Origin of the sequence: Paenibacillus sp. NPDC056722 (assembly GCF_042790635.1) — a bacterium.
In the GTDB taxonomy this organism is placed as follows: Bacteria; Bacillota; Bacilli; order Paenibacillales; family Paenibacillaceae; genus Paenibacillus_AQ; species Paenibacillus_AQ agri.
The window spans coordinates 57,672-115,342 of record NZ_JBHTYV010000016.1 but is presented as its reverse complement, the minus strand read 5'-3'; the positions used below and the strand labels follow the sequence as shown (position 1 = coordinate 115,342).

General features: G+C 47.2%; 53 protein-coding genes (2 of these 53 cut by a window edge). 46 read left to right on the top strand and 7 right to left on the bottom strand.

Annotated features, from left to right (window positions below):
- From ACFRAM_RS26005 to ACFRAM_RS25895, 23 genes are all read left to right on the top strand, one after another.
- On the top strand, nucleotides 1-251 hold the end of the coding sequence (locus ACFRAM_RS26005) for a DUF5696 domain-containing protein (protein WP_379469639.1). The gene continues 2,302 nt to the left of window position 1, outside the view; 251 of the gene's 2,553 nt are visible here — the last part of the coding sequence; its start codon lies off the left edge, out of view; the stop codon is at nucleotides 249-251.
- A complete protein-coding gene (locus ACFRAM_RS26000) occupies nucleotides 248-1,153 on the top strand; it encodes a carbohydrate ABC transporter permease (protein WP_175372340.1) in 906 nt (301 codons plus the stop codon). Before ACFRAM_RS26005 ends, ACFRAM_RS26000 begins: the two co-directional genes overlap by 4 nt.
- A gap of 18 nt (nucleotides 1,154-1,171) precedes the next feature.
- Entirely contained in the window at nucleotides 1,172-2,179 is a 1,008-nt protein-coding gene (locus ACFRAM_RS25995; RefSeq protein ID WP_246317157.1) for a carbohydrate ABC transporter permease, read from the top strand.
- Nucleotides 2,180-2,680: 501 nt separating this feature from the next.
- Nucleotides 2,681-5,203, top strand: coding sequence for a carbohydrate-binding protein (locus ACFRAM_RS25990; RefSeq protein ID WP_379469636.1), 2,523 nt, complete (start codon nucleotides 2,681-2,683; stop codon nucleotides 5,201-5,203).
- A gap of 430 nt (nucleotides 5,204-5,633) precedes the next feature.
- Nucleotides 5,634-6,410: an ABC transporter ATP-binding protein gene (locus ACFRAM_RS25985; RefSeq protein WP_379469634.1), complete on the top strand. Its 777-nt coding sequence runs from the start codon at nucleotides 5,634-5,636 to the stop codon at nucleotides 6,408-6,410.
- A 62-nt stretch (nucleotides 6,411-6,472) separates the two neighbouring features.
- Nucleotides 6,473-7,324: an ABC transporter permease gene (locus ACFRAM_RS25980; protein WP_379469632.1), complete on the top strand. Its 852-nt coding sequence runs from the start codon at nucleotides 6,473-6,475 to the stop codon at nucleotides 7,322-7,324.
- 55 nt (nucleotides 7,325-7,379) lie between these two features.
- Nucleotides 7,380-8,522 (top strand): ABC transporter substrate-binding protein, encoded by a 1,143-nt coding sequence (locus ACFRAM_RS25975; RefSeq protein WP_379469630.1) that lies wholly within the window; start codon nucleotides 7,380-7,382, stop codon nucleotides 8,520-8,522.
- 28 nt (nucleotides 8,523-8,550) lie between these two features.
- A complete protein-coding gene (locus ACFRAM_RS25970; protein ID WP_379469628.1) occupies nucleotides 8,551-9,627 on the top strand; it encodes an LLM class flavin-dependent oxidoreductase in 1,077 nt (358 codons plus the stop codon).
- A complete protein-coding gene (locus tag ACFRAM_RS25965; RefSeq protein WP_379469626.1) occupies nucleotides 9,624-10,232 on the top strand; it encodes a cysteine hydrolase family protein in 609 nt (202 codons plus the stop codon). Before ACFRAM_RS25970 ends, ACFRAM_RS25965 begins: the two co-directional genes overlap by 4 nt.
- A 2-nt stretch (nucleotides 10,233-10,234) precedes the next feature.
- On the top strand, nucleotides 10,235-11,572 hold the full coding sequence (locus tag ACFRAM_RS25960) for a zinc-binding metallopeptidase family protein (protein WP_379469624.1): 1,338 nt from the start codon (nucleotides 10,235-10,237) through the stop codon (nucleotides 11,570-11,572).
- A gap of 56 nt (nucleotides 11,573-11,628) precedes the next feature.
- On the top strand, nucleotides 11,629-12,117 hold the full coding sequence (locus ACFRAM_RS25955; RefSeq protein WP_379469622.1) for a flavin reductase family protein: 489 nt from the start codon (nucleotides 11,629-11,631) through the stop codon (nucleotides 12,115-12,117).
- Between the two features lie 13 nt (nucleotides 12,118-12,130).
- Complete coding sequence (locus tag ACFRAM_RS25950) at nucleotides 12,131-12,640, top strand: NADPH-dependent FMN reductase (RefSeq protein ID WP_379469620.1); 510 nt, start codon at nucleotides 12,131-12,133, stop codon at nucleotides 12,638-12,640.
- A gap of 36 nt (nucleotides 12,641-12,676) precedes the next feature.
- Nucleotides 12,677-13,762: a TetR/AcrR family transcriptional regulator gene (locus tag ACFRAM_RS25945; protein WP_379469618.1), complete on the top strand. Its 1,086-nt coding sequence runs from the start codon at nucleotides 12,677-12,679 to the stop codon at nucleotides 13,760-13,762.
- Nucleotides 13,763-13,795: 33 nt separating this feature from the next.
- On the top strand, nucleotides 13,796-15,334 hold the full coding sequence (locus ACFRAM_RS25940; protein ID WP_379469616.1) for an MFS transporter: 1,539 nt from the start codon (nucleotides 13,796-13,798) through the stop codon (nucleotides 15,332-15,334).
- A gap of 279 nt (nucleotides 15,335-15,613) precedes the next feature.
- Entirely contained in the window at nucleotides 15,614-16,282 is a 669-nt protein-coding gene (locus ACFRAM_RS25935; protein ID WP_379469551.1) for a Crp/Fnr family transcriptional regulator, read from the top strand.
- 3 nt (nucleotides 16,283-16,285) lie between these two features.
- On the top strand, nucleotides 16,286-17,011 hold the full coding sequence (locus ACFRAM_RS25930; protein WP_379469549.1) for a nucleoside phosphorylase: 726 nt from the start codon (nucleotides 16,286-16,288) through the stop codon (nucleotides 17,009-17,011).
- A 5-nt stretch (nucleotides 17,012-17,016) separates the two neighbouring features.
- Entirely contained in the window at nucleotides 17,017-17,727 is a 711-nt protein-coding gene (gene pnuC, locus ACFRAM_RS25925) for a nicotinamide riboside transporter PnuC (RefSeq protein WP_379469547.1), read from the top strand.
- Between the two features lie 230 nt (nucleotides 17,728-17,957).
- Complete coding sequence (locus ACFRAM_RS25920) at nucleotides 17,958-19,310, top strand: LLM class flavin-dependent oxidoreductase (RefSeq protein ID WP_379469666.1); 1,353 nt, start codon at nucleotides 17,958-17,960, stop codon at nucleotides 19,308-19,310.
- Nucleotides 19,311-19,376: 66 nt separating this feature from the next.
- Nucleotides 19,377-20,309 carry an ABC transporter substrate-binding protein gene (locus ACFRAM_RS25915; protein ID WP_379469545.1) on the top strand — a complete coding sequence of 311 codons (933 nt, stop codon included), beginning with the start codon at nucleotides 19,377-19,379 and terminating at the stop codon, nucleotides 20,307-20,309.
- Nucleotides 20,310-20,779: 470 nt separating this feature from the next.
- On the top strand, nucleotides 20,780-22,213 hold the full coding sequence (locus ACFRAM_RS25910; RefSeq protein WP_379469543.1) for an aldehyde dehydrogenase family protein: 1,434 nt from the start codon (nucleotides 20,780-20,782) through the stop codon (nucleotides 22,211-22,213).
- Nucleotides 22,214-22,520: 307 nt separating this feature from the next.
- On the top strand, nucleotides 22,521-23,948 hold the full coding sequence (locus ACFRAM_RS25905; protein WP_379469541.1) for an MDR family MFS transporter: 1,428 nt from the start codon (nucleotides 22,521-22,523) through the stop codon (nucleotides 23,946-23,948).
- A gap of 187 nt (nucleotides 23,949-24,135) precedes the next feature.
- Complete coding sequence (locus ACFRAM_RS25900) at nucleotides 24,136-25,317, top strand: FAD-dependent oxidoreductase (protein ID WP_379469539.1); 1,182 nt, start codon at nucleotides 24,136-24,138, stop codon at nucleotides 25,315-25,317.
- Between the two features lie 40 nt (nucleotides 25,318-25,357).
- Entirely contained in the window at nucleotides 25,358-26,038 is a 681-nt protein-coding gene (locus tag ACFRAM_RS25895; RefSeq protein WP_379469537.1) for a TetR/AcrR family transcriptional regulator, read from the top strand.
- A gap of 82 nt (nucleotides 26,039-26,120) precedes the next feature.
- On the opposite strand, the gene ACFRAM_RS25890 is transcribed toward ACFRAM_RS25895, so the two are convergent.
- A complete protein-coding gene (locus tag ACFRAM_RS25890) occupies nucleotides 26,121-27,008 on the bottom strand; it encodes a TetR/AcrR family transcriptional regulator (RefSeq protein WP_379469535.1) in 888 nt (295 codons plus the stop codon).
- Nucleotides 27,009-27,156: 148 nt separating this feature from the next.
- On the opposite strand from ACFRAM_RS25890, the gene ACFRAM_RS25885 reads away from it, so the two are divergent.
- From ACFRAM_RS25885 to ACFRAM_RS25850, 8 genes are all read left to right on the top strand, one after another.
- Nucleotides 27,157-27,885, top strand: a complete 729-nt coding sequence (locus tag ACFRAM_RS25885) for an MBL fold metallo-hydrolase (RefSeq protein ID WP_379469533.1) — start codon at nucleotides 27,157-27,159, stop codon at nucleotides 27,883-27,885.
- Complete coding sequence (locus tag ACFRAM_RS25880; RefSeq protein ID WP_379469531.1) at nucleotides 27,885-29,012, top strand: AbrB family transcriptional regulator; 1,128 nt, start codon at nucleotides 27,885-27,887, stop codon at nucleotides 29,010-29,012. The genes ACFRAM_RS25885 and ACFRAM_RS25880 overlap by 1 nt, the downstream gene beginning before the upstream one ends.
- A 1,387-nt stretch (nucleotides 29,013-30,399) precedes the next feature.
- Nucleotides 30,400-32,709, top strand: a complete 2,310-nt coding sequence (locus ACFRAM_RS25875) for a glycoside hydrolase family 95 protein (RefSeq protein ID WP_379469529.1) — start codon at nucleotides 30,400-30,402, stop codon at nucleotides 32,707-32,709.
- 214 nt (nucleotides 32,710-32,923) lie between these two features.
- Nucleotides 32,924-33,334: a MerR family transcriptional regulator gene (locus tag ACFRAM_RS25870; protein ID WP_066364721.1), complete on the top strand. Its 411-nt coding sequence runs from the start codon at nucleotides 32,924-32,926 to the stop codon at nucleotides 33,332-33,334.
- Between the two features lie 144 nt (nucleotides 33,335-33,478).
- Nucleotides 33,479-34,579, top strand: a complete 1,101-nt coding sequence (locus ACFRAM_RS25865; RefSeq protein ID WP_379469526.1) for an MBL fold metallo-hydrolase — start codon at nucleotides 33,479-33,481, stop codon at nucleotides 34,577-34,579.
- Between the two features lie 77 nt (nucleotides 34,580-34,656).
- Nucleotides 34,657-35,466 (top strand): SDR family NAD(P)-dependent oxidoreductase, encoded by an 810-nt coding sequence (locus ACFRAM_RS25860; RefSeq protein WP_175372319.1) that lies wholly within the window; start codon nucleotides 34,657-34,659, stop codon nucleotides 35,464-35,466.
- 188 nt (nucleotides 35,467-35,654) lie between these two features.
- Nucleotides 35,655-36,092: a MarR family winged helix-turn-helix transcriptional regulator gene (locus ACFRAM_RS25855; RefSeq protein WP_379469524.1), complete on the top strand. Its 438-nt coding sequence runs from the start codon at nucleotides 35,655-35,657 to the stop codon at nucleotides 36,090-36,092.
- A gap of 1 nt (nucleotide 36,093) precedes the next feature.
- Complete coding sequence (locus ACFRAM_RS25850; RefSeq protein WP_379469521.1) at nucleotides 36,094-37,152, top strand: threonine aldolase family protein; 1,059 nt, start codon at nucleotides 36,094-36,096, stop codon at nucleotides 37,150-37,152.
- A 65-nt stretch (nucleotides 37,153-37,217) separates the two neighbouring features.
- On the opposite strand, the gene ACFRAM_RS25845 is transcribed toward ACFRAM_RS25850, so the two are convergent.
- The 5 genes from ACFRAM_RS25845 to ACFRAM_RS25825 all read right to left on the bottom strand — a co-directional run bounded on the left by ACFRAM_RS25845 (nucleotide 37,218) and on the right by ACFRAM_RS25825 (nucleotide 40,831).
- Complete coding sequence (locus tag ACFRAM_RS25845; RefSeq protein WP_379469519.1) at nucleotides 37,218-37,502, bottom strand: hypothetical protein; 285 nt, start codon at nucleotides 37,500-37,502, stop codon at nucleotides 37,218-37,220.
- Nucleotides 37,480-38,415, bottom strand: coding sequence for a sensor histidine kinase (locus ACFRAM_RS25840; protein WP_379469517.1), 936 nt, complete (start codon nucleotides 38,413-38,415; stop codon nucleotides 37,480-37,482). The genes ACFRAM_RS25845 and ACFRAM_RS25840 overlap by 23 nt, the downstream gene beginning before the upstream one ends.
- 10 nt (nucleotides 38,416-38,425) lie before the next feature.
- Complete coding sequence (locus ACFRAM_RS25835; RefSeq protein WP_379469515.1) at nucleotides 38,426-39,145, bottom strand: hypothetical protein; 720 nt, start codon at nucleotides 39,143-39,145, stop codon at nucleotides 38,426-38,428.
- Nucleotides 39,138-40,058 (bottom strand): ATP-binding cassette domain-containing protein, encoded by a 921-nt coding sequence (locus ACFRAM_RS25830; protein WP_379469513.1) that lies wholly within the window; start codon nucleotides 40,056-40,058, stop codon nucleotides 39,138-39,140. The genes ACFRAM_RS25835 and ACFRAM_RS25830 overlap by 8 nt, the downstream gene beginning before the upstream one ends.
- An 80-nt stretch (nucleotides 40,059-40,138) precedes the next feature.
- Nucleotides 40,139-40,831, bottom strand: a complete 693-nt coding sequence (locus ACFRAM_RS25825) for a response regulator transcription factor (protein ID WP_379469511.1) — start codon at nucleotides 40,829-40,831, stop codon at nucleotides 40,139-40,141.
- Between the two features lie 503 nt (nucleotides 40,832-41,334).
- Here ACFRAM_RS25825 and ACFRAM_RS25820 point away from each other — a divergent pair.
- Together ACFRAM_RS25820 and ACFRAM_RS25815 are read left to right on the top strand one after the other, a co-directional pair.
- Complete coding sequence (locus tag ACFRAM_RS25820; protein WP_379469509.1) at nucleotides 41,335-41,910, top strand: TetR/AcrR family transcriptional regulator; 576 nt, start codon at nucleotides 41,335-41,337, stop codon at nucleotides 41,908-41,910.
- Nucleotides 41,911-41,924: 14 nt separating this feature from the next.
- Nucleotides 41,925-42,548: a TetR/AcrR family transcriptional regulator gene (locus ACFRAM_RS25815; protein WP_066364699.1), complete on the top strand. Its 624-nt coding sequence runs from the start codon at nucleotides 41,925-41,927 to the stop codon at nucleotides 42,546-42,548.
- A gap of 74 nt (nucleotides 42,549-42,622) precedes the next feature.
- Here ACFRAM_RS25815 and ACFRAM_RS25810 read toward each other — a convergent pair whose 3' ends face one another.
- Nucleotides 42,623-43,948 (bottom strand): LLM class flavin-dependent oxidoreductase, encoded by a 1,326-nt coding sequence (locus ACFRAM_RS25810; RefSeq protein WP_379469506.1) that lies wholly within the window; start codon nucleotides 43,946-43,948, stop codon nucleotides 42,623-42,625.
- A 268-nt stretch (nucleotides 43,949-44,216) separates the two neighbouring features.
- On the opposite strand from ACFRAM_RS25810, the gene ACFRAM_RS25805 reads away from it, so the two are divergent.
- From ACFRAM_RS25805 to ACFRAM_RS25745, 13 genes are all read left to right on the top strand, one after another.
- Nucleotides 44,217-45,881, top strand: coding sequence for an ABC transporter substrate-binding protein (locus tag ACFRAM_RS25805; RefSeq protein WP_379469504.1), 1,665 nt, complete (start codon nucleotides 44,217-44,219; stop codon nucleotides 45,879-45,881).
- A 24-nt stretch (nucleotides 45,882-45,905) separates the two neighbouring features.
- Nucleotides 45,906-46,829 carry an ABC transporter permease gene (locus ACFRAM_RS25800; protein WP_379469502.1) on the top strand — a complete coding sequence of 308 codons (924 nt, stop codon included), beginning with the start codon at nucleotides 45,906-45,908 and terminating at the stop codon, nucleotides 46,827-46,829.
- A 51-nt stretch (nucleotides 46,830-46,880) separates the two neighbouring features.
- On the top strand, nucleotides 46,881-47,705 hold the full coding sequence (locus ACFRAM_RS25795) for an ABC transporter permease (protein ID WP_379469500.1): 825 nt from the start codon (nucleotides 46,881-46,883) through the stop codon (nucleotides 47,703-47,705).
- A gap of 22 nt (nucleotides 47,706-47,727) precedes the next feature.
- Complete coding sequence (locus ACFRAM_RS25790) at nucleotides 47,728-49,791, top strand: ABC transporter ATP-binding protein (protein WP_379469497.1); 2,064 nt, start codon at nucleotides 47,728-47,730, stop codon at nucleotides 49,789-49,791.
- On the top strand, nucleotides 49,788-50,327 hold the full coding sequence (locus tag ACFRAM_RS25785) for a GNAT family N-acetyltransferase (protein ID WP_379469495.1): 540 nt from the start codon (nucleotides 49,788-49,790) through the stop codon (nucleotides 50,325-50,327). Before ACFRAM_RS25790 ends, ACFRAM_RS25785 begins: the two co-directional genes overlap by 4 nt.
- 11 nt (nucleotides 50,328-50,338) lie before the next feature.
- A complete protein-coding gene (locus ACFRAM_RS25780) occupies nucleotides 50,339-51,646 on the top strand; it encodes an LLM class flavin-dependent oxidoreductase (RefSeq protein WP_379469493.1) in 1,308 nt (435 codons plus the stop codon).
- A 404-nt stretch (nucleotides 51,647-52,050) separates the two neighbouring features.
- Nucleotides 52,051-52,779, top strand: a complete 729-nt coding sequence (locus ACFRAM_RS25775) for an SDR family oxidoreductase (protein ID WP_379469491.1) — start codon at nucleotides 52,051-52,053, stop codon at nucleotides 52,777-52,779.
- 660 nt (nucleotides 52,780-53,439) lie between these two features.
- The gene (locus ACFRAM_RS25770; RefSeq protein ID WP_175372308.1) at nucleotides 53,440-54,276 is read left to right on the top strand and encodes an SDR family NAD(P)-dependent oxidoreductase; all 837 of its coding nucleotides are present in this window, start codon (nucleotides 53,440-53,442) and stop codon (nucleotides 54,274-54,276) included.
- Between the two features lie 227 nt (nucleotides 54,277-54,503).
- Nucleotides 54,504-54,962 carry an NUDIX domain-containing protein gene (locus tag ACFRAM_RS25765; RefSeq protein WP_379469664.1) on the top strand — a complete coding sequence of 153 codons (459 nt, stop codon included), beginning with the start codon at nucleotides 54,504-54,506 and terminating at the stop codon, nucleotides 54,960-54,962.
- A gap of 37 nt (nucleotides 54,963-54,999) precedes the next feature.
- Nucleotides 55,000-55,701 carry a Crp/Fnr family transcriptional regulator gene (locus ACFRAM_RS25760; protein WP_066364668.1) on the top strand — a complete coding sequence of 234 codons (702 nt, stop codon included), beginning with the start codon at nucleotides 55,000-55,002 and terminating at the stop codon, nucleotides 55,699-55,701.
- A gap of 19 nt (nucleotides 55,702-55,720) precedes the next feature.
- Complete coding sequence (locus ACFRAM_RS25755; protein WP_066364667.1) at nucleotides 55,721-56,311, top strand: hypothetical protein; 591 nt, start codon at nucleotides 55,721-55,723, stop codon at nucleotides 56,309-56,311.
- Between the two features lie 14 nt (nucleotides 56,312-56,325).
- Nucleotides 56,326-57,105 carry an energy-coupling factor transporter transmembrane component T family protein gene (locus tag ACFRAM_RS25750; protein ID WP_379469487.1) on the top strand — a complete coding sequence of 260 codons (780 nt, stop codon included), beginning with the start codon at nucleotides 56,326-56,328 and terminating at the stop codon, nucleotides 57,103-57,105.
- Between the two features lie 18 nt (nucleotides 57,106-57,123).
- A protein-coding gene (locus ACFRAM_RS25745) for an ABC transporter ATP-binding protein (RefSeq protein WP_379469485.1) crosses the window boundary here: on the top strand, nucleotides 57,124-57,671 show its beginning. It continues 1,204 nt past the right edge of the window; 548 of the gene's 1,752 nt are visible here — the first part of the coding sequence; its start codon is at nucleotides 57,124-57,126; the stop codon falls past the right edge of the window.

Below are 57,671 nucleotides of genomic sequence, written 5' to 3'. Positions count from 1 at the left end.
ACTATCTGTATTCTGCGAGCTATCAAAATTGGATGGATGAGGCCAAGTCGACGTATGCCGAAATAAACAATGTGCTGAGTAAAGTACGGACTCAGATTATAAAGGATCATCAAATGCTAGAAAAAGGTGTCTATCAAACCACCTATGAGGATGGAACATCAATAGTAGTCAACTATAATGATTATCCGGTCAATGTAGGTGGCGCTGCTGTTGAAGCGATGGGGTACCTTATGGGAGGCGAGCGCAATTGAAGCAACCTAGAGTCGGGCTAACGCTGCACCAGCGGCAAAAGTATAAAGGAGTATGGTTTATTCTCCCCTGGTTTGCCGGATTCCTGTTATTGTTCCTTGTGCCGCTTATTAATTCGCTGCGCTATAGCTTCAGTACACTGAAGGTGAACGATAATGGATTTTCTATTCAATCTGTAGGTTGGGCTAATTTTAAGAATGCTTTGTTTCAAGATGAGCATTATGTACGAACGTTGACTGAATCTATGGCGAACATGGCCATCAATGTACCGCTAATTGTTATTTTCAGTTTGTTTGCAGCGGTGCTGTTGAATCAGAAGTTTAAAGGAAGAGGCCTCGTTCGCGCCATATTCTTCTTGCCGGTTATTCTGGCCTCTGGCGTCATCGCGGCTGTTGAAAACGGCGATTATACCCAGGGAATCATCAAAAGTGCAAGTCAGACGTCAAGTGGTGAGTTTGCGCTGTTCCGTAATCTGGAGCTCGCCAAGCTGCTATTAAACTCAGGTGTCAATTACCAAATCGTTCAATACCTGGTCGGGGCGGTCAACCGGATCTATCAGATCATTACGGCTTCTGGAGTGCAGATTCTTATTTTCGTAGCAGGCTTGCAGTCCATTTCCGGCTCGCTGTATGAAGCCTCCAAAATTGAGGGTGCAACCGGGTACGAGTCATTCTGGAAAATTACGTTTCCGATGATCAGCCCGTTGATTTTGACGAATGTGGTCTATTCTATCATTGATAACTTGCTTACAAGCCCGACGACCCAGCAAATTCGGGATACGGCCTTCAAGTCCTATCAATTTGGACTTAGTGCAGCAATGGCTTGGATCTATTTTGTCGTGATCTCGCTCTTCTTATGGCTAATTACAATGCTCATTTCCAGGAAAGTATTCTACCACGACTAAGTTAGGAGGGAGCCTGCTATGAAAGCTGAAAGTATTAGAGAAAAGGCGGCGCATGTGCTACCTTCTTCCTTGGAGCGCATGTCTCATTCAAGTTTTTGGGTTAATCATGTGAAAAATTGGCTCTGGGTTTTTGTGCGAAGCGTTCTTCTTGCTGGCATTTCCTTTATCATCTTGTATCCGATTCTGATTAAGGTCATGATTGCGATCAAAGATCCTGTTGATCTGTATGATGCCAGTGTAGTTTGGATTCCAAAGCACTTCACGTTGAGGAACTTTTTGTTAGTAAGCGAGTCGCTGAATTATCCGAAGGTTCTGCTCAACACATCGTTATTGTCTATTCTGGTCATGGTGTGCCAGACCTTGTCTTGTGTACTTGCCGGTTATGGGTTCTCAAGAATGAAATTCCGGGGTAGCGGTTTGTTGTTCGGCTGCGTGATCTTTACGATTCTAGTGCCGCCACAGACGATTATGATTCCAACCTATTTGACTTATAAAAACTTTGATATTCTAGGCATCATTACCTTCTTAACAGGTAAACCCTTGAATCTCATCGATACTTACTGGCCGTTCTTTATTTCCTCTATTCTAGGAATGGGGCTGAAGACAGGACTATTTGTTTACATTTTCCGTCAGTTCTTCAGAGGGATTCCTAAGGATTTGGAGGAAGCAGCTTGGGTGGATGGATCAGGCACCTTCGGTACCTTTATGCGGATTATTTTGCCGAATGCCATTCCGGCCCTGGTGACCGTTATGCTGTTCTCCTTCGTATGGCAATGGAACGACTCCTTCTTCACCGGGATGGTCCTGAATGAAACGGGTGTGATGTCTTCCATGGTCTCTGGTGCGTGGGGACAGATCATGTTCTATCTGAGATATACGGAAACTTCTCTCGGTATGGACCCGCTGTATGCATCCATGATTCGTAATACTGCGGTATTGATGGCGATTCTGCCGCTGATTATTATGTACTTGTTCGTACAGCGTCACTTTGTAGAAAGTATGGAACGCAGTGGATTGGTGGGTTAATCGCTAGCTAAGATGAACAGAAGAAAGTAACAAAAGCGAGAAAGAACGAAGGGGGAAGTTTGGAACTGTAGGAGCGAAGCGTTCGCCTGAAAGCTTTCCGTAGGAAAGCTAGCATCGGAAGCCTAAGCTGTCCCCAGATTTCAACCGCTAGAAGTGGTTTGAATCAAAATAAATCTGGGGACAACAGCGACCGGAAGTCCAAACATTCCACCGTAGTGACGATCGAGCTTTACGTGAAGATCTTAAGTTCGTCATATATAGGCTCAATCTGAATAGGGCGCAAGAAGGTTGATTGCTTCTTGCGCCCTTGTTCATGTTATACAAAAATAGGCGGGAGAGTGATGTAAGCTGATTAAGAACAGGAAGCTAATACTTGCCGCTCTGCTTCTTATCATTGGAGGAATTGTTGTTTTTGTATGGCTTAGCAGTCTCCGAGGGGAGGAGAAAACTATAGAGTCAGCAGCGAAAGATACGGTAGTAGAGGAGCAGCAAACTGCAGAATTGCCAGCGGCGAATGCAACCGAGCCACCAGCACCCACCTTATATGAATTCCAAGCTAATGATTCGCGGAACATTTTGAAAGGACCGCATACACAAATCGCTGATTGCGCACAGTGTTCTGATGGTAAACAGGTAGGAGGTCTTTTCGAAGGTAGTTCAATTCAGTTCAATGATGTAGAAGTCACAGAGGCTGGGAAATACATTGTAACCGCTTACTACGTATCGGGTGATCCACGCTCTTTTTATGTTAAGGTGAATGACAAGGATTCGGAGAAGATTGACTTTCCGGAAGTTGTGAAAGACGACTGGGATTCAGTAGGCAGCTTTGATTTTGAGATCGAACTGAACGGTGGCAGCAATGTCCTGCTATTCTCTGACGGTGATTGGTACTCTCCCAATTTGGATCGAATTGTGATTAAGAAGGCGCCTGATAGCGTTAATGTTGGACAGAATCCAGCGTTCCAGTGGGGCGATTCTGCGAATATTGGTGAGCTGGCGACGACTTTGAAGGTTGGAAATATTACAGTATCACAGCATAGCTCTGGATTTACAGTGGATAGTGGTACTTACCAATTGCTTTATAATACGACAACTGGATTATCGTCATACGCCTGGGATGGCAAGGTGATCGCCAAGGGGGTATACAGCAGTTTCAAGCTGAATGAGGAACTGGTCTACAGCAATGAGTATGATTCGCACACTTTGCTAACTGATCAGGTAGAACAGATTCAGGATGGACATGGCAAAGGAATCAAGCTCATTGTCCGTAATGAGAAGCAAGGGCAACCAAGTCTTGAACAAATCTATTATGTGTACGAGAAGACTAACTACTTTATCAAAGCTGAAGAAGTGACTGGCAGCAGCGAGTTAAGTACGAATGAGATGGCTCCTGTGGTGCTGGAGACTGCTGGCGGAGTCGACCTTGGACAGTATAGTGATAACCGGGTGCTCATCGTGCCGTTCGATAATGATGCTTGGGCGCGTTATGATTCCAAGTCGATGAATACCCACCTGAACACGAATAGTAATATTAGCTCTGAAGTGACGGCGATCTTTGATAATGCCAGCCGTAATGGTCTGATTATCGGATCGGTGACTCATGATACGTGGAAGACAGGCATCCACTGGAGCGGTGCAGATAATCGTCTGGATCAGCTTAAGGTATTCGGCGGGTTTACTTCCAAAAAAGTCACCTATGACAGCTTGCCGCATGGAGCGATTAAAGGGCGACTACTTAAGTCACCGCAGATTTTTGTCGGTTTCTACAGCGATTACCGTGACGGGATGGAAGCCTATGGCCGCGCGAATGCAGTAGTAGCGCCTCCGCTCTCCTTCGGCCCGAATGTTCCGCAGGGGGTTCCTGTTGGCTGGAATAGCTGGGGAGCGTATGCCGAACATCTGTCGTATGATAATCTGATGGCAGCCTCTAACTTTTTCCATGATCATCTGCAAAATAAATCCTTCAACAACGATGGTGCGGTGTACATGAACATGGATTCCTTCTGGGATAATCTGTCGGATGAGCAGCTTGAAGATGCTGTGGTGAAAATCCGCAAGAACGGGCAGATTCCTGGAACTTACCATACACCATTTGTATATTGGGGTAAGAATATGATTACTGAAGTGGAAGGAACAGAGGGGAAATACACTTATGGTGATATCATACTCAAGGATGGTGAAGGGAAGCTCGTTCCGTATGGTAATGGAATCGCCCTTGATCCTACTCACCCAGGTACGAAGATGAAGATGGATTATGATATTGCCCGTTTTAAAGCACGTGGTTATCAGTTCATTAAGCTCGACTTTCTCACCCATGCTTCGATGGAAGGCGATTTCTATGATAAAAATATCACGACAGGGATACAGGCATACAACGAGGGAATGTCCTACTTGCTGAATCAGCTTGGGGACACGATGTTCGTCAGTGCTTCTATTGCGCCGATTTTCCCGAGCCAATATGCCCACAGCCGTAGAATCTCCTGTGATATTGACGGCTCGATTTCCTCTACGGAATATCAACTGAACAGTCAGACGTATGGCTGGTGGCAGAACGGGACGATCTATCATTATACCGATCCCGACTACATGACACTGACTAAGGGTGAGACCTTCGAGGGGGCACAAACCCGGGTCAATGCGTCGGTCATTTCGGGAACGGTCTATCTGAATTCGGATGATGTGCAGAGCGCGGAAGCACAGAAGCTGATGAAGAAACTGCTGACCAATCCGCGGGTGAATGAATTGGCGATTAAAGGCAAGGCTTTCCGTAATGTGGAGGGCAATACGGGAACCGCTGCTTCAGATACGTTTGTCTTGGAAGATCAGGGTGCTTACTATTTGGCTGTGTTCAACTACAGCAAGGAATCTGCAGAGAAGATCATCGATCTTGGTCGTGCAGGGATTCCGGCGAATGCCAGCATCCTTGATCTGTGGACTAATAAGCCGGTTCAATCACAAAATGGTAAGCTTACGCTCACGCTGAGTGGAAGACAATCCGTGCTGTACAAACTGGCTTCAAATTAAAGACTGACTACAAGTATTGAGATTCAAGAGTTGATTGGACATTGTCCAGTCAGCTCTTTTTTTGTGCTCCCGGTATGAGCCGGACTAAACGTCTTCACCATTTATTATTTAATTAAAAAATCAAGCGCAGGATTTCTAATCAAATTTATTGCCTCGGGTTATTTCTTTCTCTTCTGTAGGAGTAGATGTATAAATGAAGTCGGTTCCACCATTAAGTGATATTAATGTTAGAAAAAATAACATACAAAAGAGAATTTATATATAAAATTTGTATAAAAAGACTATTGTTATATTGTAATTCGATAAAATTAAATTATAAGTGTCATGTATATTGACGCAGTTTTATGTTCGTGCTAAATTGTATTCAAAGTTAATCAACTCATCAAATAATTTAATTAAAAAATTAAAAAAAGAGTTGGGGGAGAGAAAGATGTCGGTCATATTGGTGGAGAACTTGTCCAAGAGGTTTTCGCGCAAAGGTCAGTGGACTGAAGCCTTACGTAACATCAATCTGGAGCTGGACAGCGGCACATTCGTCAGTCTGATTGGACCGAGCGGGTGCGGGAAATCAACGCTGCTGCGTATTATAGGCGGACTGGAGACTGCTGATGCTGGAAAGGTGAGCATCGGTGGAATGACCCCGCTAGAGGCACAGGCATCGAAAGTGTTCGGATTTGTCCCTCAGGCGCCCGCATTGTTTCCTTGGCGCACGATTATTGAGAATATGCAGCTGCCGCAGGAAGTGAACCGCAAAGGCGGCGCAGCCTATGAGAGCAACCGCGAAGACGAGACGGAATTGCTGCGGGCTGTTGGTCTCGGCGACTTCACCAACGCATATCCGAAGGAGCTATCGGGCGGCATGCAGCAACGTGTAGGCATTGCGAGGGCGTTCGCGAGTGGAGCGCCGATCCTACTCATGGATGAACCCTTCTCCGCACTTGATGAAATTACAAGAGAGAAGATCAGTCACCAGTTGATGAGTATTTGGGAGAAGCATCAGAAAACCGTTGTGTTTGTTACGCATAACATCCGTGAAGCTGTATTTCTATCAGATAAAGTTGTTGTCATGTCGAGCCGTCCCGGGCGAATAACTGAGATTGTCGACATTAATCTGCCGCATCCTCGAACGAAGATGGAAGAGAATGATCCGATTTTTCATGATTATGTTCATCAAATCCGTGCTTTGTTGCAGGAAAGGTGGGATTGACTATGGTGGTCGCAGGCAAGCAAAACACATCGAGACTAAACGCAAAAGGAGCAGGTGTAACGATGATGGATATTAAATTGAATGCCAATAGGGAGTCTGGAATTACGTTTGATCCGTCGTCCGTACCTTCCAAAAAGTTTTCGAAAACGCGTCGGGCCTTGTCGTCGTCGGCACCTCCGACGGTTGCCTTCATCGGCTTCTTCCTTGTCTGGGAGGCGCTGGTCCGTCTGATCGGTCTTAATGCGCTAACGCTCCCTGCACCAAGCTCGGTGCTTGCAGAACTGTTTGGACACCTCTCCTTCTACTTGCCCCACGCTTGGACAACATTGTACGAAGCGATTGGAGGATTCCTCCTCGGCTCTGTGCTGGCGCTAACGGGTGGGATTATTATGGCACACTCGCGTTTGATTGAGCGCTCGCTGCTCCCGCTAGCCGTGCTTGCCAATGTGACACCGATCTCGGCCATCGCTCCACTACTCATGATTTGGTTTGGTTTCGGGGCGTTGCCCAAGGTGCTAATCGCGGCAATCGTCACCTTTTTCCCGATGCTGGTCAACTCGATTACAGGCTTCCGCTCCGTTGATGCTAACAATTATGAATATATGAAGTCGCTTCACGCCAGCAAGATGGAGATTTTCTTGAAATTACGGCTGCCAAACAGTCTGCCCTATCTGTTCTCTGCCGCTCGCACCTGCGTTAGTTTGAGCGTGATGGGGGCGGTTGTCGGCGAATGGAGCGGATCAACGGAAGGACTGGGAAATCTGGTAATGCTGTCGAGTAATAACATGCAGATGAATCAGGTATTCGCTTCGATCCTGCTGCTCGCACTAATGGGAATTATACTGACGAATCTCGTCCGTTTGGTCGAACGCAGGGTGCTTTCATGGCATAGCTCTGAACAGTCCAAAGGGTAACCTGACGTACAGCATCACCGAGTAATCGATAACAATAGATATGGAGGTCTGGAATATGGCAAAGAATAAGGTCTTTTCAACGGTAAGTTCGGCAGGTGCACTGCTAACGTTGTTCGCGATGGTACTGGCGGGCTGCGGAGGCAATTCTGGCAATTCCAGTAGCTTCTCTTCTTCGGCAGCAGCATCGCCTACCGCAATCGCGTCGGCACCTGCTTCGGCAGAATCGGATTGGGCAGCACGTAAGGCGTCCAACGAGAAGGCAGGGAAAATCAGGTATATGACGGGATTTTACTTCGGGGCCTCGCCGCCTGACCTGGAAGTCGTTGTTGCGGATGAACTCGGATACTTTAAGGATTTGGGCATCGATGTTGAGATTCAGGGTGGCCTTGATTCCGAGGGGATGAAGTTCCTTGCTGCGGATAAGATACAGATCGCCAGTGCAGGCGCCCCTAGCCTTGTCATCCAGTCTGTTGCTAGTGGTGCTGGTATTAAAGGGATTGCTACCTTCGGTGCCAAAGGGAACAACGCGCTGATGGTTATGGCTGACTCGGGCATCACGAAACCACAGGATCTGGTAGGTAAAACGATTGGGTACCACGGAGCGTTGCCGCCAAACTATGTAGCCATGTTCAAAAATGAAGGGATTGATCCGGCCTCGGTTAAAGGCGTCTCTGTCGGTTACGATCCCAGCGTGCTGAGTTCTGGCAAGGTCGCCGCGCTCACTGTCTACAAGTCTAACGAACCCCATATTATGGAGAGCAAGGGATTCAAGGTAAGTCTGATTGATCCTGGAGACTACGGTGCTAAGACATCATTTGGCGTCATCGTAGCTAATGAGGAGTTCGCCAAGGAGCATCCGGATACAGTTACGGATTTTCTCCGTGCCGTTGCTAAAGCCCATGAATGGGCGCTTGCTAATAGTGAACAAGCACTCGACATGTTGAAGAAGCGTTCACAATCTGGGTACGATCTGGCCTCCGAGACTAATCGCTGGACAGTTGAAAGCAAAATTGTTAAGGATGCACAAGACCCGAAACACGGAGTGGGATGGCAAACGGACACACAGTGGCAGAATGAGATCGACATGCTGAAGAACGCAGGCGTGCTGACGAAGACGCTAGCTGTTACAGATGTTATGGACAACCAGTATCTCAATTCCATTTACGACGGAACTAATCTAATCTGGCCAAACAAATAATAGACACTAGCTGCAGGAGGATACGAATATGACAAAAGGTATTGATTATAACAGTGTGGACTTTGGTATTTTCTTACCTATTACTAATGGAGGGTGGATTATATCGGAATCCGAACCGCGTCCAGACGGCAGTTATTTACTCAATCGCGCAGCTGCTGTGATCGCAGAGGAGACCGGCTTTGACTTCATTATGTCGATGGCGAAGTGGAGGGGTTATGGAGGTACGACAAATCACTGGGGCACTTCACTTGAGTCGATGACGATGATGGCGGGCCTGGCTGAGGCGACCTCCCGGGTTAAGGTGTTCGCTACGGTGCATACGCTCCTCTATCATCCGGCCGTCGCTGCCAAAATGTTCGCGACACTGGATCAAATCAGCGGCGGACGGGTCGGTATGAACGTTGTATCTGGCTCGTATGCGGGAGAATTCAGACAGATGGGGACATGGCCGGAGCATCTGGATCATGATGCCCGCTATGACCTGGCCCGTGAATGGATGCAGGTCGTGAAGAAGCTGTGGACGGAGGAGCGCGTCAATCATAAGGGGGAATACTTCGAACTGATCGACTGCGAGTCTAACCCGAAGCCGTTGCAGCAGTCGCCTCGGCCACCGATCATCTGTGCAGGCCAATCAGAGAAAGGTATCGGCTTTACCATCGAGGAAGGTGATGCCTGCTTCATCGGCGGCCGTGATCTTGACGAGTTGGCGGCCTTATCGAGACGCGCCAAGGAGATGGCCGCAGAGCGGGGGAAGACAATCAAGACGTACTCGATGTTCGGAGTGCTTCCGGCAAATACGCAAGAGGAAGCAGAGGCCAAGCTGAAGCGTTTTCAAGATGGTGCTGATATTGAGGCGATAAAAGGGCTGCTGCGCAGCTACGGAATGGATCCGGATGGCCGCGAGAATGTAATGCAAGCGCGTGCCAAAAATGTATTCATGAATGAAATGCTCGTTGGTAATGCGGAGGCGCTTGCTGCGCAAGTTCGTAACATCATTGAGCATACGGGTATCGACGGCATGATGCTGACGTTCTCGGACTATACCGAAGATGTGCGCTATTTCGGGGAGCGCGTACTGCCGCTGTTGCGCAAGGGGGAACAATGAAGGCGGCTCTGCTGATTATCGATGTGCAGCGTGACTTCTGCGCACCGGACGGTGCGGTAACGGCATTTGGTGCGGACTTGTCCACAATCGATGGGACGGTGGACAGGATTGATCGTTTGATTGGTGCAGCCCGTCGCGCTGGAGTAGATGTTATCTTCGTCCGGCTTGAAACAGAGCCGGAGCTGGACTCGCCCGCAATGCTGAGATGGTACGAGCGGCAGGGCATCGATCCGTTGGTGGCGGCGGCTGTATGCCGTAAAGGGGAGCCGGGGGCGGATTATTATCGCCTCTTCCCTGAACCGGGCGATACAGTTGTCTCGAAGACGCGGTATAGCGGCTTTGTCGGGACGAATCTCGATGAAGTGCTACAGGAGAAGGAGATCGGAATTGTGTACGCGACAGGTGTAACGACCGAGTGTTGTGTAGAGTCGACCGTACGCGACGCATTCATGCGAGATTACGAGGCTTTTGTTGTCAGTGACGCGTGTACGGCTTACGAGGAAGAACTTCATCTTTATTCATTGCGTGCGATGGCATTGAACTTCGCCACGTTGATCGACACGGAAACGCTGCTGGCAGAGTGGGCAGATATCGGGGAGGTATAAGCATGTCGGAACATCGGAATTTCATGAGCAGTGAGGATGAGGCCGGCGCAGATGCAGGGCGAATCGCCGAAATTGAAGCGCTCGTCCGGCGTCATATTGATACTGAAGAGCTAACCTCACTTATCCTGGAGTTGTGTAACATCCGCAGTCTGGCTGGTTATGAGAAGGAAGCGGGTGACTATGTATTCGCCTGGATGGAGCGGGAGGGCTTCGCTCCGAGTCGTGTTGGTATGGTCGAGGATCGGTTCAGTGTCGTCGGCAGATTCGGTGGAGAAGCACCGGAGGCAGGCAGGAATTTGCTGTTTACGAGCCATCTGGATACAGAGGCACCACAGTACAATTGGCGCGATCAGTGGAAATACCGCCCGGGTGGTACAATCGATGATCCGGGTTGGACGACGGCCTCACTAGTCGAGGGGCGCTTCTCCGGACATCCGGTGGAGAATGATCGGGGGCCGATGGCGTGTTTTCTCATAGCAGCCAAAGCGTTGAAACTAGCAGGTCTACCTCTGGCGGGGCATCTGTATCTGACCGCTTGTCCGGCGGAGATCGGCCCGGAGCATGTTGAGGAGTTCAAGGGTACACAGTATCTTGGCAAGGAGATCGGTGCGCACTATATGATGACACATGGTGGTGTTGCACCGGACTACGCGATTGCGGCTGAAGGCACTGACTTCGGAATCTCTTGGGTAAGCTGCGGCCATGCGCTATTCCGCATCGATGTCTATGGCGAGGATGTGTTCACACCACTGCTTGAACATTCGAATGAATTGAAGAATCATCCGAGCGCACTTGTACGTGTTGCGCCGCTCATCGGGGACGTGCAGCTATGGGCTGCAGACTATGAAATTCGGCAAACGTACCACTCGCCGGGAGGTACGGCTGTTCCGAAGGTGCAGATCTCAGCCATTCGTGGTGGTGATCCTCACATCTTTGGCGGAGGAAGTGAAGTCTGTTCACTCTATATTGAGGTAAATCTAACTCCTGCTCAGAGCGTCGCTGATGTGCAGCGCGAACTGGAAGCATTACTGAAGCGCGGCGGTTATGACGGCGCTGTTCAGCCGATAGTCTATCGCCAAGGTTTCGAAGCAGACGCAGCGCGGATCGATCCTCTGCGCGCCGCACTGGCTGCAGCGGGCGAAGCGGGCGGACGCGGGGCGGCGCCGATCGCGCACCCGGTGTATTCCAGTATGTGGCGGGATCATAACGTGTTTAACATGTACAACATCCCGTCGGCGACTTATGGTCCGACCCGTTTCCAACCGAGTCTGCAGGATATGGTCGATGCAGCCGTCGTCTATGCTGTAACCGCCTGGCAGGTGTGCAACAGCCGAGGATAGCCGGAGTGTCAGCGATTGATTGTAATTTTGCTTCGATTCATTGGGAGGGATATGGTATGGAAGGTATTGCATGGAGGGGCATCATGGGGAAGTTCGCGACGGGAGTTACGGTGATTACAACGCTCGATGAAGCGGGACGACCGATAGGTATGACAGCCAATGCATTCACATCTCTGTCGCTGGAGCCGCCTTTGCTCCTTATCTGCTTAGATAAGGGAAGCAGTACACTCGTTAGCCTGCTTGCAGCGCGGAAGTTCGCAGTCAACTTTCTGGCCGATACGCAGGAGGAGGTATCCCGGCGCTTCGCCCGAAAGAGCGAGACTGACAAATTCGATGAGGTTGACTATCGTGAGGGTGAACTGGGGCTGCCTATACTTGGCGGCTGCCTCGCTTCAGTCGAATGCAGTCTGGCAAATACGCTGGACGGAGGCGACCATCTGATTCTGGTTGGACAGGGCGAGTACCTATACGAGCCGGAAACGCAATCAAGCCCCTTATTATTTTACCAGGGCAAGTACAGAGCGCTGCAGGCGCTGGAGATCTAAGGAGGGTTCATATATGCATATCGCGGTCATCGTTGGTAATCCGAAACCGTTTTCAAAGACCTATACAATCTCGCTCCGCCTTGCGGAAGCGATCGCCGAGTATGCCGAGGATGCATCACTTCATGTGACTTATGATGTGATCGATTTGGCGCCACATGGTGGCTCATTTCTATCATGGGGAGACCCAGCGGCGGCTGAACTGAATGAGCGTATTACCGGTGCACAAGCTGTTGTATTCGCTAGTCCTACGTATAAGGCTACCTACACAGGGCTGCTGAAGCTGTTTGCGGATCAACTGCCTCCGGATGCGTTGGCTGGTAAGTTAGCTATTCCTCTGCTCGTGGGAGCGGCTCCGCATCACAGTCTGGCTGTCGAGCTTCACCTGAGGCCGCTTCTCGTCGAACTGGGGGCTTCCTGCCCGACAAAAGGTTTGTACGTGATAGACTCTCAGTTGGATGATTTCGGGACAATAGCGAAAGAATGGGTGTCACAGAACGATAAGTGGCTGCTGAACCGGGTTTGAAGATATACTTTAATAAATTGGAAAGGAGGAAAGGAAATGATTGGACCAGGTCCGGCAGAAACCAAAACAAACGTTCAAGAACGCATTTTAATAGCTGCGGAGGAGGTTTTTTCCGCTTGCGGCTTTGCGGGAACGCGTATAAGTGAGATCGCCGTTAAGGCTGAAGTTAATCAGGCGCTCATCCATTATTACTTCGAATCGAAGGAAAAGCTATATGAAGCAGTGCTCGTCAGTCTGTTCCGACAGTGGGAGGAGTACGTTAATAAACTATCCTGGAGTGGGATGAACGCTCCAGAATTTCTGGCAACTTACATTCGCGCGCAATTCCGTCTCAAGTGCCAAATTCCGAATCTGTATAGAATATTCCATTGGGAAGCGATGGAAGAGGGTGACTTGTTCACTAAATATGCCTCCTCTACCTGGTATGAGGATTTCTTGCAGCACACAGAGATGATTCACGATTGGCAACAGGACGGTGCGTTAGACGCGGGAATGAATAGGAAGGCGTTACTATTCTTGCTTTGGGGCATGATGAACCAATTTTACTTCCGTTCGGAAGATAACTTGCGTGAAATCGTAGGGGGAGACGGTGATCTGGAATCGCTGCAGGATCAGGTGGCCGATCAGATGATCCGGCTGACGCTGCACGGTGTCGTGCCTGCCCTATACGGCGGAGGGAATAAGGAGGCAGACCCCAAGTGGAGCGAGAGTGATATCATCTACAGTGTTGGTTCTGGCTCAGTTGAGGAGGGCAGTGAGTGCGCAGATATGTGCCTCTGGTTGCAGGATTCACTTCGCCAGCCATTGCTGGCGTGGGAGGAGGAGCGTAATACGAACGGAGGACGGGTGGAGAAGTTGATGTTTGTATTCGCTTCCACTCAATACGGCGAAATGCCGCCGCATATCGTCTCGTGGTTGGAGGATTTGGGGAATAACCCCAATGTGGAAGAGGTAACCGTCGGTATCTGGGTAGAGCGCGGGAGTGCAGGATCCGAGGCGCTGCAGCGCCTGTTGGAGGATGCCGTCAATAGAATTGGCGCCTATGCTGTAGCTCGTACAGCGGATATAAGCCCGTTGAATTATGCCAAGCGATGTCTCAAATGGGCTGGCCTGCGGGGGTAGAGACCACTTATTAGCGAAACGGAGTGAACGACGATGCAGACGATGCAGATGAAGGCTGCCCTGCCCGGCAAATCAAGACTCAACTGGACGATGGCCGGCTTATTCGTCAGCATCTTTTTGACGCAACTTGATCAGACGATTGTCTCGACAGCCCTTCCCACGATCGTGAAGGAGCTACACGGACTACCGCTGATGTCCTGGGTGTTTACGATTTATATGCTAACCTCTACAATGATGATGCCAATCGCAGGCAAGTTGTCGGATTTGTATGGTCGCAAACGGTTTTATATGTTAGGCCTTGTTGTCTTCATCCTCGGATCAGCGCTGTGCGGGATTGCTCAGAGTATGCCGCAGCTGATCTTTTATCGGGCGGTCCAGGGCTTGGGTGCAGGCTTCCTTATCCCTGTCACCTACACACTGGTGTTCACGAACATGCCAAAGGAACGTGCAGGTATCTATCAGACGCTATATATGGGCGTATTCGCGGTGTCTTCCGTAAGTGGACCGGCGCTCGGCGCCTGGATCACGGAGCACTTGGACTGGCGTTACAATTTTTATATGAACATACCGCTCGGCATACTGGTTTTCGTGGCGATGGGCCGGCTGCTGCCGGTAACCCCCAAGTCGGATGTCAAGCCGAGCGTAGATAAGAGCGGAGCCTTACTGCTCGCCGTATCCACCTTCTCCATCCTGCTAGGTCTCAAGCTCGGAGGCGAAGGCGAAGGCTGGATGTCCTGGCAGGTGGCCGGTTTGCTCGGCTTAGGGCTGATCTGTTTGGTGGCGTTCCTGCGGGTTGAGGTCGTCTCACCAGAGCCGATCTTACCCCTGGTTATGTTCCGTAACCGGGCCATTGGCGGGACGCTGGCAGCGACTTTCCTGCAGGGTGCGATTATGTACGGGTCGCTCATATACATTCCGCTTTTCGTCCAAGGTAGTCTGGGCGGTGACGCCTCGGACACCGGAGGCGTTCTGACGCCGTTCATGTTTTCCGTTATGGTAGGGGCGGCAGTAAGCAGTTCGCTCATCAAATGGTGGAGCTGGCGCGTCTGCATCTTCGTCGCTATGTTGATCAGCGCCGGGGGGCTGCTTGGGATGACTGCGGCTAGCCTGAACATCGGCGCGTGGCATATCCGGTTCCTGATGATTCTGATCGGTGTTGGCGTCGGCATCATGATGACGGTCGGGCAGATGGCTGTCACCTTCAGTGCTGACGAGCGGATCAAAGGGGTCGCGACTTCATCTGTAGGCTTCTTTCGCTCCGTCGGCGGTGTGTTTGGTACGGCCGTTATGGCGGCTGTCATCAACATGCGGCTTGTCCGCGAGCTTCCCGCAGGAGCAGCGGGTGAAGGTAGCGCTGATCAGCAGATCCAGCGGCTGCTAGAGGGGGCTAGTGCGAATGGGCAGAGTGCCGCCGCTACAAAGGAGGCACTGGCCGCAGCCGTGCATGCAGGCTTCTGGTTTCTGGCAGCCGCAGCAACGCTCGGTCTTGTGGCGGCGTGGTGGACGGGCCGCAGCCGATTCACGGACACGACTGCCGAGGAGTCACGAGTAGACATAGCATCGGTGGGCTAATTTCGATGAGTATAAAGCTTTCAACGCTGATTGGACACTGTTCAATCGGCTTTTTTTATTGGTTCACAGCAAATGGTGCAGTTGTATGGGAGCAAAAAGTTCAGGGAAAGCTTGGTTAGTAAGCCGGTCTTTGGGGAATAATGGAACCGATTTTTTCAGGTTTGAAAAATGTCGCAATTCATATTAAAAATAAGACAGAAATGAATGCAGATAAAGTCCTTTGTCGTAGCTTTTATGCTTTGTGTTTGAGAAAATATAACCCAAGGAGATTAGAAAAAGATGCTTACAGACATCGATGCAATCGCTTGCAATATCCCTAGGATGCATACGATTTTAAAAGATTGTCCCTTTGAAGTTTTGCGTGAAATGGAGATTCAGACGTTCAAGAAGAACAAGTTTTATTTACCACAAGGGGAGATGCATGCCTTCGTCTACATTGTCGTAAGCGGAAACGTCAAAGTCTATGTTATGAATGAAAGCGCTAAACAGGTGACGTTAGATATCTATTCATGCGGTAATTTTATTGGTGAGCAAGAAGCTATGATCCATAAACCATATAGCGCATCAATAGTGAGTATCAGTGAAGTAACTTTAATAAAAATACCTGATAAGGCATTTTTATATTGGCTCTCAAAAGATGCTAACTTCAATCAGATCGTGATGGCTTCTTTATGCGAACAAATGTATAAGCTTACCAATCGAACGATAAAATACAGCTTAGACAGCGTGCGATCACAAATCATTTCATCGCTTATAGAGGAAAGTAACGGGCAGAAATCAACGATGATCCAGAAGAAGGTCATTTTAGATTCGGTCTCCTCAACCAACAGAAGCGTCTATCGTGTCTTAAACCAGCTTGAAGTGGAGGGGAGCATCGTCATAAGCGGTGATGAGATAGAGATTGTAGATCGTGAGAAACTATGGATTGACCCTGAAAGGAAGAGATGAACGATGACAGAGAAACAAGCGCATATTCAATTAGACAGCTCGATTAACGTACAAAAAGCCATTTTGGTTGGCGATCCGGCCAGAGTAGATAAAGTTGGCGCACTGATGGATAACGTACAACTCCTGGCATACAATAGAGAATTTAAATCGATCAAGGGCAGTTATCGAGGCGAAGAGATATTAGTTATTTCTACAGGGATTGGGGCCCCGTCTGCAGCTATCGCCATGGAGGAACTGCACAATATAGGGATTACCACGGTCATCAGAGTAGGAAGCTGCGGCGCGATGCAGAAAAGCATTCCCCTAGGGGCATTAATTATTGCTACAGGTACTGTTCGAGATGATGGTTTATCCAGCAAATATGTTCCGCCCATTTATCCAGCTATTCCAGATGCAGACTTGTTGCAGCTAGCCAAAAAGCATTATCCAGAAGGCTATTTCGGTATCACCAGAGCACATGATGGTTTCTATATGGATAGCAATGAGGCGATTGAACAAGAATGGTCTCAGTATGGTGTATTAGGCGGTGATATGGAGACCAGTATTATCTTTGTATTGGGAACATTGCGTAAAATGAAAGCCTTGTCGATTTTAAATAATGTTGTGTTATATCGTGCCGATCTGTCTACCGGAGTCAATCATTTGGTCTCAGGAGAAAACATAGTGACACAAGGAGAACGAGCATCAATTCAATTGGCATTAACAATTTTAACTGAGCAGGAGGATTGAGCGTCATGGAAAATACACAACAACAATCATGGTTGTATAATCAATTCTTTACCGGATGGAAGAAATTTGAGGTGACCTATGCGATTGTTCTAATCCTGTTACAGGTGGTTGCGTATGTGATTGCACCCGATTCCATTATTGGTATGGTTAGTGGTGTGGCTGGTGTCATTTGTCTTGTATTTGGGATGAAGGGTAAAAAATTAACCTTTGCCTTCGGCTTGGTCCAATGTATAGCCATGACCATGATTGCTTGGCAGAGCCACGCTTATGGCGCATTCGTCATGAATATTTTCTATGTGATCTCCCAGCCGATCGGTTGGTTTTTATGGGGGAATGATGAAGCCGTAAATACGATTAGCCCAAAAATGAAACGGCTCATTTTCCTTGCTGCATTTGTTGCCTGGGCAGTAGGCTGGTTTGTATTAGCAAGAACTGGCGGTCAATTGCCGTATTTCGATAGTATTAATCTCGTGATTTCGTTTATTGCACAGGTACTATATATCTGTAAATACAAAGAAAACTGGTCACTCTGGATTATCGTCAACATTGCTAACTTGGCCTATTGGGCTGTTCTAACCTATCAAGTGGCGACTGGCCATACCGATGTTGGTACAGTGGGCGGATGTTTATCTCAAGTCGCACTGCAAGCGGCACTGTTGTTCAACAGTATTTATGCCAATAAAGTCTGGAAATCGTATGAACAGAACCTGAAATAAGCTAAAACATTTAATTCCGATGAGAATTGTATAAAATGATTGACAAACACTCATTCACAGTAATATCATTAGTTAAAATTATTAATTAGTAATTTTCGGTTATTGTATTTTAATAATGTGGACCCACCGTACAGATGGAGGTCTTATGTTCCGAGAGGGACATGAGGCCTCTTTTTTTGCAAATTTGGAGGGAGGAAAATGGAGTGAGTGAACAGAGAAAACAAAAGCAAATGGTACTTGGGGCAATGATGTTTTTTCCGTCAGGAGGACATATTTCCAGCTGGCGGCATCCTGAAGTGGATGCGAAAGGGCTACTTGATTTCAACTACTATAAACAAATCCTTCAGACCGCAGAGCGTGGCAAATTCGACATGTTCTTCTACGCGGATGAGCTGTATGTGTGGGATCGCTTCGAAACGGGCATCAGTCATGCCAACAGCATTCGTCCAGAACCTTTCACCTTGCTCTCGGCGCTGGCTGTAGTTACGGAGCATATCGGGCTGGCTGCGACAGTCTCCACCACCTACAATGAGCCGTATCATATCGCCAGGAAATTGGCGACGCTCGATCATCTCAGCAATGGGCGGGCGGCCTGGAATATTGTCACCTCGCAAGCGGATGAGGAGGCGCGCAATTTCAGCCGGGATCAGCATTTGGAGCATAGTAAACGTTACGAACGAGCCGTAGAATTCGTGGATGTGACACAAGGGCTATGGGACAGCTGGGAAGATGATGCCCTGCTCCTGGACAAAGAGAGCGGGTATTTCGCGGATAAGGATAAGCTGCATAATATCCAGCACAAGGGGACCCATTTCCAAGTGCAGGGTCCGCTTAATGTGACGCGACCCCCGCAAGGTTATCCGGTACTGGCTCAGGCAGGCGCTTCGGAGTCGGGCAAGGAGGTAGCTGCCGAGAAGGCGGAGGTCGTCTTTGCTCCGATTCACTCCTTCGATGCTGAGGGATTACTGGTCGGTCAACAGCTCTATGAAGATATCAAAGGGCGAATGGCCAAGTACGGCAGAAGCCGTGACGAATTGAAAATCATACCAGGCATCATGCCCATTATCGGCAAGACAGAAGAGGAAGCCAAGGAGAAGCTTGCTGCGATTGAAAGTTTGCTGCCAGAGCAGCTTGGTCTGGATCTGCTCTCCCATTATCTCGGACAGGATATTTCGTCCTATCCACTAGATGAGCCGCTGCCATTCCGGCCGGATCTCAGTCAATTCAATCAGAGTAAAAGTGCACTGGAGCGTATCCTGGAGATGATGGACAAGGAACAACTGACGCTTCGTCAGCTGTACCAGCGGTCGACCAACAGACGCGGACTGGCTGGAACACCGGAGCAGATCGCTGATTTCCTGGAGGAATGGTTCCTGAAGGGGGCAGCGGATGGGTTTAATATTCAGTTCTCTCACCTGCCTGGCGGATTGGATGATTTTGTGAATCTGGTTGTTCCCGAACTGCAGCGCAGAGGAGTGTTCCGTACCGAATATACAGGGGGGACGTTACGTGACAATCTTGGACTGAAGCGTCCCGATAACCGTTATGTTTCTGTCCGCGCAGATCATTTGGCTCATTCATAGCACTGCGTGGTAACAATAAAAGACTTTTATTACTAAACGGAAGACTAATGGAGAGGGGATAGGAGTATGAAAAAAAATCAACTTTTTAAACAGTGGGGGAAGAGCAGGAGAGCCTTCCTAGCCATAACAGCAGCAATAGTGCTGACGATTGGGATTTCAGGCTGCTCCAAAGCAGGGGGTGCAGGTGCGGACACGATTCAGATCGCGACCAAAGGGTTTGCGGAGTCCGATATTTTGGCAAATGCCTTAAAGCTGCTTATTGAAGATAAGACTGATCTGAAGGCGATCGTCAAGAAGCTCGATAACAATCTGCTATGGACAGCCTTAAAGGGGAATGAAGTAGACACTTATGTGGAGTATACAGGAACGGCACTCATTAATATTTTGAAGGACAAGCCTGAATATGATCCGCAAGTGGTCTATGACAAGGTGAAGAAGGAATTGAAGGAGAAGAATCAGATTACGGTGCTGGATCCATTAGGCTTCACTAATTCCTATGCATTCGGAGTCCGTAAGGAAATCGCAGAGAAGCTGGGCCTCAAGACAGGATCGGATATTGCGGCGAAATCCTCAGAGCTGGTCTTTGGAGCAAGTGAAGAGTTTATGAACCGTCCGGATCTCTGGCCGCCGGTTTTAGAGAACTACAAACCTCAATTTAAAGAGATCAAAACGATAGCAGGGGGCTTGGCGTATCAGGCTATAGATCAGGGAGTGATTGATGTAGCGATGGTGCAAACAACCTCTGCCCAGGTTCTGGTGAGACCGATTGCGGTGCTTGAGGATGATAAGCATGTGTACGTGCCGTATTTTGCCATCCCGGTTGTCCGCGATGAAGTGCTGAAAAAGCATCCGGAGCTGGAGCAGGTTCTGAATTCAATGGCAGGAAAACTCACGGATAAAGAAATGCAACGGCTCAATGGCGAGGTAGAGAATAAGCAACGGGCTCCGATTGAAGTAGCGAAGGAATGGCTGATCCTTAATGGCTTGTTGAAAGGGTAAAGGCATTGCGGTAATGGCATTGCAAAATCTCTTTCGAACTCGTGGAATCAGTTCTAAATATGATATGTCTTGAAGAGCAGGGGGATAGCTTCCCCTGCTCTTTGATTTTACTGCTATATAAGATAAACAAAAGAAAATAACGAAAAGCGAGGAGGAACGAAGGGGGAAGTTTGGAACTGTAGGAGCGCAGCGCTCGCCTTTGTGTCCAGATTTCAACCGCTAGAAGCGGTTAAAAAGAGGAAATCTGGACACAACAGCGACCGGAAGTCCAAACATTCCACCGTAGTGACGACCCAGCCTTACGTTTGGAGATTGAGTTTGTCTTATATACTCTCTTCGATTTGACTTAAAGTGAACTTTAAGATGTAGTATATGAATTGTGCTTCAAGATCAACATGTAATGAGAATCTTTAAGTTATCCTGATTACTTTTCTAAAGTTTGTACAAACTGCGAAATGGGAGGCATGACAATGAACTTGTACGATAAGATTTATATTAATGGGCAATATGTTACACCATCGGGTACAGAAGTGATGGAGCTTATCAACCCTGCGAATAGGCAAATCACCGGCAAAGTCGTATTAGGGGATGTTGAGGATACTCGAAATGCCATTGCGGCAGCCAAAACTGCATTCAAAACATTTTCGAAGACAAGTGTTGAGGAACGGTCCGAATTTCTGTTAAGGCTGCACCAAGCCCTTCTGGAACGGTCCGACCGGTTAACGGAGGCAACCGTTAAGGAATATGGTGCTCCGATTTCGGTGGCCAGAATGTTAACTCATATCGCTGTAAATGCATTTTTGCATACAAAGGAAAGTCTCGAATCGTATTCATTTATACGGACGGCTGGCTCGGCAAAAGTTCACATGAAACCTGTCGGTGTCGTTGGAGCCATCACGCCATGGAATGCAAATGCAACGCATATGGCGAACAAAATAGCGCCGGTACTGGCAGCAGGCTGTACTATAGTTGTTAAGCCAAGCGAGTTCAGTGCGGCACAAACAGAAATATTTATTGAAGCCATACATGCTGCCAACATCCCCCAAGGTGTTATCAATATCGTTAATGGCAAGGGAGAAGTAGTAGGGGAAGAACTAACCCGCAATCCGGATGTCACAGGCATAACGTTTACAGGTTCTACTCAAATTGGGAAACGGATTGCGGAAGTTGCCGCTGCCAATCTTAAACGGGTTACACTTGAGCTTGGCGGCAAATCTCCAACTGTTATTTTAGAGGATGCTGACTTCACCAAAGCAGTTCCACTTGCAGTAAGTGCCGGATTCATCAATAGCGGCCAGGCATGTCTGGCGGGTACAAGAGTGCTTGTTCCAGAGTCACGTTTGGAGGAGGTAAAGTCCTTGATGGCTGCCACCATTGATGGCCTAAAAGTCGGAGATCTCTGGAATGATGCTTCAGTTATTGGACCCATGGTGAACCAGAAGCAGTATGATCGGGTGCAGTATTATATTAATCGGGCGATTGAAGACGGAGCTGAAGTGGTTGCTGGAGGCGCAGGCAGTCCTGAAGGGCTGGCAGCAGGCTACTATGTGAAACCAACGGTGTTCTCTAATGTAACTAATGATATGACAATCGCCCAGGAAGAAGTATTTGGTCCGGTGTTGTCCATTATTACCTATAAGACAGAAGAGGAAGCGATAGATATCGCAAACGATACAGCGTATGGCCTGCAAGCATTCGTCTTTTCTGGCAGCAAGGAGCGGGGCAATCACGTGGCTGATCAGATTGTGGCTGGACGGGTTTCCGTCAATGGCTTGCATGACGAGCCGAAAGCACCTTTTGGCGGGTTCAAAAATTCCGGTATAGGCAGGGATCACGGCACCTACGGTATCGAGGAGTACTTGGAGCCTAAGTCGATTCTGGGATACGATGCAGTGATTTCGTAGATCAGTTGATATACAACTAACGAAGAGTAAAAGCACAAGAAGGATTAGCTTCTTGTGCTTTTTAATTTCAACCCGGGAAAAGTGCTTATGTTGGAGCTGTCACGGGTTTTCAGTGTAAAGTTATTTTTATTTTAAAATTTAACGAACAATGTACTTTACGAACACTGTTCGTTATGGTATAAATAATGTGTAAACAAGATGAACGAGAATAAAAGGAGGTCGGTGCGCTACTACGATTGGTCCTGGATAAGAACACGAAATTTCAAGTTGATGATGACTATGATAAAGAAAAGAGGTGGTTCTTCTTTTGAACACACAAGCTCAAGGTGCTCCATCCGAATTCTCAATGAAGAAGATCCTGCCGATTCTGCTTGCAGTGGCAATGGGAATGTTTCTAATTATTTTGGACAGTACAATCATGAATGTAGCTGTTCCTAAATTAGTGGACACCTTTCATTCCAATCTCGGTACGATTCAATGGGTGATTACAGCGTATACGTTGGCGCTCTCGGCGGTCATTCCACTCGCAGGGTGGTTTTCGGATCGCTTCACACCTAAGCGTATGTTTCTTGCAAGCATCGTATTATTTGTTATTGCATCAATGCTTTGTGCACTGGCCCAAACACCAGAGCAGCTGATAATTTATCGCATCTTTCAAGCGCTAGGCGGCGGAATGGTCTCGCCAATCGGTATTGCCATGGTGTTCAAGGTATCGCCTCCAGATAAGCGCGGTTCCGTGATGGGGATCCTCGGTATTCCTATGCTGCTCGCTCCGATTTTCGGACCGATATTGTCCGGCTGGTTAATCGAATTTATTAACTGGCACTGGATATTCCTTATTAATCTGCCTGTCGGAATCATTGCTTTCTGGATGGCATGGCGTTACTTACCGGCTTCAAAGCCAGGCAAAGAAATGAAGCTGGATGTCCTAGGAGCAATTTTGGCCCCCACTGCTTTTGCTTCTTTAGTATTCAGTGTGCACCAAGCCGGGGAGAAGGGCTGGCTTGACGAATGGACCTTGGGCTCGCTGGGACTGGGCGTTGTTACCTTGTTACTATTCATTTGGAATGAGCTTAAACAGAAGCATCCCCTGCTTGAGCTAAGAGTGTTCCGTTCGAAGACATTCACGCATGGCATCATTCTGGCCTGGATGAACCAAATGGCATTATTCGGAAGCATCCTGCTGTTTACGTTATATCTGCAACAGGCTAAGGGACTCTCTCCACTAGAGGCCGGATTGTACGTTATTCCTCAAGCGATTATGTCAACGATCGGGATTAATGTGGGCGGGAAGCTATTCGACCGGTACGGGGTTCGCCCGATTGCCTTCGTTGGTATTTTATCTTTAGCGGGTGCACTTTTCGCCTTAACGCATATTACTACGAGTACCAGTGCATTTTACATTATGAGTAGTTTTGCTTTCGTGGGACTTGGTCAGGGGTTAACCATGATGCAGCTGAATACGCATGTGCTTAAATCAGCTCCAATCGAGCTTGTAAACCGCGTGACTCCTATTACGACTTCCGCGCAGCAGATCATGTCTTCCTTTGGGATCACGATTACAGCCGCGTACCTGTCTAATCAAATCAGGAGCTTACCAGCACAGCACACTTTGGAGCAATTAGGACAAGCATTCGGTCACACATTCTGGATCACACTTTCCTTTGCGCTCATTGCTTTAGTGTTGACGTTCTTTCTTAAAAAATCGTCGGCTCCTCCTAAAAAGACACGCTAACAAGCTGGCGAATGTAGGAGGAACACATTATTTTTTTGTTACTAACGAACAGTGTTCTTTAGGGATGGTGTTCGTTAGCTGCTTTAAATCTTTTTATTCCACAAGAAGACGAATAGAAGAAAAGAACAGCCTTAAGTTTTAATCTGGAGTTCGTCTTATATAACTTACATGAAGGAGTTGCATTACAATGACAACAGTATCTAAAGAACAAAAGCGAATTGGGATTATCGGAGCGGGACCAGGGGGATTGACACTTGCCCTAATCTTGCAGCGCCAAGGCATACAGTCCGTTGTTTATGAGCGGGAGCTCCATGACACTAGTCATGAAAGAGGCGGTACCTTGGATATTCACGAAGAATCCGGTCAAAGAGCACTTAAAGAAGCTGGGCTTTTTGAGGAGTTCCAACGTATTGCCCGCTTTGAGGAAGAAGATTTCCGGGTAGTTGATAAAAACGCGAAAATTTATGTCGAAGAAGATTCAGATTCAGAATCAGGCGGAGCAGGGACTCGTCCCGAGATTGACCGCGGCGTGCTGTGCGATTTGCTGTTACGGGATCTTGATCAAGGTACGATCAAATATGGATATAAACTCGTAAAGGCGGTTTCGTTAGAGAACGGCATGACCGAGCTTCATTTTGAAAATGGTACTGTGGATACGGTTGACCTCTTGATTGGTGCGGATGGAGCCTTTTCACGTGTACGTCCATTGCTCACGGATGCCGATGTTGAGTACTCTGGTCTGACTATGATTGAGCTGAACATCCTGAATGCAGCCCAGAATCACCCGGAATTAGCGGCGTTTAATAAGCATGGTAAAATGTTTGCGCTGGACGATCATAAAGGTATTCTTGGTCAGCTGAACGGAGATGGACGAATTAAGGTATACGCTAGTCTTAGAGTGGAAAGAGATTGGCTAGAGACGAGTGGTATTCCGTTCGACCAACCTAAAGAAGCTAAGAAGCGGTTATTGGATCTATTCAGTGATTGGGATGAGCAGCTAAAAGACTATATCCGTTACGCTGAAGATGCTATTTTGACTAGACGGATCTACATGCTTCCTATCGGGTTCAAGTGGAATTACAATTCGGGAGTAACCTTGATCGGAGATGCTGCCCATGTCATGTCGCCATTCGCGGGTGAAGGGGTGAATATGGCAATGTACGATGCCTTGGAGCTAGCACTTGCCATTGCCCGGAATCGTAATGATTATGCCAAGGCAATCCTGGAGTACGAGGAAAAAATGTATGCATTCTCATCCGTCAAAGCTCAGGAATCGGATTACAGCCTGCAGCTTACGTTCTCAGACAATGCCGCTGCCAAGATGGCTGAATTAATGCAGTCCTTCCAAGAGCAATTCGAAGGTCAATAAACATGTTGAATTTCTGACTATGCTATATTATAAAGAGACTATGAAGAATTCTAATCGAATTATTGTAAGTCGTCGTGACCGTCCGGCCAAAGAGCCGTTAAGCCGTGAGCTCATCGTTAAAACCGCCTATGGACTTCTCAAAGAGCAAGGGATGGCAGGGATGAGCATGCGTAAAGTAGCAAAAGCATTGGATACAGGCCCTTCTTCATTGTATGTGTACGTTAATAATCTGGAGGATTTAAGCTCTTATGTTCTGGATTACGGACTTGGTGAATTAGTGCTGCCTGATTCCAAGCAGGGTTCATGGAAGGAAAGATTGTTCGGAGCCCTTACTGCGTATTTCCTTCTATTAATCGAGCAACCAGGTCTCTCTGAAATCTCACTGTCCACGATGCCGCGGGGAGACAAATACCTTGAGTTGGTCGAATACCTCCTTACCGCGCTGCATGAAGGTGGAGCCAAATCGGCGGCGGCAGCCTGGGGAGTGGATCTGCTGCTGTTATACGTCACATCTACAGCCTTCGAGAAGCATTCCTGGAGGAAACATGGCACTGTGGAGATGTCGGAAGTCAAAGAAACCTTTAAAAAAGCAGACCCTGTTCGTTTTCCGTTCATTCACAGTCTGACTGAGGAATTGTTCTCGGGAGGCGCGGTCGTCATGGAGCGGTTCCATTGGGGACTTGAAGTGATGTTACAGGGAATTAAGCTGGACAAAAATTAAGAAGAAGTAATCATATTCAAACAAGGAAAAGCAACTGATTGATTTCGGTTGCTTTTCTTTTTGATTTGTCTTGTTAACTTGTCTAACGGTTCAGCATGAGACTGAGCTGTCTTACATAAGGTGCTAACTCACTGACCGAATCCAAGAAGGTGATGTATACCCGCAGAAGAGTACCATTAGGCTTAGGTAGTCCTAACTCGGTCTTCAGCAGTTCGATGACCTCCAGCAGTTCATTCTGTATACGCTCTCGTTGTGGTAGCTCGCGGATCTTATCGGCAAAAAAGTTCAGAAATTCATCCAGGTTGGCCTGCCGGCTGTCGTCATCCATTGGATTAATTTCGTTGAAAAAGGCACTCGATACCTTAAGCACAGGTTCAGGCTTGCTAGCGATTAAATCGCCGATAACTGCATCCAGCCGATCGACGAAGAAGCCGGCCAATTCAGCCATAGGAACAGCGATCACGGCTTGAACTGCATGTGACAAATATTCTTTGATCATGCCGCGGAAGATGGTGACAACATCCCCGAGATAAGGGACGATGGGCTCACCATAGGCTTCGTAAAAGCAATCCTGGTGCAGGGTCACCAGTGAGGCACGTTTTTTTCTCCATTCCACTAGAAAGTTGTCATTGCTTGTGATGGGGAGCTCTTTAAACTCACTGGTGAAAAAATAATTCTCAAGCATATATTGCATCTGATACTCGATCTTAAGACGTAGTACTTCCTTTGGTGGAAGCCCCTCAAGCGAAAGTCTCCGATCAAGCTGCCTGGCCTCTTCGAATAGAATTCTGTGTACCTCGACAAATACGCCAGTAAATAAATCTTCTTTAGATGGAAACACTTTATAGATGCTGGCCTTGGCCATGCCACAAGCTTCTGCGATATCCTGCATGGAGGCAGCGAAATATCCTTTTTCTCTAAAAATGCACATTGCTGTTTCAATAATTTGTTGTCTTTTGAATTGTTCCAACTTAACCACCCCTACACATTCTGACATGTCCCTTCCATGTGGTCAATAAAGGAATTTGACGAAAAAACCCCGAAGTCATATAATGAACTTGTCAGTTTTATGAACTTATCCCTAAGGAGGTGAGCCAGAGCATTCGCTTTGGCGCAACATGAAAATTAACGATCAGATTGAAATGCTAGTGCTTACTCTTAAGATGGGTGAGCATGACTTTATCATCAACCCGGTGGCGATCCGTGACGAGCAATCTTATGTATTGGTGGACACCGGTATGCCTGGTTCTTATGGCCAAATCACAGAGCTTTTGACCCAAGCGGGAATTGACCCTGCGGCCCCTCATTCCATTATTTTAACCCATCAAGACATCGATCATGTAGGTAGCTTACCGCAGTTCAAGGGTGAAGGCATAGAAGTGTATGCCCACGGGGATGACCAGCCTTATATCGATGGACTGCAGCCGATGATTAAGTTCAGCGGGGAACGTAAAGAAGGACTAATTGCCTCTCTTCCGCAGGATCTTGCTACTGCCTTTGAAGCTACTTTTTCTGGAAAAGAAAAGAATGTGACCACGTTGCTGGCAGACGGAGAGAAACTGTCTTTCGGCGGCGGACTGACCGTAATCCATACACCAGGGCATACGCCTGGACATATCAGCTTGTACCATGAGCCGAGCAAAACACTTATTGCTGGTGATGCATTAAACGTTGAAGATGGTAAGTTGATCGGTCCTAATCCGACAGTTACGCCAGATAAGCCATTGGCACTGGAATCACTCCGCAAGTTGAAGGCTTATCCAATCGAGACAGTAATCTGCTACCATGGAGGCATTTTTAAAGGCGATGTTCACCAGGCCATCGATAAAATAACGGAGAACCTGTAATGGACGGTACCGGCCATTCAGCCCGGGATGCGTTATGGAAGGAGAACAAGTGGGCCCGTTTTCTGATGACATGTGCCATTGCCGTCCTTGGCGGATTTGTTTTTCAACTGATCCACATGCCAATTCCATGGCTACTCGGCTCGATGGTGTTCCTCGTTATCGGCTCCAGATTATTTAGAGGGATCTCCTTTTACTGGCCTGGGCAAGTCCGGGATACTGGTATGATTATCATCGGTTACACCTTGGGGCTCTCGTTCACCTTATCGACCTTAACGCAAATCGGACTTCAGCTGCCGACGATGATTCTGTTCACAGCGCTGCTGTTGTTATGTGCCGGGGCCATCGCGTTTTTAATTTCGAAATTATCCGGTATTCCGTTCCCAACGGTGCTCATGGGCAGCATTCCCGGAGGCCTCAGCCAGATGATTACGTTGGCCGAAGAAGTGAAGGGCATTGATATCACTGTCGTCACCTTTTTGCAGGTGTCCCGGCTGATGATGATTATTTTCTGTGTGCCGCTGCTGATCTTCAGCCCATTGTTTCATGTCAGTGGCAGTCACAATGCCGTAGCTGCTGCTGCGAGCGTATCTGCTGGATCTGCTGCGTTATTTCCGCATCTTTTGGTCTTTGCCGCAGTATGCGTAGGGAGTGCGTTCATCGCTAAGAAGATCAAGATGCCAACGGCTTTTCTGCTTGGGCCAATGATCGGCACGATCCTGCTTAATTTGACCGGGTATGAGGGCCATGCACTGCCACCCATCGTACTGAGTCTTTCACAGCTGATGATCGGGGGCTACATTGGGCTGCTGCTGGATCTGGAGAGTCTAAAGAACAAAACAAAAATTGTCTTGCTCGCAATATTGAGCGGAGTGCTGCTGATTGGGGTCTCCATGGGACTTAGCTTGCTGCTGACACGAATGCATGACATCACAATCGTCACCGCATTTCTCGGCTTATCGCCAGGCGGAATGGACCAAATGGCCCTCATCGCCAAGGAAGTGAACGGGGACTTGTCGATAGTTACGTGTTATCAGCTCTTCCGGACTTTGTTTATCTTTTTTGCGGTGCCGCCGGTGTTAAAGCTGGCTTTCCGGTCGCTGCTGAAGGGGAAAAAAGCTACTATATAAAATGAACAAAAGAGAGAGATGGAGAGGCAAGCGGGATTGAGGCTAAGTGGCGAGAAGGTGTGGAGAGGAAGAGTGGGGTGAGAGGTCGATGGTGACTTGAGTGTGGTCCACAGTGACCTAAGGGTAACTTAAGGCGGCTCGTATGTGAGTCTATGGTGACCAAAGGGTAACTCAAAGCGGTTCATATGTGAGTCTATGGTGACGCAAGAGTGCTTAAAAGTGTTCCAAAACTAACTCAAGGGTGCTCAAAAGTGGCTTAAAAGTTTCCAAGGGTTACGCAAGAGTGACTCAAGGGTGCCAAGGGTGACGCAAAAGCGACTCAAGGTGGCTCAAGAGAGCAACAAAGTGTCCCCAAACTAACTCGGGGGTGCTCGAAAAGTGACCTAAGGATGCCAAAGTGTGGCGCAAGAGTGCCTAAAAGTGTCCCAAACAAACCCGAGGGTGCTCAAGAGTGGATTAAATTTTCAAGGGTGGCTCAAGGTGCCTCAAGAGTGCCTAAAAGTGTCCCAAAACTAACCTAAGGGTGCTCAAGAGTAGCTTAAAATTGCCAAGGGTAACGCAAGATTGACTCAAGTACCCCCGAGCACCGCCCATTTACCGCCCAACTACCCTCCAACCACCTCCCAAGTGTAAATAGAGGCATTTATGTACCTTAATTATAAGGAACGGAGGGGCTGGCTTCGATTAAGGGCAATTTTGTATGTTAATTCTTCCAAATCGTGCTCAATAGCGTGTTTTCACAAAATTAAGATACAATAATGCTCTTATTTCCTTATTTTGCCTCAAAATGGTGAAATTAAGGTACAAAAATGCTTCTAATTGGGTACGTGATGGGGAGAGCTACTTGGCCTCTTTAGACATCTGGATAACTGCGGCCAAAAGCTCATTTTCACTGGAACTACGCGCGACTCTATCTCCACATCCATCAGAACGAAGCCGAGTCTATTTCTACGTCCGTATCCATGTCTGTATCCCGAATTCATTTTATTTAGTAAGTTCATTAACTCTATCCGCTGAATTAAATCCAAGGGTCAAATATAGCAGCCAGGGCAAATCTTCTTTTGCTCTGGCTATTTTCATGTCCCCAAACGTATTCACCGGCGATCATCCATACATATTCATCAGCTGCCATCCAAACGCAGTCCTCAGCAATCATCCATACGTACCATCAGCTGCCATCCAAACGTACTCCCCAGCGATCATCCACTCGTACTCATCAACTGCCAACCAAATTGCAGTCCTCAGCAATCATCCATCCGTACTCACCAGCCACCACCCATTTCTCCGTTTTCGATAAAAAATAATAGTTTCGTACAAAGCTTTTCCAGGAGAAAACCACTAATATAACAACTGTATATAATGAAGATACTTCTGGAGGAAATATGTGATGAGTACACAGAAATTGTGGTATAACAAACCAGCGGATTCATGGTCAGAAGGTTTTCCAGTCGGAAATGGAAGATTAGCTGCAATCGTGTATGGCGGAGCAGAACAAGAAGTTTGGAACATTACGGAGTCGACCTATTGGTCTGGAAAAAGAGAACCTATTACGAGCCAGTCCTCTGGCAAGGATGATCTGGCACGGCTGAGACAGCACTTTTTTGATGGAGATTACGAAGGCGGCGAGCGGTTAGCAAGCCAATTACTAGAGCCGGGCAAGTCGAATTTCGGCACCAATTTGCCTGTATGTGATGTAATTTTGAAGTTTAAAGCTGGCGGACAGAATGTCACCCGTGAGCTTAATCTTGAAAACGCAATCACGAAGACGACTTATGAAATTGAGGGTGCGAAAATACACCGCGAACTGTTTGCTTCCCATGCAGATGGACTTATTGTTTGCAAGCTGTGGAGCGAATCGCCGGATGGCGTTTCATTTAATATTCATTTGGAAGGCAAGACTGATCTGTTCGAGAGTTGGAACGAGCCACAGGGCGAAGGCAGGCTCTCCTTTAAGGGGCAAGCTCTTGAGAAACTGCATAGTGATGGTGAATGTGGAGTCCGTTGTCAGGGAAGCATTCACGTTGAGACCCAGGGTGGAATCATTAGAGGGGACGCCGGATGGGTTGAGGTTTCGAATGCGAAGGAAGCTATTATTTATTTTGCAATAGATACAGACTATGGTGTGACCGGAGACGACTGGATGAGTGTAGGGGACAAAAGAAACCTACTTGCGAAAGCCAAGGGATATGAGTCTCTTAAATTGGATCATATTGCGGACTATAGCAGTCTATATGACCGGGCCAGCTTAGAGCTGGGGACATCTGAACAAACGTCTTTACCTACGGACGAAAGAATCCGCAATGTATCACAGGGCAAAGGCGAGGATCCTGCCTTATTCGCGTTGTTTTTTCAATATGGCCGGTATTTGACCCTCTGTGGCGCAAGGGAGGATTCGCCTCTGCCGCTGCATTTACAGGGGATCTGGAACGATGATCAGGCTTGCCGGATGGGCTGGACCTGTGATTACCACATTGATATCAACACACAAATGAACTACTATCCAACAGAAACAACTCATTTGTCTGAGTCTCACCAGCCGTTAATTCGTTACATTGAACAGCTAGCGGAGAGTGGAAAAGCAGCTGCCCGGGATTTCTATGGTTCTGACGGCTGGGTTGCGCATACGGTATCCAATGCTTGGGGATTTACAGCCCCGGCTTGGCAGAATTCCTGGGGGCTTAATGTCACAGGAGGCCTGTGGATTGCCATGCAGTTGCGTGATCATTACGAATATACGTTGAACGAGCAATTCTTAAGTCAAACCGCCTACCCTATTTTAAAAGATGCCGCTCTATTCTTCCTGGATTATATGGCCCTGCATCCGCAGTACGGCTGGCTGGTTACGGGACCTTCGATCTCCCCGGAAAATACTTTCCATGCCAATGGGACGCAGGTACATCACTATCTGTCCATGGGAACAACGCTGGATCAGGTATTGGTGAGCGATCTGTTCGAATTTGTCCTGGAGTCAGCGGAGAAGCTTGCGGTGGATGAGCAGCTTCAAGCGGATTTGAAAAAAGCCATTGCATTGCTGCCGCCGCTTCAGATCGGTCAGAAAGGGCAGCTACAGGAATGGTTGGAGGATTACGTTGAGGCGCAGCCTGAGCACCGTCATCTGTCCCATTTACACAGTCTATTTCCAGCTTATCGGATCACTCCGCAGCATACTCCTGAACTTAGTGAGGCTGCGCGGGTTACTCTGGAAGCCCGTAAATCGACCAACAACCATGAGGATGTGGAGTTTACGGTAGCTGCCTTTGCAGGTTGCTACTCCCGTCTGCATGATGGAGAAAATGCCTATGAGCAGATTTCACATTTGGTTGGGAACCTGTGCTTTGATAACCTGCTGACCTTCTCGAAGCCTGGTATTGGCGGAGCGGAAAGCCCGATCTATGTGGCGGATGGCAATTTTGGGGGAACGGCTGCGATCGCGGACATGCTGCTACAGAGTCATGCAGGGGAACTTCATTTGCTGCCAGCTCTCCCGTCATCATGGTCTTCAGGGCAATATCGCGGACTTCGGGCAAGAGGTGCCTTGGAAGTAGACGTCACATGGTCGGAGGGGCGATTGGTAGCAGCGTCTGTACGCGCATTGGCCACGGGGCATACCACGTTACGCTATGGTGAACAGACACTACCGTTCAATTTTGAAGCAGGACACAGCTACAGCCTGGATTCCGAACTACGAATACAGTAGCGAGCATATTCCTACATCTCCTAAAAGAAATTCCTATAGCAATAACTTGGCAGGGCTGTCTCATACGTGGATTTCCACGATAGAGGCAGCCTTGTTTTATTAGAAACTACTCTGTTGAAAGGACAGCCTCCTGCTGAATTTGACTTAAAGTTCAGTTTAATGCTTATATATAAGGGAGTGGAATGATGAACACTGGACTTGGGAGGAGAGCACTTTGTTTACAATTAAGGAAGCATCGGAAAAATTAAATTGCGCTGCTCATACGATCCGATTTTACGATAAAGAAGGGCTGTTGCCCAACATACGCAGGGACGATCATGGCAACCGCATGTTTGAAAAAAGAGATCTGGACTGGATTCGCTTGATGACTTGTTTCCGTGCGACAGGCATGAGCGTAGCGGATTTGAAACAGATCGTTGACCTTGCCTTGCAGGGGGATGAAACGATCGGACAGCGCAGGGCCATTCTGGAAGCTCATCAGGAAGAGATTAAGCGGAAGCAGCGGGTGCTGGATGAGGCCTTTGAAGCCGTTAGCCAGAAGCTTGAAGTGTATAACAATATCGAAAAAGGAAATCCGGAAGAACGCTTTCTAACGTACATTGATAAGCTAGATTCACCCCAATAAGGGTGGGATTGTGACAAGTCACTCTGCTTAAGGATAGGGTGGCTTGGTTGTCATCAAGGGCCTTGCCTTGGAGTGCACTTTAAGATGTAAACTAGAACTGTTAAAAAATAACGTTCATCGGAATAAGAAAGCAGGAGAGACTGGATGAAATATGTAATAATCTTGTTCGCACTCGCATTAGTCATTTTCTTAATCATGAATTATTATCCTCCTCTTGGTGGAAAGAGTTCAGCGGACACTCAGCAGCGGATTCATGAATCCGCTAACTTTGTCGATGGGAAGTTCCGTAATCAAATCCCGACATCGATGGATTATAGTTTAAAGGATACCGCTGGAGCCCTATACGATACGATAAAAGGAAACCCGGATGGTCGGCCAAAGGTAAATCTTCCGACGGTGCGCTTTGATGCCAAAGCATTTTCGGAAAGTCCCGAGGATCAAGTGATCTGGTTTGGTCATTCGACCCTATTGCTGAAGACGAGTGGAGTGAAGATGCTGCTGGACCCGGTGTTCAGTAAATATGCCTCCCCGGTTTCTTTCGCAGGACCAAAGCGATACAGCTATGATCTTCCAGCACAGATTGAGGAGTTGCCTGACATCGATGTGGTCTTGATCTCGCATGATCATTATGATCACCTGGACTATGCGTCTATCCGTAAGCTGAAAGGAAAGGTCAAACAATTTATTGTTCCATTAGGGGTCGCCGGACATTTGACGAAATGGGGCGTAGATCCGGACAAGATTCAAGAGCTCGATTGGTGGGAAGAGGCGTCGTACCAAGGGCTAACCATTGTTAGCACACCGGCAAGACATTTCTCTGGCCGCGGCACGCGTTCGGGATCTACTTTATGGAGTTCCTGGGTGATTCAAGGTAAACAATCGAATGTATATTTTAGCGGGGATAGTGGTTATGCTCCTCACTTCAAGGAGATTGGCGATAAATACGGCCCGTTCGATCTTGCCTTCATAGAAACAGGTCAATATGATGTGAAATGGGCCAACATTCATATGGTTCCTGAAGAGTCCGTACAAGCGAGTCTCGATGTACAGAGCAAAGTAATGGTTCCTATTCACTGGGGAGGCTTCACTCTGGCATTGCACAGTTGGACAGACCCAATTGAGCGGGCGAAGGCAGCTGCGGATGAGCGTGGTGTAGCTTTGGCTACGCCAAAAATTGGAGAAAAGGTGATTATCGGTTCTAATGTATATCCTTCTTCAAGCTGGTGGGAGACGATTAAAAAATAGTGCTTGACTTAAAGTGAACTTTAAGGGTTACGATAGCTCACGAGCCAAGCTCAATTCGTGATCTGGAGGGAATACACATGAGTAAAACCATTTTAATCACAGGCACATCAACAGGCTTCGGCAAAGAATTGGTGCTTCAATTCGCGAAGCGTGAATGGAATGTCGTCGCTACCATGCGGGATACATCGAAAGCTGCTGCTGAATTTAACCAATATAGTAACGTACAAGTTCTGGCCCTGGATATTACGAATCAGGAAATGACCCGCGAGGTTGTAGATACGGTAACACGTCAATACGGACGCATTGATGTATTGCTCAATAATGCCGGATATGCGCAAGCAGGTATTTTTGAAGAAGTAACTGTTGACCAAGCACGTCAGCAATATGAAACCAATGTGTTCGGTGTAATGACCACCATTCAAGCCGTTCTTCCCCAAATGCGGGAAAATCGCTCAGGTCATATTATCAATATCTCATCGATGGGCGGCGTACAAAGCTTGCCAACGCTGTCTATCTACTGTAGCTCCAAAGCAGCGCTTGAAAGCCTAAGTGAAGGTCTGGCGGCGGAAGTTAAGGATCTGGGCATCAAGCTCACGCTGGTAGAGCCTGCAGGATTCAAAACAGGCTTCCAAGCCAATACTCAGGAAATTACAAGCAGTATCCCAGACTATCAGCCGCTGTATGATTGGTATAATGATCTTGCTGAGACCGCGCCTTACGGCGATGTTGAAAAAGCGATGTCAGCCGTTGCCGATATTGCCGGCGCAGACAATGCTCCGAGAAGATTGGCACTTGGTAGCATGGGCCTCGTGATGGCGCGTACGCAGCTGAATGGCATGCTTGAGGAATATGACAAGTGGGAACACATTACTGCAAGCGCAGATTAATAGTAAGAAAGAGGAGTGGATGATCATCCGCTCCTCTTTTTTTTTATATTAATGAATCCACAGTATTTATATATAAGCGAACGAATGTGTCTTACTCACTGTTCCTTTACCCGCTTACATTCATGTTGACAGAGTCCACTAGAAATAATACATTGTTAGTAGAAGAGTCCACTAGAAAGGAGACAAGCATGGATAATAAAGTTATTGCAGATATACGTCAATTCAATAGATATTACACGGACGTACTAGGTCTATTAAATAAAAGTGTATTAGATACAGGCTACTCATTGACAGAAGCACGAGTCATTATAGAAATTGGCCTGATGGAGCAATGTATTGCGAATAATCTGGTTGATTTCCTTAATATTGATCGAAGTTACATGAGCAGAATCATTAGAAAGCTAAAGAAAGATGGGCTGATCATTAAGGAGCCATCGGCCTCGAATGTCAGAACGAATCTCATTCGCTTATCTCCTGAAGGTCTAGTTCTTTTTAACGAAATAAATAAAAAATCGGATGAACAATTAGTGAATCTATTCCAAGGTTTATCACGGAAACAAATCAACGAAATACACACTTCTATGTTAGCTATTAAGAAGAATTTAGATAGTTTGGAGAGAAAATAAAGTGATACGATTTGAAAATGATTACGCAGAAGGCGCTCATCAGCGCATTCTTGAGCGTTTATTAGAAACCAATGAAGAACAGACACCAGGATATGGAATGGATGAACATTGTGAAAAAGCTAGAGGGTATATTCGAAAAGCCTGTAACGCTGAAAATGCAGACGTCTACTTTTTAGTAGGGGGAACCCAAACCAATACGACTATTATCGCTTCGATTTTACGTCCACATCAAGGTGCAGTTTCGGCACATACGGGTCATATCGCAGTACACGAAACTGGGGCAATTGAGGCTACTGGTCATAAAGTACTTCCTATACCAAGTGAAGATGGGAAAATCCGAGCCGGGCAGGTCAAAGAATTGTATGATGCTCATTGGAACGATGTTACTCATGAGCATATGGTACAGCCAGGTTTAGTGTACATTTCACATCCAACTGAAAATGGGACAACGTATCGCAAGTCAGAATTGGAACAATTGAGTAAGGTCTGTCGTGAATCCGGGATACCTTTGATCATGGATGGTGCCAGATTAGGATATGCTTTGGCTTCGAAGGAAAACGATATCACATTAGAGGATATTGCAAGGCTATGTGATGTATTTTATATAGGTGGAACTAAAATTGGGGCATTGTTTGGTGAAGCAGTAGTTATAACAAATGATTCTCTAAAGAAAGATTTTCGCTATATTATCAAGCAAAGAGGCGGACTGCTGGCTAAAGGCAGACTTTTGGGAATCCAGTTTGAAACCCTATTTGAGGATGGTTTATACCATGAAATCTCTAGTCATGCCGTGGAAATGGCAGGGATGATTAGAGATGCTTTCGTTCAAAATGGTTTTTCATTACGTTATGATTCTACAACTAATCAGCAGTTTCCCATTTTGCCGGAAGAGGTAATTGTTGAATTAAGCAAAAAGTATGCATTTCAATTCTGGGAAAAAATCGATGCTACACACAGTGCTTTGAGATTTTGTACTAGTTGGGCTACGAAAAAAGAACATGTTGAAATGCTGATAGAAGATATTAAAGAAATGAAAGTAGCTACACCATACTTAGTATAAGAAAAAGCCCAGTTGAGTTGATCGACTGGGCCTTACTCAAATTATCTTAAGGAAGCTTGTTCGTCTTACATAGTAATTATAGTGATGACAACACTTATCGTTGTACCGAAGCATAGTAAAGTGCCGATTTTCGCACCCCAATCCTTGAGATGATTTAACCCCAAGAGAACACCTGGCACCGTAAGAACTAAGACAGCCAGGGATAAAACCGTATGATTATGCAGTCCAATCTTGTCTCCTAGAGTTTCAATCACAGGAATGCCATTCAAGCTAGATGACCAAAGTATCGACAAGAACCCCAGATATAGCGCCCAGGTCCCCGTTCCCTTACTTGCTTTCTGCTTCTTCATTATTATATTCCCCACTCTCAATATTCCAAATAATTGTAATTGTAAAAGTACCTTTGGCATAGTCAGCCGTAATGTTATGACCCATCTGAGTAAGCAGCGTTTTGCAAATGGAAAGCCCAAGTCCAGTGCTGTCATTTGTTCGGCTGTTGCTTGTCGTATATGACCGGTCGAACACATGAGATAACTCTTGCGTTGTAATGACCTCACTTTCATTGGAAAAGGACATCACGATGGAGTCAGACTCCATCTTACTATCCACCAGCAATTTATTTTTCCCATGCTTCTTGGCATTCTGGAGTACATTCTCAATGACCCGATGTACAGCGTTGGCATCTGCCACAACCTTTGGGGCAGTAGGAGAAAGGGAAGCTTCTACTTGGAAGCCAGAGGATTCAAAATCATCATAAACTTCAGCCAGTAAGTTCAGACCGATCTCGTTGACATCAATTAAAGTGGATTCAAGCGCATACTCGCCTTCATCCAAGCGGGATAAATCGTAGAAATCCGCTATGAGACGATGGAGCGAGCGGGCCCTTTTTTCTACAATGCGAAGATAGTTCGCTTTTTCTTGATCGGATGCCTTGTCCTGGTTCAACATGTGTAGATAGCCTAGAATGGCTGTTAACGGTGTTCGCATATCGTGAGAAATATTAGATATCCCTTGATGGAATTTCTTTTCATTCCATTGATAAGACCGCGCCATCTGTACTTTAGTATCGATCAACCGGTTAATCTCAATCACAAGCTCCTGATTCAGCTTAGAGGGAAAGCTCATCGTGACGAGTTGGGAACGTTCTTCGTTGTTCAGTTGTCTGAGTTTTTGCATCAGCCGCCGCGTCTGGGAGACCTGCAGGCTATAGAGTATGGCAAATAAGCAGGCTGCTGCACCTAAAACGATCGTCACAATGAGCATATCGGTCTCCTTAAAGTTCTTTTTTGCGGAATAAGAAACTGCCAATCCCTAGTAGCACGAGAACACAGACTAATGGAATGGTAAGCATCACAATCTGAAGTGTTACAGAGGGCGCGCTATTTTCAACAGCAGGGTTTAGGGAAGTCAGCACTTTGCTAAAACCAGGGGAAGCTGAGCCCAGCATGTGGCTGATATTAGAAAGCACCGTACTGCACAGAATACATACCAAGATCAGAGAAGCCGTCTTTTGAATCAGTACACTAAGCATCTGGAATAAGGCGAGATAGGCAGCGATACTCAGAAAATAAGAAATCATCGTCGTTGATACCATTTCTTGAAGCATAGTGCTCCCATCCGCTGTACCGAAGCTATAAAAGATTGAAGCCACGGCAGAAGCGGAGCAGAGTATCCACATGAGCAATAAGAGCAGGAGTCCACTAAAATATTTGGAGATAAAGATGGCCGTTCGTGTGATGCCATTGGTTGTATCATTTTTATATAGGCCTAGCTGCATATCTTCTCGGAACGTAAATTCTGTAATGATCAGGGTGATAAAGAAAAAGGCTGCATACATGATACCTGGAACGATTTGGACAACAATGGATGGGGCATAATGACTGCCCACGCCAATGATCAGTAAGGCCGGAACGGCAATCAAGACGAAGCACCATAGCACAAATGAAAAGCGGGTACCAATACGATATAAATCAGCTTTACAATAATTAAGCATTCGAACGTTCTCCTAACAAGCTCATGAAGTAATCCTCCAGATCTTTTCTTTCTTCTGTTAATGAGAATACATCTACGCCGTTTTCGTTGAGTTCCCGATTCATCTGTTCCGGATGGTCCACTTGATCGTAGCAGCGAATAATATTCTGGGGAAAAACTTTGTAATTCTTATAACCGCAGATGTCCAGCACCGTGGATGCCTTTGCGGTGTTACTGACTTTGATGACCAGGGCCCCCTTGGACTGTGCCTCGAGTTCTTTTGCGCTAATCTGTTCGATCAGTATCCCTTTGTCAATGAACCCATAATGGGTGGCCACGGAGCTAAGCTCCTTCAAAATATGGCTGGAGATCAGAATGGTAACACCTTGTTCTTGATTAAGCTTCAGGATCAAGTCCCGAATTTGGGAGATCCCCAAAGGATCAAGGCCGTTCGTAGGCTCATCCAGCACCAGAAACTCCGGTTTGCCAAGCAGCGCACGCGCAATGCCTAGCCGTTCTTTCATACCTAAGGAGAACTGGGAGAATTTTTTACGGCCTGTATCGCTGAGGCCCACAAATTCCAGTAACTCATCCAGCTCATCGGTAATAGGAATCCCTTTTTTCATACAATAGATTTTCAAATTTTTCTTGGCTGAAAGGTTAGGATAAAACGTGGGGGATTCAATCACACATCCAATGCGTGTGCGGCTCTCTTCTAGCTTGCGGGGATCACTGTTTCCAAACAAAGACAGCGATCCCGATGTTGGGTAACTCTGACCACAGATGAGTCTCATCAATGTGGTTTTCCCTGCTCCGTTCTTCCCGACTAAACCATAGATCTGACCTTTTTCAATATTTAAGGAACAATCCATCAGGGCAAAGGAAGAGCTATATTTTTTAGATAATCCATTGGTGGTGACGATGTTTTCACTCATGACCATACCTCCTTCGATGTACTTATCTTAGCTGGCCAAGAATACAAGGTCATGAAGGAATTCTGAAGACTTTCTGAAGTTCACGGGTTCAACCGGTAACCAATGCCACGCACGGTCTTGATATATTCCTCGTTATCGTACTGGGCGATTTTACTGCGAATACGACTGATATGTACGTCTACCGTGTTATCTTCACCTAAAAACTCCTGCTTCCAGCAAGAAGTGAAAATATTCGAACGGGTAAATACGCGGTCCGGATGCTGTAGAAAGAGGGTAAGGATCTGATATTCAAGCGATGTGAGGTCGATGGGCGTCCCATTCATGCTGACCGTCATTGTTGCTGTGTTACATTCACAATTTTTATGACGAAGCAATGTAGAGGAGGAAGGGGTATTGCTCTTAGAGAAGATTTGGCTTCTTCGGAGTTGGGCCTCAACTCGAGCCAATACTTCTTCATTTTCAAAAGGCTTGGCGATGAAGTCATCCGCTCCTAAACGTAGCGTGGCTACACGTGCATCCGTACCCAGCATGGCCGAGATGACGATGATGGGCATCGTATGCTGCTCCCGAATCGTTGCAATCAACGACTTTCCGTCCATTCCAGGCAGCATCAAATCCAGCAATAGACAATCAAAGGTCTCATGCTTCATCAACAAGTGGCCTTCCGAGCCTGAATAAGCGCTAGTGACCGTGTAGCCGTTATCCTTCAGTATTTGTGCAAGCAGCTGATTTATATCCATATCATCCTCAACAATTAGAATGCGATAGCTCATGAATGTGTTCTCCTTTATCCGTTTCAAGTATAGATAAGCACGTTAAATTGTAGGGAATATGCGATGAAATTGCAAAGTGCATGATAAATAATGTGAACTACTATCGAACTTAAGTCTCGGCGTCATTCCGGTGAAGTTTGGACTTCCGGTCGCTGTTGTGCCCAGATTTCCTTGATTAAACCGCTTTTCGCGGTTGAAATCTGCTGACAGTCTATGCTTCCGATGCTAGCTTTCCTGCGGAAAGCTTTCGGACGAACGCTGCGCTCCTACAGTTCCAATCTTCCCCTCCATTCCTTCTCTTCTTTTGTTCATCTGATATAGTTTGTATCTGCGGGCGCTAAAAACCTTATTTATGCAATATGCAATTCATGCACCGTAGTGACGACCAAGCCTTAAGTTTAAAGCTTAAATTCGTCTTTTATAGTCTGATCTTATAAACAGTTGTTGCTAACACAACATTTCTATATAATTGTTGGAAAGATAGTTATGAGGTGAAATTGAGTATGCCAATATCTGAAGTGAATGCCTCTGACCCGCGCGTGATTAGAACACGGCAATTAATTATCGATGCTTTTATTGATTTGCTGACCACAAAGGAGTTTAACGCCATTACAGTCAGTGATATTTCCAAGCTGGCGACGATCAACAGAGCGACTTTTTATGCGCATTTTACAGATAAATTTGCCCTTACCGATAGTTATTTCTCAGCTTCCTTTATGGAATTTGTCAACAACAGAGTCGATCCACAAGCGGATTTATCGGAAGAAACGATTAAGCTTATCGTGATCTCTTTATGCGAATATCATGTAACTACAAATCAGATCTGTAAGCGAAATTATGAAGCGATTGCCTCTTACGTGGAAAAAGATATAAAAGCCCATTTGGAAGACATTATTTTTAAAATTATGGTCAATGACTGCAAAGATACGGATGAAGATACCTTACGAATCGCGGCGAATATTTTGACTTGGTCGATCTATGGCATCACTTATCGCTGGAATATGGAGAAACGGCCGGAGACGCCGCAAGAGTTTGCGATGAAAATTTTGCCCATTTTAAAGGGTGGATATTTCGATTGATTGGAGATTATGGAATGCCCAGAAATCATGAAAAAGACGTTCAACTCCGTGAGGAGCGGAAAAAACAGATTTTAAAATCGGCCTTGCCACTATTTGTTGATAACGGGCTTCAGGGCACGACGATCAGCGAAATTGCGAAGGCAGCAGGCATGAGCAAAGGTTTGATCTATAACTATTTTGAGTCGAAAATAGAGTTATACAGCATTTTGGCCGCTGATATCTTAGGCATTTCCGAACAAGACGCGCATCATCTCCTGTATGAGCGGGAAGGCACTCCATGGGACAGGCTTTGTCAATTGGCTAAAGATGTAGTTATCATACAGAAATCCAAATTAGCCGGAGATGCCGTGGAAATGCAATTTAATCTGGCTTTTTCCATGCAGTTTCTAAGTTTTGAACAATTGCCTGAGCCCTATAAGAGCGACGTGGATAAAGCCTATAGCTTTAGACGACAAACCATTGCGAAATTAATCGAGCAGGGGCAAAACGCCGGGCAATTCATCGAAGGTGATCCTTACCGGCTATCGATTCATTTTGCCTCGATTGTGAATGGCATGTTCATGGAGAATACTAGGAGTGAAGGGCTCTTTGATGAGAGCAATGTGGAGCATGCGCTGAAGCTCTTTCTGCGCCAGTAGCGCTATAAACATAAAAAACCGTGATTGACTTGATTCAAGGCCTTCACGGTTTTTTGTCGTATTCATCAGGGGGATTAATTCGTTACATAACGGTTCTGCGGAATGCTTAAACCCAGATTGCCTCTAAGCGTATCACTCTCATATTCTGTTCGGAACAAACCGCGTTCTTGCAGAATTGGAACCACTTCACTTAAGAAATCATCCATGCCAAAGGGACCGAAAGGAACGAGCATGAATCCGTCTGCGGCGCCTGCTTCAAACCATTCTTGCAGTGTATCTGCCACCTGCTCGGGCGTTCCCATAAACGGACTGCGCGGTGTAGTTGCCTCTAAAGCAAGCTGGCGAAGCGTGATACCACTTTTCAGAGCTTCAGTAAAGTTCTTTAGTGAACCTTGTTGAGTCGGCACAAGATCGAGCAAGTTCAATGCCGGCTCATCCAGTGGATACTGCGTTAAATCATGGTGGTTAAAAAAGCGGCTGGTGTATTTGAGAGCATCCGAGATTGTGACTAAGCTCGCCATTTCCTGATATTTCTGCTCTGCTTCCTCTGCGGTTCTGCCTACAACCGGAGCGATGCTCGGGAAAACTAGAATATCGTCTGCTGATCTACCGAACGTCTCCGCTCTTCTTCTCATATCCTCTCTAAAAGCAATCGATTCTGTGATCGTCTTAGGAATGGAGTAGATGGCATCGGCCTGCTCTGCTGCAAAGTTGCGGCCAACTTCGGATGTTCCCGCTTGAAAAATAACTGGATGGCCCTGCGGCGAACGTTCAATGCTAAGCGGTCCTTTGACTGAAAAATACTCCCCTTTGTGATTGAGCGTATGCATTTTTGCAGGGTCAAAAAACACTCCGCTTTCCTTGTCGCGTACGAATGCATCCTCTTCCCAGGAAGACCACAAACCTTTTGTAACCTCCAGAAATTCGGCAGCTAATCTGTACTTCGCATCGTGTTCGATTTGCTTTTCGTTGTAATTATCCGCCGCACCATCCAGCGTACCGGAGGTCACCACATTCCAGCCGGCTCTTCCTCCGCTAATTTTATCAAGCGTTCCAAACTGACGCGCCAGTGTAAAAGGCTCGCTGAAGGTGGAAGATACGGTTCCGACCAGACCAATGTTGGAGGTTACTGCCGCCAAAGCACTCAGTAGAGAGACGGGTTCAAAGCGATTTAAAAAATGGGGCAGTGATTGTTCCGTAATGTACAAGCCGTCCGCAATAAAGATGGCATCTAACAGGGCAGCCTCCGCTTTTTTGGCCCACTGTTTATAAAGCTCAAAATTCACGCTGGCGTCCGGCTGCGCATCAGGATGTCTCCATTCAGAAATGCTGTCCCCAACACCGCGAAGATTTACGGCCAGTTTTATTTTTTTGCGACTCACAACGATTCCTCCCACCATTTGATCAACTAAGAAAATGAGTATACTCGGATTAAAGTGCAGCTACATCCACAGAATGACCGTTCGTTTAATTTGTGAATCATTATAGCTTGCTTCCCGCCTGGCTGTCAATTTGAAAATATGGCATTGAAATATTTAATTTAAGATAAAAAAATTTAAAATTGACAGTGTCATAGGGAGTGAATATAATTGATCACAAGTTGAACGCGCGGTCAACTTGTGATTTAATTCCATGTATTCCTATGCGAAAAACACGAGGGGTGTAACCATGAATTTTTCTTTTCCTAAATTTAAGTGGGCCATCGTTATGGCTATTGGATTTTCATTAGTGGTCTCAGGTTGCAGCAGTGGTGATAAGAATGCTCCTGCTAATACAGCATCAACGAATGAAGCTTCAGCATCCGCTCCTACTGAGGGAGGGGAGTTAACCTTCGCACTTGCGGGCTCTCCGAGTACGCTGGATGTAGGGGTCACCTCTTCTGACATTGACTTCCGGGTTGGCCGGAATATATTCGATAGTTTGGTAGGTGAACTGCCGGATCATACAATCAAGCCTTGGCTGGCAGAGTCCTGGGAAATTTCAGCAGATAAGAAGAGTTATACCTTCAAGCTGCGTACAGACGTTACTTTCCATGACGGTACGCCATTCAACGCTGAGGCAGTAAAAGTTAATTTTGACAGAAGCGCTGATCCTAACGGGAAGTCCGTATATGCGAAGCAATTGCTAGGACCGTACGAGTCTTCTGAGGTCATCGACGAGTCTACTCTTAAAGTGAATTTTAAAGAACCGTTTACTCCTTTCTTAAGTAATCTGGCTAAATCTACACTGGGCATTCAGTCTCCTGAGTCCTTTAAGAAGTATGGTGACCAAGTAGGTCAGCATCCTGTAGGAACCGGTCCGTTCAAGCTGGCCTCCTGGGTTGCAAATTCCGAGATCGTTCTGGAGAAAAACAGTGATTATAAATGGCCTTCACCGGCAGCGGAACATAGCGGTCCAGCTTATTTGGATAAAATCGTATTGAAGCTTATTCCGGAAGAAGCCACTCGTGTCAGTAGCTTGCAAAGTGGTCAGGTGCTTGCCGCGGAATCTATTCCGGCTCAGAATATTGTCGCATTGGAGAAAGATCCTAATTACCAGATTCAGAAGGCGCTACTTCCAGGTGCTACTTTCCAACTCACCTTTAATAATGAGAAAGCACCGTGGAATAATGTGAAGCTTCGCCAGGCGGTACAGTCCACTGTCGATATCGATGCGATTGTGAAATCTTTGTACCTCGGCACATTCCCCCGGTCATGGAGTCCACTGTCCTCCTCAACCTTAGGCTACGATTCTTCCCTGGAAGATTCATATAAGGTAGATATTCAACATGCTAACCAATTGCTTGATGAAGAAGGCTGGAAGTTAGGTGCGGATGGTATCCGTGAAAAAGACGGCAAGCAATTGGAAATCAATTATATTGATATCACCGGCAATAGAGAAAAACGCGGAGACATCATTAAAATGGTGCAACAGCAAGTGAAGCAAATTGGCGTAAAAATGAATGTTTCGATTATGGCTGCGGGCCCTTATGTTGATGCACTGAAAGCTGCCAGTTATGATCTGGTGGGCCACAGCTTTGCTGGTGGAGATCCTGACATTTTAAGAACTATTTTCTCCAAAGCGAACTGGTCTACGAATGAATATGCGAACTCCAACTTTGCCCGTTTCTATGATCCGCAGATTGAGCAGCAGTTAACAGACGCTTACCAAGAAGCCGATCCGGAAAAACGGATTGCGACATATAAAGAACTGCAACAATACTTTGTGAAGAACGCCGTTTCTATTCCTGTATATGTGTTCCCATACACCATTGCAGAAAGTAAAAAGGTTAGCGGAATTACATTTGACTTCCCAGGGTATCCGCAATTCTATGATGTTGCAGTCTCGAAATAGGCAGCAGGAGGGAGACGCGGAGAAATGCTTAGAACTATTCTTTACCGGCTGCTAGTCTCCATTGTGGTCTTGCTCTGCACCATAACACTGGTGTTCTTTCTTCTTCACCTCCTGCCGGGAGATCCAATCAATATAAAAATCGCTGGAAATCCGGTATCCCCGGAGGTTGTGGCTAAGCTGAAGCATGAATTCGGACTAGATCAACCGCTCTATAAACAGTACCTCCAGTACTTGGGCAAGGTATTCCGGGGAGATTTCGGAAAGTCGCTCGTGGATAATGAACCTGTGATGACCAAGCTCATGGCCCAGTTCCCGGCAACGCTGTGGTTAACGCTTCTAAGCATGGCCATATCTATAGTGTTTGGCGTGCTGCTAGGCGTTGTGTCGGCAGTGTACCGGCATCGCAGTCTTGATCATCTCATTCGGCTGCTCAGTATCTTCGGCATTTCGATGCCGACGTTCTGGGTAGCTATTCTTCTTGTGCTCCTCTTTTCCGTTAATCTGCAATGGCTTCCGGCTTCGGGCGTAGGCGGGTTTCAGTATCTCATTCTCCCGGCAGCGACGATGGGCATTGTTGGCTCGGGGCTAATTGCCCGCATGGTGCGGGGCAGTATTTTGGAAGTGGTGCATGAACCCTTTGTAAGAACGCTGCGTGCGAAGGGGCTGCCAGAGAGAAGCGTGATGTATCAGCATGTCCTGCGTAATGCGCTCATTCCAGCGGTCACGATGATGGGGATGCTCCTCGGAGAACTGCTCGCGGGTGCGGTTGTTATTGAATCCGTGTTTGCAAGGCAAGGTGTAGGCAGAGTAATCCTGGATGCCATTTTGGCAAAAGATCTGCCTGTAGTCCAAGGGGCGATTCTGCTGACGGCTTCAATCTACATTCTGGTCAATCTATTGGTTGATTTGTCGTATGCGATCATTGATCCAAGGATTCGCCAAGCCTAGCGTGCATGCATAAAGGCAAACCATGAGCCAAGAAGAAAGGGAACGAATAAGGTGAACGCTAAACGAAGTCTTTTTTCAAGAGCAATGATAACCGTTTCCGTGCTGATGATTGCTTGTCTGGTGCTGTTTGCAATTGTTCCTGGCTGGATTGCTCCTTATTCTCCTACCGAGATGAATGGGGCAGCGATCTTGCAGGCACCCGGCGGGAGTCACCTACTCGGAACGGATTATTTTGGACGAGATATTTTAACCTTGGTCATCTATGGCAGTAGGGATGCTTTGATCATCGGGATCTCTGCGGTGCTGCTCGGTGGAGGAATTGGTGCATTGATCGGTGCTGTTGCCGGGTATAGCGGGGGGTTCATCGATGCTGTGCTGATGCGTCTTATTGATACACTGATGACCATACCAGGGATTCTGTTGGCACTCACGGTTTCAGCCGTGCTGGGGCCAAGTAAATTTAATTTAATCATCGCTGTCAGTATTTCGATCATTCCTAGCTTTGCTCGCGTGCTACGCGGACAGGTGCTAACAATTAAGAATCGCACATTTATTGAAGCGGCGAGAAGCATCGGTACCTCACATCTTAAAATTCTCTTTTCGCATATTGCGCCGCACGCCTTTTCCTCCTTGCTGGTCATGGGGACGATCGGCGTGGGCAGTGCGATCTTAATGGGCTCAGGACTCAGTTTTCTTGGACTTGGGAGTTCGGAAGAAATTCCGGATTGGGGAAGTTTGCTGTCAGAGGGACGAAGTTATATCTCGATGGCTTGGTGGATTGCAACGTTCCCTGGTCTTGCCATTACTTTGCTAGTGGTGTCGATTAACTTTCTAGGGGACGAGCTACAGTCTGCAATCGGTCCTCGAAAAGGTTGAAAGAAAGGAGGACGCATATCCCATGAACAACGTACTCGATATTAAAGGGCTATCCGTTGATTTTATGACACCGCAAGGACCCCGGAATATGGTGAATGATATCAGTCTGACCATTGCTCCGGGGGAAACGCTGGTTTTGGTAGGAGAGTCCGGGAGCGGGAAGACGGTGACATCTCTATCTGTCATGCGGCTCATAGATTATGACAATGGACGTATCGCCCAAGGTTCTATCCAGTTGAACGGACTTAATCTGGCAGAGCTAAATGCCCGTGAACTACGAGAGCTGCGCGGCCGGAAAATAGCGATGATCTTTCAAGAGCCGATGACGGCGCTTGATCCTATCTTTACGATTGGTCAGCAGATGATGGAGATCCTGATTCATCATGGGCTGGCTACGAAGGAGGAAGCGCGGAATCGGGCAATTACCTTGCTTGACCGTGTTGGTATTGTCGATCCGGAGCTGCGGATGAAGCAGTATCCGCATGAACTGTCTGGAGGCATGCGGCAGCGTGTCATGATCGCGATGGCTCTGTCCTGCGGACCGGAACTGCTTATTGCGGATGAGCCGACAACAGCGCTGGATGTCACTATTCAAGCCCAGATCCTGCAGCTTATGCAAGAACTGAAGGAAGAGTTCAACATGTCCATTCTACTGATCACCCATGATTTGGGTATCGCTGCAGAAATGGCCGATCGGGTCGCCGTCATGTATGCAGGTAAATTGGTAGAGGTCGCGGATGTTAACTCCCTTTTTGCCAAGCCACAGCATCCGTACACACGTGGACTGCTGCAATCGGTTATGACGTTACAGAGTGATCGTACGAAGCCGCTCTATCATATTCCGGGTTCTATTCCAAGTCTGGCGGATCTGCCGCGAGGCTGTCGTTTTCATCCGCGCTGTGCATTTGCTACAGATCAGTGTCGCTCTGAGGAACCGCCTGCTGTTACGGATGGCACGAATATGGTTGCTTGCTGGCATGCAGAAAGCATATCAGAGCTTCCACTGGGAGCGGAACGGCATAGTGATGAACAGGATGTTCAGACTGCTGAACAGAATGCGCAGAACGTTATTGTTCAGTCCCCTACCAATCCAGGCGATCCAGAAGTGCTGATCGAAGCGCTAAAGGTGACTAAAAGCTTCAACACAGGTAGAGGATTTTTATCCAGAGGCAAGCAAGGTGTTCGCGCAGTGGATGAAGTGAATTTACAGATTCTGAGAGGGGAAACGTTCGGCCTCGTTGGGGAGTCTGGTAGTGGAAAATCAACACTGGGGCGCATGATGCTTCAACTGGAGAAGGTGACTTCAGGCCAAATCCATTGGGAAGGACAAGACTTGGCCGATACGAAGAGCAAGGATCTAAGAGGATTGCGCCGTGAGATGCAGATGGTATTTCAGGACCCCTATAGTTCTATCAACTCTCACTGGAAAGTGGCGGATATTATTGGAGAGCCGCTAAAGGTACATCTTTCGTTATCTTCTATGGAAAGAAGAGAGAGAGTAGAAGAACTGATGACTCTGGTTGGACTGGAACCTGCCTCAGCAGATCGTTATCCTCATGAATTCTCAGGCGGACAGCGGCAACGTATTGCCATTGCCCGGGCGATTGCGTTAAACCCTAAATTCATCGTCCTCGATGAAGCGGTATCTGCCCTGGATGTATCTGTACAGGCGCAAATTATTAATTTGCTGCAGGACCTGCAGCGAAGGCTCGGGCTAACCTTTCTGTTCATTGCCCATGATTTGCATGTCGTCCGGCATTTGTCAGATCGTGTAGGGGTGATGTATCTGGGGCAGCTCGTGGAGCTTGCACCTACAGAAGCGTTGTATGCTTCTCCGGCTCATCCGTATACACATGCGTTATTATCGGCCATCCCTGCTTCGGACCCTTCCGGTAAAAAAGCACATGGGCTGTTAAAGGGGGAGGTTCCCTCGCAGACGTTCCGGACAACAGGCTGTAAGTTTCATCCAAGATGCCCTGCGGCCACTGACAAATGCAGAACGGAAGATCCTGTATGGCAAAATGTCGGAGACCAGCATCTCGTAGCCTGTCATCACCCTATCCCATTTGAAGGAGGCTTACAATGAGCTTGTCCAATTCTTCAGAACAGAAGGAATTAATTACGATCCGCAGTGCAGTCCCTGCTGACTATGATGCAGTGGTTGAGATACTGTCTCAGGCTTGGGAAAGTTACGCCGTGACTTACCCTGAAGTCAGAGAATCGCTAAAGGAAGCATTGCTAAAATATCTGGAGCCAGGTTCTCAGGAGCGTATTGTTGCTGAAGCGGAAGGTCTTATTATTGGAACAGCGGAGATATTCCATAACGCTGCTGAAGCGTACGGTGACATCCAGCAGACGCTTGCAACACCAGTGTTGCGCAGATTAGCTGTTGCACCTGGATGGCAGGGTAAGGGAATTGCTACACAGCTTATTCATGAGAGCGCGAAACGGGCATTGAACGCCGGAGCCGGATATTTATATTTGCATACATCATTGGAAACCAATGCGTCCGCTGCGAGATTATATGAACATCTGGGCTTTGTCCGTTCACACGACCAGGATCTTCATCAGGGAGAATATTTCATGGAAGGTTTTCGGCTCGATTTAACAGCTGAACTATAGGAGGAATATCAATGAGCGATCGGAAAATTAAACTGGCAATCAACCTGCGCGGTGTCGGAGGAAGCATGTCTGAATGGAGACATCCCGATGCGAAGGCAGACGCAAGTATAGATTTTGAGCTGTACAAGGAATGGGCACAAAAGGCCGAGGCCGCACTTTTCGATATTCTTTTTATAGCCGATGGTTTGTATATTACGGAGCAGTCGCTGCCTCATTTTTTAAATCGCTTTGAACCGATTACTTTGCTCAGCGCGCTGGCAACTGTCACGAAGAATATCGGCCTTGTAGGTACGGTATCTTCTACTTACAGTGATCCTTTTACTATCGCACGTCAGTTTGCCTCGCTGGATAAAATGAGTGGCGGACGGGCAGGCTGGAATGTTGTTACCTCCGGATTACTTGATGGAGCTGCCAATAACTTCAATGGAAAGCAAGTCCACCATGATGAAAAATATGAATTGGCTACGGAATATCTGGAAATCACTAAGGGGTTATGGGATTCGTGGGAAGACGATGCCTTTGTACGTGACAAGGAGACAGGGGTTTTCTTTGACCCGGCGAAGATGCACACTTTGAATCATGAGGGAAAATTCTTTTCCGTCAAAGGGCCGCTGAACATCGACCGTTCCCCGCAAGGGCAGCCGGTTATTTTCCAAGCGGGATTGTCGGAACCGGGCCGTAACTTTGCCGCCCAATTCGCCAATGCCATCTACGCTATTCCACAAACGATCGAAGAATCGATTGCTTTTAGAGAAGATATGAGGAAGAGAGCTGCAGGTTTTGGACGATCGGCAGACGATATTCTAGTGTTCCCTAATATCTCTCCTGTTGTGGGCGCGACCGCAGAGGAAGCTGAGCAAAAATATCAGGAGATTGCAGGCCTCGTCACCATCGAGCATGCTCTTAACTATACAAGCCGATTCTTTAACCACCTTGACCTCTCGCAGTTTCCGCTGGATGAGCCGGCAATCAATCTGCTGGAGCTGATTCCGGGTCAGGACGGTACTTTCAAGTACTTTACAGAAGAACTGCAAAGCGGGAAAACGCTCAGACAGCTTGCTTTGGAAGCGACGACTCCGCGCAGTCCATTCATGGGCACGGCGGAACAAATCGCAGACAAGCTGCAGGCGTGGTTCGAAGCAGGCGCTGCAGATGGCTTTATGTTCGTTCCTTTCGGTCCATTTGGGCTGGATGATTTTTTAAATGAAGTGGTGCCGATTCTGCAAGAGCGGGGCTTATTCCGCACAGCATATGAGAGTTCCACACTTAGAGAAAATCTGGGACTGAGCATACCGAAGAATCGTCACGCTCAATCTTAAATGGCAAGAGGTTTTCCCCGTAAATATGGACGGAATTTGAAGGATAGACTGCTGAATATGGCGGCGCTTGACTTGGAGTGTACTCCAGGTTGTAGAGTGTGAGTGTCACTATATAAGATGAACAAAAGAAAGTCACAAAAAGCGAGAAGGAACGAAGGGGAAGGTTTGGAACTGTAGGAGCGACAGCGCTCGCCTGAAAGCTTTCCACAGGAAAGCTCGCATCGGAAGCATAGGCTGTCTCCGGATTTCAACCGCAAACAGCGGTACAATTGAAAGAAATCTGGAGAGAACAGCGGCCGAAAGGCCAAACATTCTACCGTAGTGACGACCAAGCCTTAAGTGAGGATCTTAAGTTTGACTTATATAGTATTCAAACGAATTCTATACAGAAACGGGGTAAAACCATGTCACATACAAAGACTGTTCTAATTACCGGAGCTAACAAAGGAATAGGATATGCAGCAGCTAGACAATTGGGAGCCTCAGGATATACTGTCCTGCTGGGAGCAAGAAGCGAGGCAAGAGGAAAGGAAGCGGCGGCGAAGCTGGTAAGCGAAGGTTACGATGCTCGTCACATTGTGCTCGACGTTACGGATCAAGGTACGATTGATGCTGCCTCCAAGCAAATTGCTGATGAGTTCGGATCACTCGATGTATTGGTTAATAATGCGGGAGCTTCTTTTGAAGCATTTGCATCGCCAAGCCAACTGGAATTGTCTGATTTAAAGGCAACGTATGAGACGAACTTTTTCGGTGTGTTTGCCGTCACAAAGGCATTCCTCCCTCTGCTGACTGAAGCTCCGGCCGGTAGAATTGTTAATGTATCCAGCGGACTCGGGTCATTGGCCTTTATGAGTGATACAGCTGCTGAATACTCTAATTTTAACTTCCTTGCTTACCCTAGCTCCAAAACGGCTGTGAATGCGTTGACGATCATGTTCGCCAAGGAATTTAAAAATACACCATTGAAGATCAACGCGGCTGACCCGGGTTATACCTCTACAGACTTAACAGGTAATCAAGGTCATCGTTCCGCTGAGCAGGCGGCTAAAATTATTACTCACCTTGCGACACTGCCGGAAGACGGACCAACCGGAGGTTTCTTTAACGAAAATGGTCCAGTTCTTTGGTAAGCTTACCTCTGAAATGTAGACCCCTTTACCAGTCGTCTTAACAGTGAAAAATAGGGGCACCTCCCTAACTAACCGTTTTAACAATGAAAAAGGGGGCCACCTCCTCAACTAACGGCATTTTTGTACCTTATTTCTCTTTAATATAGGCAAATGAGGGAAATAGGGGCATCATTGTATCTTATTTTTCGTAAAAGCACGCAGTAAGGGGTATTCTGGAAGATTTAAGGTACAATATTGCACTTAATCTCCATTAACCCTTGGCTGCAGAGGATTTAAGGTACGAAAATGCCGTTAATTACACTTCGGTCCTTCTTATACAAGCTCTCTTTTTTCTTGGCTATGTTTGTTTTTATGCCATTCTTTATAGCATCAAAGTAAATTAATATAAGGACCCGCGACAGAGCTGATTTTAAAAGGCTATTTCGCGGGTTTTGTTTCCGAGCTGTATGGTAAGTGGTAAGTGGTAAGTGGTAAGTGGTAAGTGGTAAGTGGTAAGTGGTAAGTGGTAAGTGGTAAGTGGTAAGTGGTAAGTGATCGCTGGTAAGTTTTCGCAGCAGATTGACTATAACTGAATGATCGTTTATTATACAGGAGTGAGATAAATAGATAATATCGAAGCAGAAACGAAGCCGCGATATTTAATAAAAGGAGAGAATATCAATGTCTAAACCAAACGTATGGTTCATTACCGGCAGCTCCAGAGGTCTTGGACGCAGTCTGACAGAAGTTGTTCTGAAAAAAGGGGATTATGTTATTGCAACAGCCCGCAATCCGCAGTCACTGAATGATTTGGTTGAACAATACGGTGAGCAGATTCATCCGCTTGCGCTAGATGTCAGTGATGAGCAAGCTGTATCTGCTGCGGTTGAACAAGCCCATCAAGTGTTTGGACGTTTGGATGTCGTGGTTAACAATGCCGGGTATGGTGATGTCGCTTCGGTTGAAGATGTCACGCTGGATGATTTCCGGGCCCAGATTGATACGAACTTCTATGGTGTTGTCTATGTTTCCAAGGCTGTCGTTCCGATTTTGCGCAAACAGGGCGGCGGGCATATCATCCAGATTTCATCTGTAGGCGGCCGGATTGCTACTATGGGCTTAGCGGCGTATCAAAGTGCAAAATGGGCTGTCGGCGGATTCTCCGAGGTGCTGGCACAAGAAGTGGCGCCTTTTGGCATCAAGGTAACTGTCATTGAGCCAGGCGGCATGCGGACAGATTGGGCGGGTTCTTCCATGACTATTCCGCCAATCAGCCAGCCGTATGAACAGACCATTGGAGCGTTAGCTACAATGCTGCAAGAGCATTCAGGTCAATTTGGCAGTGAACCTGAGAAGTTTGCTGAAGTCATTAGCGAGCTAGCCTTGCTGCCTGAAGCTCCTCTTCGTTTGCTGCTGGGCCAGGATGCGGTCGATAATGCAGATGCTGCACAGCAAGCTCGCGCGGCAACGGATGCCAAGTGGCGCCAAGTGAGTGAGACGGTAAATTTCTCTTCCTAAAATGAAGTGACCAGCTTTATGAATGATGAATAATAATAGATAAATCATAGAGGACATCCTGATTTTGGAGCTATATTCCATTCAGGATGTCCTATTTTTTATGTTTAATAGTCATTTTACGAAACGTGTCATTTTATTTAACATTACTAGACAATTGTCCTTTTTTCGTGCGGAAAAATCTCTAAAATAAGAATCAAATGAGGCAAGCGAAATGGAGGTGAAGAGAGATCGAACAGAAGCGGATTAGAGAGTTTACCGCTACGGTCTATGTCCTGAATGAAGAACGCAATGCGCTTTTATTCATGCGGAGGCGAAAACCGCCATTTGTCGGGTGCTTTTTCCCGCCAGGTGGGCATTTAGAGCCGAATGAGACGCCGGATGAAGCAGCAGTCAGAGAAGTGTGGGAAGAGACGGGCTATCCAATTCGGCTTGTGTCGGCACAGGAAGACAGTCATGCAGAGTCTGGTGTAGTTCCGTTGGCTTTTCCAATCAAGATTCAGCTTGAGCGTATCGATGATCAGCATGACCATATCGATTACATTTATGTTGGAGAAATCACTTCCGGAGCGCGAACGGAAGCCGAAGAGGAGTGGATTTGGCTGGAGGCCATTCAATTGGACGAAGAGCCGGTGCCGGTTGCGGTTCGAGAAATCGCCAAGCGAGTCTTGCAAGATCAGAAGCTCTAGGGGAATAATAGCTGTAAAAAGGTAATGGAGGCTGCAAATGGACAAGTCAGTCCTGCTCAACTTGATGAACAACTACAGATGGCTGCATGACATGCTGGAACACATGCCGCCGGAACTGCTTGTCCATTGGGAACTATGGCGCTATTATCCTGAAGAACTGGTATGTGAGCAAGGTGAGCATCCTGTTGTCTTCTTCATCGTTATAGAGGGGCGCTTGAAAGTAGAGCACATTCTGGAAGACGGCACGATCCTCATTATTGCCTATCTCGATCCGGGGCAAATGATCAGTGATATCGAGATAGCGTTAATGACGCCGTACGTCTGCCGCATTACCGCCGAGATGCAGTCTTCTACACTTGTGCTGAAGAAGGATATATACCAAAGATGGTTGCTGGCGGATAATCATTTCTTACTGTACTTAACGAAACAATTAGCCGGAAAGCTGCATGAGACGGTGCGCAAATCCATTGACCATGTATCGATGTCCCTCAGGCACAAGCTGCTCCGCTATTTATACGGGCAGGTTGAGCATTTTAACTTTAACCAGCAGGCATCATTTATCATTCCCATCTCTCGCGAAGATATTGCTTCCCAGTGGGGAGTGACGCTGCGCAGTGTGAACCGGGTGCTCAAGGAGCTGAAGGACCGGGAGATCATTTACGTAGATAAAAACCGGATTATCTGCAATGAGTGGAGCCGCTTTTTATTGAAAAAAGAATTAACGGACATGGAAAAATAACATCTAAGGAGTGTTTGTTGTGAGCCAATTGACTTCCATGCAATCAGGATTACCGAAAAGAGGGGTGACCGCCCGTCATATTGTGGCGATGGTGATCAGTGCGCTGATTTTTGGAGCGACCATTTATATTTCCCGGTTTGTCCCTATCAAGTTAGGTACGGTTCAAGTACTGTATCCTGCGGCGATTTTCGCTCCGCTGTTCGGGGTTTGGTTTGGTGTTTGGGGTTCGGCTGGACTTGTGGTCGGCAATATTCTATCTATGGTTGTGGTTGGTATGAATCCGGCCATCTATCCTCTAGCCTTGCTTGCCCAGTTCATTATGGGGTTCGTTCCGGGGATCGCTTTCCGCAAAGTCCGGTTTGAAGGCGCGAAGGATCGTATTGTTTTCATCGTTACCGTAACGCTGGGGATGATTCTGTCCACGGTATTAGTAGCACTGAACCTGGTCCTCATTCAAAAGATTCCTGGCAATGTCGTGTGGGGAACGATTTGGCCTTGGATGCAGGTTAGTAATACGCTCGCTGCAGCCATCTTCAGCCCGCTTCTGTTCGCGTGGATGTCTGACTATATGAATAAATCCGGCTTGTTTTTCAAAAGGTTTCTAGGCTGACGGGGGTTACACTTATGCAATTGTATTATCCATCGAATTCGCTTCTGCACTACTTGCACGGCTTTACGAAAATATTAGTCTTTGGTTTACTCCTTACCTTTATTCCGCTCTTTATGGACCAGCTCGTAAGTCTGACAGGTCTGCTGCTGGTATGTTTGGCATTATTCATTTATATTCGTCCCTCACGATGGCATTGGCTGCTGCTCGTTCCCGTTCTGATCCTGTCATTCACGATGAGTTTGTCTTACTTTCTGTCTGACGCAGGTGGAACGTTATACTTTCAGGCAGATTTGGGCTATTGGAAAATCATTATTTCTTCTGGTAACATCGCAGTTTCGCTAAAATTCATGTGCCGTATGCTGATTTGGTGTTTGCTCTTCTTCCTGATTCTGTTCACGACCTCTAATGAAGATATTGTTATGGGGCTGAAAAAGTTCGGGCTGCCTGAATTCGTGACATTGTCCGTATCCCTTGCGCTGCGTTACTGGAGCCTGATGATCTTCGACGTCAAAACGGTGATGGACGCGCAATACGTGCGGGGCGTTGATTTTCGCTCAGGCAATCTGTATGCCCGTTCTGTCCGGTTCGCAAGTACGCTTGTTCCAGTCCTGTTCGTCTTCTTGAAGCGATTCCGTACGACCAGCTTCGCCCTGACACTCAAGGGGGCGGGGCGGAAGAACAAGCGGACTTACTATTACAATCCCAGGATTACCGGACTCGACAAACGGGTCATTCTGGCGGGGGGACTGCTGTTTATCACCTGGCTAGGACTAAGATGCTTCTTTACTTTATAACAACGGAGGAGAGTCAAGATGATCCGTTTCGATAATTACAGCTGTACGTATTCGTCGGGAAAGCCGATGCTGCATCAATTGAATTTGAATATTACGCCCGGCGAGTTTGTGTTTGTCACTGGGCCAAGCGGCGGCGGGAAGTCGACGCTATGCTTTTCAATCAACGGATTGATTCCGCATGAAACGGAAGGCTCCACTTACCAGGGCAGTGTGACGGTGGACGGAAACCGGGTACAAGATGTCTACCCGAACGATCTTGTCTCTGTAGTCGGGACGGTGCTGCAGGACCCGGAGTGGCAGCTCGTCAGGGGTACGGTGAAGGAAGAACTGACGTTTGCGCTTGAAAATATGGGCTTCCCCGCTGAAGAGATTGACCGGCGGCTGGAAGAAGTTGTGGAGAGAGTGGAAATCCAGTCGCTGCTGCTTCGCTCCACACTGGACTTGTCCGGCGGGCAGAAGCAGCGGGTCGCCATTGCCGCTTGTCTGATGACGAAGCCGAAGGTCATTGTACTGGACGAGCCGACTGCGGAGCTTGATCCACTTGGCAAAGAAATGGTGCTGGAGAC

Coding starts and splice junctions, on each gene's coding strand:
- ACFRAM_RS25940 (WP_379469616.1), top strand. CDS start 13,796: ATGCAGACGATGCAGATGAAGGCTGCCCTGCCCGGCAAATCAAGACTC.
- ACFRAM_RS25975 (WP_379469630.1), top strand. CDS start 7,380: ATGGCAAAGAATAAGGTCTTTTCAACGGTAAGTTCGGCAGGTGCACTG.
- ACFRAM_RS25750 (WP_379469487.1), top strand. CDS start 56,326: ATGCAATTGTATTATCCATCGAATTCGCTTCTGCACTACTTGCACGGC.
- ACFRAM_RS25830 (WP_379469513.1), bottom strand. CDS start 40,058: ATGAGTGAAAACATCGTCACCACCAATGGATTATCTAAAAAATATAGC.
- ACFRAM_RS25980 (WP_379469632.1), top strand. CDS start 6,473: ATGATGGATATTAAATTGAATGCCAATAGGGAGTCTGGAATTACGTTT.
- ACFRAM_RS25820 (WP_379469509.1), top strand. CDS start 41,335: ATGCCAATATCTGAAGTGAATGCCTCTGACCCGCGCGTGATTAGAACA.
- ACFRAM_RS25825 (WP_379469511.1), bottom strand. CDS start 40,831: ATGAGCTATCGCATTCTAATTGTTGAGGATGATATGGATATAAATCAG.
- ACFRAM_RS25970 (WP_379469628.1), top strand. CDS start 8,551: ATGACAAAAGGTATTGATTATAACAGTGTGGACTTTGGTATTTTCTTA.
- ACFRAM_RS25855 (WP_379469524.1), top strand. CDS start 35,655: ATGGATAATAAAGTTATTGCAGATATACGTCAATTCAATAGATATTAC.
- ACFRAM_RS25895 (WP_379469537.1), top strand. CDS start 25,358: ATGAAGAATTCTAATCGAATTATTGTAAGTCGTCGTGACCGTCCGGCC.
- ACFRAM_RS25955 (WP_379469622.1), top strand. CDS start 11,629: ATGGAAGGTATTGCATGGAGGGGCATCATGGGGAAGTTCGCGACGGGA.
- ACFRAM_RS25770 (WP_175372308.1), top strand. CDS start 53,440: ATGTCTAAACCAAACGTATGGTTCATTACCGGCAGCTCCAGAGGTCTT.
- ACFRAM_RS25900 (WP_379469539.1), top strand. CDS start 24,136: ATGACAACAGTATCTAAAGAACAAAAGCGAATTGGGATTATCGGAGCG.
- ACFRAM_RS25785 (WP_379469495.1), top strand. CDS start 49,788: ATGAGCTTGTCCAATTCTTCAGAACAGAAGGAATTAATTACGATCCGC.
- ACFRAM_RS25930 (WP_379469549.1), top strand. CDS start 16,286: ATGACAGAGAAACAAGCGCATATTCAATTAGACAGCTCGATTAACGTA.
- ACFRAM_RS25885 (WP_379469533.1), top strand. CDS start 27,157: ATGAAAATTAACGATCAGATTGAAATGCTAGTGCTTACTCTTAAGATG.
- ACFRAM_RS25875 (WP_379469529.1), top strand. CDS start 30,400: ATGAGTACACAGAAATTGTGGTATAACAAACCAGCGGATTCATGGTCA.
- ACFRAM_RS25935 (WP_379469551.1), top strand. CDS start 15,614: ATGCTTACAGACATCGATGCAATCGCTTGCAATATCCCTAGGATGCAT.
- ACFRAM_RS25845 (WP_379469519.1), bottom strand. CDS start 37,502: ATGAAGAAGCAGAAAGCAAGTAAGGGAACGGGGACCTGGGCGCTATAT.
- ACFRAM_RS25915 (WP_379469545.1), top strand. CDS start 19,377: ATGAAAAAAAATCAACTTTTTAAACAGTGGGGGAAGAGCAGGAGAGCC.
- ACFRAM_RS25985 (WP_379469634.1), top strand. CDS start 5,634: ATGTCGGTCATATTGGTGGAGAACTTGTCCAAGAGGTTTTCGCGCAAA.
- ACFRAM_RS25910 (WP_379469543.1), top strand. CDS start 20,780: ATGAACTTGTACGATAAGATTTATATTAATGGGCAATATGTTACACCA.
- ACFRAM_RS25790 (WP_379469497.1), top strand. CDS start 47,728: ATGAACAACGTACTCGATATTAAAGGGCTATCCGTTGATTTTATGACA.
- ACFRAM_RS25920 (WP_379469666.1), top strand. CDS start 17,958: ATGGTACTTGGGGCAATGATGTTTTTTCCGTCAGGAGGACATATTTCC.
- ACFRAM_RS25950 (WP_379469620.1), top strand. CDS start 12,131: ATGCATATCGCGGTCATCGTTGGTAATCCGAAACCGTTTTCAAAGACC.
- ACFRAM_RS25780 (WP_379469493.1), top strand. CDS start 50,339: ATGAGCGATCGGAAAATTAAACTGGCAATCAACCTGCGCGGTGTCGGA.
- ACFRAM_RS25805 (WP_379469504.1), top strand. CDS start 44,217: ATGAATTTTTCTTTTCCTAAATTTAAGTGGGCCATCGTTATGGCTATT.
- ACFRAM_RS25800 (WP_379469502.1), top strand. CDS start 45,906: ATGCTTAGAACTATTCTTTACCGGCTGCTAGTCTCCATTGTGGTCTTG.
- ACFRAM_RS25965 (WP_379469626.1), top strand. CDS start 9,624: ATGAAGGCGGCTCTGCTGATTATCGATGTGCAGCGTGACTTCTGCGCA.
- ACFRAM_RS25760 (WP_066364668.1), top strand. CDS start 55,000: ATGGACAAGTCAGTCCTGCTCAACTTGATGAACAACTACAGATGGCTG.
- pnuC (WP_379469547.1), top strand. CDS start 17,017: ATGGAAAATACACAACAACAATCATGGTTGTATAATCAATTCTTTACC.
- ACFRAM_RS25815 (WP_066364699.1), top strand. CDS start 41,925: ATGCCCAGAAATCATGAAAAAGACGTTCAACTCCGTGAGGAGCGGAAA.
- ACFRAM_RS25865 (WP_379469526.1), top strand. CDS start 33,479: ATGAAATATGTAATAATCTTGTTCGCACTCGCATTAGTCATTTTCTTA.
- ACFRAM_RS25810 (WP_379469506.1), bottom strand. CDS start 43,948: ATGGTGGGAGGAATCGTTGTGAGTCGCAAAAAAATAAAACTGGCCGTA.
- ACFRAM_RS25880 (WP_379469531.1), top strand. CDS start 27,885: ATGGACGGTACCGGCCATTCAGCCCGGGATGCGTTATGGAAGGAGAAC.
- ACFRAM_RS25960 (WP_379469624.1), top strand. CDS start 10,235: ATGTCGGAACATCGGAATTTCATGAGCAGTGAGGATGAGGCCGGCGCA.
- ACFRAM_RS25840 (WP_379469517.1), bottom strand. CDS start 38,415: ATGCTCATTGTGACGATCGTTTTAGGTGCAGCAGCCTGCTTATTTGCC.
- ACFRAM_RS25945 (WP_379469618.1), top strand. CDS start 12,677: ATGATTGGACCAGGTCCGGCAGAAACCAAAACAAACGTTCAAGAACGC.
- ACFRAM_RS25995 (WP_246317157.1), top strand. CDS start 1,172: ATGAAAGCTGAAAGTATTAGAGAAAAGGCGGCGCATGTGCTACCTTCT.
- ACFRAM_RS25860 (WP_175372319.1), top strand. CDS start 34,657: ATGAGTAAAACCATTTTAATCACAGGCACATCAACAGGCTTCGGCAAA.
- ACFRAM_RS25775 (WP_379469491.1), top strand. CDS start 52,051: ATGTCACATACAAAGACTGTTCTAATTACCGGAGCTAACAAAGGAATA.
- ACFRAM_RS25835 (WP_379469515.1), bottom strand. CDS start 39,145: ATGCTTAATTATTGTAAAGCTGATTTATATCGTATTGGTACCCGCTTT.